59 protein-coding genes (2 of these 59 running past the window's edge) are annotated in these 54,150 nt (G+C 64.5%); 29 read left to right on the top strand and 30 right to left on the bottom strand.

Going from position 1 to position 54,150, the window contains the following annotated elements; translation table 11 throughout:
- Together QA645_RS33420 and QA645_RS33415 are read right to left on the bottom strand one after the other, a co-directional pair.
- Positions 1-5,676 carry the 5' portion of a HAMP domain-containing protein gene (locus QA645_RS33420; protein ID WP_283045475.1) on the bottom strand. It extends 621 nt beyond the left edge of the window, so only the first 5,676 of its 6,297 coding nucleotides appear in the window; the start codon lies at positions 5,674-5,676; its stop codon lies off the left edge, out of view.
- 344 nt (positions 5,677-6,020) lie between these two features.
- Positions 6,021-6,533: a DUF4142 domain-containing protein gene (locus QA645_RS33415; RefSeq protein WP_283045474.1), complete on the bottom strand. Its 513-nt coding sequence runs from the start codon at positions 6,531-6,533 to the stop codon at positions 6,021-6,023.
- Positions 6,534-6,628: 95 nt separating this feature from the next.
- Between QA645_RS33415 and QA645_RS33410 the strand changes: the two genes are divergently transcribed.
- From QA645_RS33410 to QA645_RS33400, 3 genes are all read left to right on the top strand, one after another.
- Positions 6,629-6,823, top strand: a complete 195-nt coding sequence (locus QA645_RS33410) for a hypothetical protein (RefSeq protein ID WP_283045473.1) — start codon at positions 6,629-6,631, stop codon at positions 6,821-6,823.
- 119 nt (positions 6,824-6,942) lie between these two features.
- Positions 6,943-7,074, top strand: coding sequence for a hypothetical protein (locus QA645_RS33405; RefSeq protein WP_256561251.1), 132 nt, complete (start codon positions 6,943-6,945; stop codon positions 7,072-7,074).
- An 83-nt stretch (positions 7,075-7,157) separates the two neighbouring features.
- Positions 7,158-7,364, top strand: coding sequence for a hypothetical protein (locus QA645_RS33400; RefSeq protein WP_283045472.1), 207 nt, complete (start codon positions 7,158-7,160; stop codon positions 7,362-7,364).
- A gap of 148 nt (positions 7,365-7,512) precedes the next feature.
- Here QA645_RS33400 and QA645_RS33395 read toward each other — a convergent pair whose 3' ends face one another.
- Complete coding sequence (locus tag QA645_RS33395; RefSeq protein ID WP_283045471.1) at positions 7,513-7,743, bottom strand: hypothetical protein; 231 nt, start codon at positions 7,741-7,743, stop codon at positions 7,513-7,515.
- A gap of 174 nt (positions 7,744-7,917) precedes the next feature.
- Here QA645_RS33395 and QA645_RS33390 point away from each other — a divergent pair, with 174 nt between their 5' ends.
- Positions 7,918-8,076 carry a hypothetical protein gene (locus tag QA645_RS33390; protein WP_283045470.1) on the top strand — a complete coding sequence of 53 codons (159 nt, stop codon included), beginning with the start codon at positions 7,918-7,920 and terminating at the stop codon, positions 8,074-8,076.
- Positions 8,077-8,267: 191 nt separating this feature from the next.
- On the opposite strand, the gene QA645_RS33385 is transcribed toward QA645_RS33390, so the two are convergent.
- The 6 genes from QA645_RS33385 to QA645_RS33360 all read right to left on the bottom strand — a co-directional run bounded on the left by QA645_RS33385 (position 8,268) and on the right by QA645_RS33360 (position 12,714).
- Positions 8,268-8,708 (bottom strand): DUF3147 family protein, encoded by a 441-nt coding sequence (locus tag QA645_RS33385; RefSeq protein WP_283045469.1) that lies wholly within the window; start codon positions 8,706-8,708, stop codon positions 8,268-8,270.
- Complete coding sequence (locus QA645_RS33380; RefSeq protein WP_283045468.1) at positions 8,708-9,055, bottom strand: hypothetical protein; 348 nt, start codon at positions 9,053-9,055, stop codon at positions 8,708-8,710. The genes QA645_RS33385 and QA645_RS33380 overlap by 1 nt, the downstream gene beginning before the upstream one ends.
- Complete coding sequence (locus QA645_RS33375; protein WP_283045467.1) at positions 9,048-9,635, bottom strand: phosphatase PAP2 family protein; 588 nt, start codon at positions 9,633-9,635, stop codon at positions 9,048-9,050. Before QA645_RS33375 ends, QA645_RS33380 begins: the two co-directional genes overlap by 8 nt.
- Before the next feature lie 77 nt (positions 9,636-9,712).
- On the bottom strand, positions 9,713-10,603 hold the full coding sequence (locus tag QA645_RS33370) for an SDR family oxidoreductase (protein ID WP_283045466.1): 891 nt from the start codon (positions 10,601-10,603) through the stop codon (positions 9,713-9,715).
- An 87-nt stretch (positions 10,604-10,690) separates the two neighbouring features.
- Positions 10,691-10,918 carry a hypothetical protein gene (locus QA645_RS33365; RefSeq protein ID WP_283045465.1) on the bottom strand — a complete coding sequence of 76 codons (228 nt, stop codon included), beginning with the start codon at positions 10,916-10,918 and terminating at the stop codon, positions 10,691-10,693.
- Positions 10,919-10,926: 8 nt separating this feature from the next.
- Positions 10,927-12,714 carry a thiamine pyrophosphate-requiring protein gene (locus tag QA645_RS33360; RefSeq protein ID WP_283045464.1) on the bottom strand — a complete coding sequence of 596 codons (1,788 nt, stop codon included), beginning with the start codon at positions 12,712-12,714 and terminating at the stop codon, positions 10,927-10,929.
- Between the two features lie 140 nt (positions 12,715-12,854).
- Between QA645_RS33360 and QA645_RS33355 the strand changes: the two genes are divergently transcribed.
- The 4 genes from QA645_RS33355 (at position 12,855) to QA645_RS33340 (ending at position 16,353) form a co-directional block, all read left to right on the top strand.
- Positions 12,855-13,229 (top strand): PRC-barrel domain-containing protein, encoded by a 375-nt coding sequence (locus tag QA645_RS33355; RefSeq protein ID WP_283045463.1) that lies wholly within the window; start codon positions 12,855-12,857, stop codon positions 13,227-13,229.
- Between the two features lie 24 nt (positions 13,230-13,253).
- Positions 13,254-13,412, top strand: a complete 159-nt coding sequence (locus QA645_RS33350) for a hypothetical protein (RefSeq protein WP_283045462.1) — start codon at positions 13,254-13,256, stop codon at positions 13,410-13,412.
- A 167-nt stretch (positions 13,413-13,579) separates the two neighbouring features.
- Positions 13,580-14,737, top strand: a complete 1,158-nt coding sequence (locus QA645_RS33345) for an HlyD family secretion protein (protein WP_283045461.1) — start codon at positions 13,580-13,582, stop codon at positions 14,735-14,737.
- Positions 14,734-16,353 carry a DHA2 family efflux MFS transporter permease subunit gene (locus tag QA645_RS33340; RefSeq protein WP_283045460.1) on the top strand — a complete coding sequence of 540 codons (1,620 nt, stop codon included), beginning with the start codon at positions 14,734-14,736 and terminating at the stop codon, positions 16,351-16,353. Before QA645_RS33345 ends, QA645_RS33340 begins: the two co-directional genes overlap by 4 nt.
- Here QA645_RS33340 and QA645_RS33335 read toward each other — a convergent pair.
- The gene (locus QA645_RS33335) at positions 16,350-16,817 is read right to left on the bottom strand and encodes a helix-turn-helix domain-containing protein (RefSeq protein WP_254192381.1); all 468 of its coding nucleotides are present in this window, start codon (positions 16,815-16,817) and stop codon (positions 16,350-16,352) included. The genes QA645_RS33340 and QA645_RS33335 overlap by 4 nt on opposite strands.
- Before the next feature lie 157 nt (positions 16,818-16,974).
- Here QA645_RS33335 and QA645_RS33330 point away from each other — a divergent pair, with 157 nt between their 5' ends.
- The 5 genes from QA645_RS33330 to QA645_RS33310 all read left to right on the top strand — a co-directional run bounded on the left by QA645_RS33330 (position 16,975) and on the right by QA645_RS33310 (position 22,208).
- The gene (locus tag QA645_RS33330; RefSeq protein WP_283045459.1) at positions 16,975-17,712 is read left to right on the top strand and encodes an SDR family oxidoreductase; all 738 of its coding nucleotides are present in this window, start codon (positions 16,975-16,977) and stop codon (positions 17,710-17,712) included.
- 63 nt (positions 17,713-17,775) lie between these two features.
- Positions 17,776-18,777, top strand: coding sequence for a nitronate monooxygenase family protein (locus tag QA645_RS33325; RefSeq protein WP_254129551.1), 1,002 nt, complete (start codon positions 17,776-17,778; stop codon positions 18,775-18,777).
- 108 nt (positions 18,778-18,885) lie between these two features.
- Complete coding sequence (locus QA645_RS33320) at positions 18,886-19,305, top strand: hypothetical protein (protein WP_254129552.1); 420 nt, start codon at positions 18,886-18,888, stop codon at positions 19,303-19,305.
- A 391-nt stretch (positions 19,306-19,696) separates the two neighbouring features.
- Positions 19,697-21,262 (top strand): alkaline phosphatase D family protein, encoded by a 1,566-nt coding sequence (locus QA645_RS33315; protein WP_283045458.1) that lies wholly within the window; start codon positions 19,697-19,699, stop codon positions 21,260-21,262.
- A gap of 127 nt (positions 21,263-21,389) precedes the next feature.
- Positions 21,390-22,208: an aldo/keto reductase gene (locus QA645_RS33310; protein ID WP_283045457.1), complete on the top strand. Its 819-nt coding sequence runs from the start codon at positions 21,390-21,392 to the stop codon at positions 22,206-22,208.
- A gap of 255 nt (positions 22,209-22,463) precedes the next feature.
- On the opposite strand, the gene QA645_RS33305 is transcribed toward QA645_RS33310, so the two are convergent.
- Positions 22,464-22,682 (bottom strand): hypothetical protein, encoded by a 219-nt coding sequence (locus QA645_RS33305; protein ID WP_254129555.1) that lies wholly within the window; start codon positions 22,680-22,682, stop codon positions 22,464-22,466.
- 178 nt (positions 22,683-22,860) lie between these two features.
- A complete protein-coding gene (locus QA645_RS33300) occupies positions 22,861-23,313 on the bottom strand; it encodes a hypothetical protein (protein WP_283045456.1) in 453 nt (150 codons plus the stop codon).
- Positions 23,314-23,471: 158 nt separating this feature from the next.
- Here QA645_RS33300 and QA645_RS33295 point away from each other — a divergent pair, with 158 nt between their 5' ends.
- Positions 23,472-23,744, top strand: a complete 273-nt coding sequence (locus QA645_RS33295; protein WP_283045455.1) for a helix-turn-helix domain-containing protein — start codon at positions 23,472-23,474, stop codon at positions 23,742-23,744.
- A 7-nt stretch (positions 23,745-23,751) separates the two neighbouring features.
- Here QA645_RS33295 and QA645_RS33290 read toward each other — a convergent pair whose 3' ends face one another.
- Positions 23,752-24,984, bottom strand: a complete 1,233-nt coding sequence (locus QA645_RS33290) for a PLP-dependent aminotransferase family protein (protein ID WP_283045454.1) — start codon at positions 24,982-24,984, stop codon at positions 23,752-23,754.
- 259 nt (positions 24,985-25,243) lie between these two features.
- Positions 25,244-25,771 carry a DUF3124 domain-containing protein gene (locus QA645_RS33285; RefSeq protein WP_283045453.1) on the bottom strand — a complete coding sequence of 176 codons (528 nt, stop codon included), beginning with the start codon at positions 25,769-25,771 and terminating at the stop codon, positions 25,244-25,246.
- A 67-nt stretch (positions 25,772-25,838) separates the two neighbouring features.
- Here QA645_RS33285 and QA645_RS33280 point away from each other — a divergent pair, with 67 nt between their 5' ends.
- From QA645_RS33280 to QA645_RS33265, 4 genes are all read left to right on the top strand, one after another.
- A complete protein-coding gene (locus QA645_RS33280) occupies positions 25,839-27,569 on the top strand; it encodes a cation:proton antiporter (protein ID WP_283045452.1) in 1,731 nt (576 codons plus the stop codon).
- Positions 27,570-27,755: 186 nt separating this feature from the next.
- The gene (gene ribB / locus QA645_RS33275) at positions 27,756-28,832 is read left to right on the top strand and encodes a 3,4-dihydroxy-2-butanone-4-phosphate synthase (protein ID WP_254129561.1); all 1,077 of its coding nucleotides are present in this window, start codon (positions 27,756-27,758) and stop codon (positions 28,830-28,832) included.
- A gap of 161 nt (positions 28,833-28,993) precedes the next feature.
- The gene (locus QA645_RS33270) at positions 28,994-30,208 is read left to right on the top strand and encodes an acyl-CoA dehydrogenase (RefSeq protein ID WP_254129562.1); all 1,215 of its coding nucleotides are present in this window, start codon (positions 28,994-28,996) and stop codon (positions 30,206-30,208) included.
- 158 nt (positions 30,209-30,366) lie between these two features.
- Positions 30,367-31,290: an MBL fold metallo-hydrolase gene (locus tag QA645_RS33265; protein ID WP_283045451.1), complete on the top strand. Its 924-nt coding sequence runs from the start codon at positions 30,367-30,369 to the stop codon at positions 31,288-31,290.
- 7 nt (positions 31,291-31,297) lie between these two features.
- On the opposite strand, the gene QA645_RS33260 is transcribed toward QA645_RS33265, so the two are convergent.
- Together QA645_RS33260 and QA645_RS33255 are read right to left on the bottom strand one after the other, a co-directional pair.
- Positions 31,298-32,152, bottom strand: a complete 855-nt coding sequence (locus QA645_RS33260) for a DUF1499 domain-containing protein (protein ID WP_283045450.1) — start codon at positions 32,150-32,152, stop codon at positions 31,298-31,300.
- Between the two features lie 214 nt (positions 32,153-32,366).
- Positions 32,367-33,995 carry a fatty-acid--CoA ligase gene (locus QA645_RS33255; protein ID WP_283045449.1) on the bottom strand — a complete coding sequence of 543 codons (1,629 nt, stop codon included), beginning with the start codon at positions 33,993-33,995 and terminating at the stop codon, positions 32,367-32,369.
- Positions 33,996-34,060: 65 nt separating this feature from the next.
- Between QA645_RS33255 and QA645_RS33250 the strand changes: the two genes are divergently transcribed.
- Positions 34,061-35,182 (top strand): extensin family protein, encoded by a 1,122-nt coding sequence (locus QA645_RS33250; protein WP_283045448.1) that lies wholly within the window; start codon positions 34,061-34,063, stop codon positions 35,180-35,182.
- A 38-nt stretch (positions 35,183-35,220) separates the two neighbouring features.
- Here QA645_RS33250 and QA645_RS33245 read toward each other — a convergent pair whose 3' ends face one another.
- Positions 35,221-35,904, bottom strand: coding sequence for a L,D-transpeptidase (locus QA645_RS33245; RefSeq protein ID WP_254129567.1), 684 nt, complete (start codon positions 35,902-35,904; stop codon positions 35,221-35,223).
- A 326-nt stretch (positions 35,905-36,230) separates the two neighbouring features.
- On the opposite strand from QA645_RS33245, the gene QA645_RS33240 reads away from it, so the two are divergent.
- Both QA645_RS33240 and QA645_RS33235 read left to right on the top strand, forming a co-directional pair.
- Complete coding sequence (locus QA645_RS33240) at positions 36,231-37,208, top strand: magnesium transporter CorA family protein (protein ID WP_254129568.1); 978 nt, start codon at positions 36,231-36,233, stop codon at positions 37,206-37,208.
- Between the two features lie 206 nt (positions 37,209-37,414).
- On the top strand, positions 37,415-37,651 hold the full coding sequence (locus QA645_RS33235) for a hypothetical protein (RefSeq protein ID WP_254129569.1): 237 nt from the start codon (positions 37,415-37,417) through the stop codon (positions 37,649-37,651).
- 82 nt (positions 37,652-37,733) lie between these two features.
- Here QA645_RS33235 and QA645_RS33230 read toward each other — a convergent pair whose 3' ends face one another.
- The 3 genes from QA645_RS33230 to pdxH are packed head-to-tail and all read right to left on the bottom strand — an operon-like array spanning position 37,734 to position 39,949.
- On the bottom strand, positions 37,734-38,504 hold the full coding sequence (locus tag QA645_RS33230) for a class I SAM-dependent methyltransferase (protein ID WP_283045447.1): 771 nt from the start codon (positions 38,502-38,504) through the stop codon (positions 37,734-37,736).
- A gap of 24 nt (positions 38,505-38,528) precedes the next feature.
- A complete protein-coding gene (locus QA645_RS33225) occupies positions 38,529-39,281 on the bottom strand; it encodes an SDR family oxidoreductase (RefSeq protein WP_254129571.1) in 753 nt (250 codons plus the stop codon).
- Positions 39,282-39,307: 26 nt separating this feature from the next.
- Positions 39,308-39,949, bottom strand: a complete 642-nt coding sequence (gene pdxH / locus QA645_RS33220) for a pyridoxamine 5'-phosphate oxidase (protein WP_283045446.1) — start codon at positions 39,947-39,949, stop codon at positions 39,308-39,310.
- A 113-nt stretch (positions 39,950-40,062) separates the two neighbouring features.
- On the opposite strand from pdxH, the gene QA645_RS33215 reads away from it, so the two are divergent.
- Positions 40,063-40,470 (top strand): RT0821/Lpp0805 family surface protein, encoded by a 408-nt coding sequence (locus tag QA645_RS33215; protein ID WP_309144843.1) that lies wholly within the window; start codon positions 40,063-40,065, stop codon positions 40,468-40,470.
- Positions 40,471-40,629: 159 nt separating this feature from the next.
- Complete coding sequence (locus QA645_RS33210) at positions 40,630-41,595, top strand: J domain-containing protein (RefSeq protein WP_283045444.1); 966 nt, start codon at positions 40,630-40,632, stop codon at positions 41,593-41,595.
- Positions 41,596-41,913: 318 nt separating this feature from the next.
- On the opposite strand, the gene QA645_RS33205 is transcribed toward QA645_RS33210, so the two are convergent.
- Both QA645_RS33205 and QA645_RS33200 read right to left on the bottom strand, forming a co-directional pair.
- Positions 41,914-42,687, bottom strand: coding sequence for an anti-sigma factor (locus QA645_RS33205; protein ID WP_254129575.1), 774 nt, complete (start codon positions 42,685-42,687; stop codon positions 41,914-41,916).
- A 106-nt stretch (positions 42,688-42,793) separates the two neighbouring features.
- A complete protein-coding gene (locus QA645_RS33200) occupies positions 42,794-43,282 on the bottom strand; it encodes a sigma-70 family RNA polymerase sigma factor (RefSeq protein ID WP_128953175.1) in 489 nt (162 codons plus the stop codon).
- 171 nt (positions 43,283-43,453) lie between these two features.
- Between QA645_RS33200 and fabI the strand changes: the two genes are divergently transcribed.
- From fabI to QA645_RS33175, 5 genes are all read left to right on the top strand, one after another.
- The gene (gene fabI / locus QA645_RS33195) at positions 43,454-44,275 is read left to right on the top strand and encodes an enoyl-ACP reductase FabI (RefSeq protein ID WP_283045443.1); all 822 of its coding nucleotides are present in this window, start codon (positions 43,454-43,456) and stop codon (positions 44,273-44,275) included.
- 12 nt (positions 44,276-44,287) lie between these two features.
- Entirely contained in the window at positions 44,288-44,887 is a 600-nt protein-coding gene (locus QA645_RS33190; protein ID WP_283045442.1) for a histidine phosphatase family protein, read from the top strand.
- 88 nt (positions 44,888-44,975) lie between these two features.
- Positions 44,976-46,064, top strand: coding sequence for a chorismate synthase (gene aroC / locus QA645_RS33185; RefSeq protein WP_283045441.1), 1,089 nt, complete (start codon positions 44,976-44,978; stop codon positions 46,062-46,064).
- 140 nt (positions 46,065-46,204) lie between these two features.
- On the top strand, positions 46,205-47,395 hold the full coding sequence (locus tag QA645_RS33180) for an adenylate/guanylate cyclase domain-containing protein (protein ID WP_254129579.1): 1,191 nt from the start codon (positions 46,205-46,207) through the stop codon (positions 47,393-47,395).
- Positions 47,396-47,411: 16 nt separating this feature from the next.
- Entirely contained in the window at positions 47,412-47,906 is a 495-nt protein-coding gene (locus QA645_RS33175; RefSeq protein WP_283045440.1) for a GNAT family protein, read from the top strand.
- Between the two features lie 2 nt (positions 47,907-47,908).
- Here the strand turns inward: QA645_RS33175 and QA645_RS33170 are convergent, their stop codons facing one another.
- The 3 genes from QA645_RS33170 to leuC are packed head-to-tail and all read right to left on the bottom strand — an operon-like array spanning position 47,909 to position 51,296.
- Positions 47,909-49,222, bottom strand: coding sequence for a 2-hydroxycarboxylate transporter family protein (locus QA645_RS33170; RefSeq protein WP_283045439.1), 1,314 nt, complete (start codon positions 49,220-49,222; stop codon positions 47,909-47,911).
- A 50-nt stretch (positions 49,223-49,272) separates the two neighbouring features.
- A complete protein-coding gene (gene leuD, locus QA645_RS33165) occupies positions 49,273-49,875 on the bottom strand; it encodes a 3-isopropylmalate dehydratase small subunit (RefSeq protein WP_283045438.1) in 603 nt (200 codons plus the stop codon).
- The gene (gene leuC, locus QA645_RS33160; protein ID WP_283045437.1) at positions 49,872-51,296 is read right to left on the bottom strand and encodes a 3-isopropylmalate dehydratase large subunit; all 1,425 of its coding nucleotides are present in this window, start codon (positions 51,294-51,296) and stop codon (positions 49,872-49,874) included. Before leuC ends, leuD begins: the two co-directional genes overlap by 4 nt.
- Before the next feature lie 112 nt (positions 51,297-51,408).
- Here leuC and QA645_RS33155 point away from each other — a divergent pair, with 112 nt between their 5' ends.
- Complete coding sequence (locus QA645_RS33155) at positions 51,409-52,368, top strand: LysR substrate-binding domain-containing protein (protein WP_254192405.1); 960 nt, start codon at positions 51,409-51,411, stop codon at positions 52,366-52,368.
- Between the two features lie 3 nt (positions 52,369-52,371).
- Here QA645_RS33155 and clpS read toward each other — a convergent pair whose 3' ends face one another.
- The 5 genes in view from clpS to QA645_RS33130 are tightly spaced (at most 44 nt apart) and all read right to left on the bottom strand, a layout consistent with a single transcriptional unit that may run on beyond the window.
- Complete coding sequence (clpS, locus tag QA645_RS33150; RefSeq protein ID WP_148752581.1) at positions 52,372-52,677, bottom strand: ATP-dependent Clp protease adapter ClpS; 306 nt, start codon at positions 52,675-52,677, stop codon at positions 52,372-52,374.
- Between the two features lie 44 nt (positions 52,678-52,721).
- On the bottom strand, positions 52,722-53,063 hold the full coding sequence (locus tag QA645_RS33145) for a DUF190 domain-containing protein (protein ID WP_254129585.1): 342 nt from the start codon (positions 53,061-53,063) through the stop codon (positions 52,722-52,724).
- A 2-nt stretch (positions 53,064-53,065) separates the two neighbouring features.
- On the bottom strand, positions 53,066-53,491 hold the full coding sequence (gene crcB, locus QA645_RS33140; RefSeq protein ID WP_254192406.1) for a fluoride efflux transporter CrcB: 426 nt from the start codon (positions 53,489-53,491) through the stop codon (positions 53,066-53,068).
- A 6-nt stretch (positions 53,492-53,497) separates the two neighbouring features.
- On the bottom strand, positions 53,498-53,896 hold the full coding sequence (gene crcB / locus QA645_RS33135; RefSeq protein WP_283053456.1) for a fluoride efflux transporter CrcB: 399 nt from the start codon (positions 53,894-53,896) through the stop codon (positions 53,498-53,500).
- Between the two features lie 7 nt (positions 53,897-53,903).
- Positions 53,904-54,150 carry the final stretch of an MFS transporter gene (locus QA645_RS33130; RefSeq protein WP_283045436.1) on the bottom strand. Its footprint extends 965 nt past the window's final position, so only the last 247 of its 1,212 coding nucleotides appear in the window; its start codon lies off the right edge, out of view; the stop codon is at positions 53,904-53,906.

The raw sequence follows: 54,150 nt of genomic DNA, 5'->3' as shown, positions 1-54,150 counted from the left end.
CTCGAAGCCGCTCATGTCGGGCAGCCGGAGGTCGAGCACCACGCAGTCACAGGGGGCCTCGCGCAGCGTCGAGAGCGCACCCGCGCCGGTATCGGTGGTCACGATCTCGATGTCGTCGTGATGCAGCAGCTCCCGGATCGACAGCTGCTCGGCTTCGTTGTCCTCGACGATCAGGAGCCGCTTGCGTCGTGGCTGCGCATATTCCTTGATCTGGGTCAGCGCGGCGGAAACGCCTTCGGTCGTGGTCGGCTTGTTGACGAAGGAGAAGGCGCCGCGGGCCAGCGCATGCTGCCGGTCCTCGTCGAGCGTGATGATCTGTACCGGAATGTGACGCGTCAGCGGGTTGTGCTTGAGCTGGCTCAGCACCGTCCAGCCGAGCATGTCGGGCAGGAACACGTCGAGCGACACGGCGCGCGGCTGGTACTGTTTTGCGAGTTCGAGCGCCTCCGCGCCGCGCGCGGCGACCAGGACCTTGAAACCCTTGTCACGCGCGAGGTCGACCAGGATGCGGGCATAGTGCGGATCGTCCTCGACGACCAGCAGGATGCTGTCGCCGGGTTCGAGATTGAGCCGGTCGTCGGGCAGCTGCTCGATGACGCGCTGCTGCTCGGGGACAGCCGGCTGCAGTGCCGGCGGCTGGTTGTATTGTTGCGGCGCCGGCGCGGCACGCGGCGCCAGCGTCGGGCCGGAATATTTCAGCGGCAGATACAGTGTGAAGGTCGAGCCCTTGCCGGGGGCGCTGCGCAGGTGGATTTCGCCGCCGAGCAGGCTCGCGAGCTCGCGGCTGATGGCAAGGCCAAGTCCGGTGCCGCCGTATTTGCGGCTGGTGCCGGCGTCCGCCTGCTGGAACGCCTCGAAGATCAGCTTCTGCTTCTCCAGTGGAATACCGATGCCGGTATCGGAGACCTCGAAGGCGATGACGGCCGGCGCGGAGTTCAGCACCGGATGATCCGTGCCCCAACCGCCGAGCGCGCCGGCGACCTTGAGCCGCACTTCGCCTTCACCGGTGAACTTGAACGCGTTGGAGAGCAGGTTCTTCAGCACCTGCTGCAAGCGTTTGGAGTCGGTGACGATGCTGCGTGCGAGGTTCGGATCGACGTCGATCTGGAACGACAGATTGCGGTTCTCCGCCTCATGCCGGAACGGCCGCCCGACCGTCTCGAGCAGGTTCGCGGTGAGGATCTCCTCGGCCTCGACCGTCACCGTGCCGGACTCGATCTTGGAGAGATCGAGGATGTCGCTGATGAGGTTCAGGAGGTCGGTGCCGGCGCCGTGGATGGTGCGGGCGAACTCGACCTGTTTGGCGGAAAGATTGCCGTCCGGATTGTCGGTGAGCTGCTGGCCGAGGATCAGGATCGAGTTCAGCGGCGTCCGCAGCTCGTGGCTCATATTGGCCAGGAATTCCGACTTGTACTTCGAGGTCAGCGCGAGCTCGGTCGCCTTTTCCTCGAGCGCGCGGCGGGCTTGCTCGATCTCCTGGTTCTTGCGCTCGACCTCGACGTTACGTTCGGCGAGCTGTTGCGCCTTCTGCTCGAGCTGGTCGTTGGTCTGCTGCAATTCGCGCTGTTGGGTCTGGAGCTCGCCGGCCAGCTGCTGCGACTGCTTCAGCAGGCCTTCGGTCTGCATCGTCGCTTCGATCGAATTGAGCACGATGCCGATGGAATCGGTGAGCTGCTCCAGGAAGGTCATCTGCGAGGTCGTGAACGAGGTGAGCGAGGCGAGCTCGATCACCGCCTTGACCTGGCCCTCGAACAGCACCGGCAGCACCACGAGGTTTTTCGGTGCGACGCGCAGCAGCGCCGAGTTGATCGGCACGACGTCGGCGGGGATGTCGGCAACCACGCGCGGGCGCCTGTCGAGCGCGCACTGGCCGATCAGGCCGTCGCCGAATTGCAGCACGCGCTGATAGGGGTAGACGCCGTCGCCGGCATAGGAGGCGAGCAGCAGGAGCTGCGGATTGTCCTCGTTCTCGACCTGGTAGATCACGCCGGTATGCGCGTTGACCAGCGGCGACAGCTCGGTCAGCAGCAGCCGGCCGACGGTCGTGAGATCGCGCTGGCCCTGCAGCATGTTGGTGAATTTGGCGAGGTTGGTCTTCAGCCAGTCCTGCTCGGTGTTCACGTCCGTCGTGAGACGGAGATTCGTGATCATCGTGTTGATGTTGTCTTTCAGCTCGGCGAGTTCGCCGCGGGCGTCAACCTGGATCGACGGCGTCAAATCGCCCTTGGTCACGGCGGTCGCCACTTCGGCGATCGCGCGCACCTGCGAGGTGAGGTTGGCCGCGAGCAGGTTGACGTTGCCGGTGAGGTCCTTCCAGGTGCCGGCCGCGCCGGGCACGTCGGCCTGACCACCGAGGCGGCCTTCGACGCCGACCTCGCGCGCCACGGACGTCACCTGGTCGGCGAAGGTCGCGAGCGTCTCGGTCATGTTGTTGATGGTGTCGGCGAGCGCTGCGACTTCGCCCTTCGATTTCACGGTGAGATTTTGCTTGAGGTCGCCGTTCGCGACCGCGGTCACCACCTTGACGATGCCGCGGACCTGTTCGGTGAGGTTCGCCGCCATGAAGTTGACGGTGTCGGTGAGGTCCTTCCAGGTTCCGGCCACACCGGGCACCTGGGCCTGACCGCCGAGCTCGCCTTCGGTGCCGACTTCGCGCGCCACGCGCGTCACTTCGCCGGCGAACGCGTTGAGCTGGTCCACCATGGTGTTGATGGTGTTCTTCAGCTCGAGGATTTCGCCCTTCACGTCGACGGTGATCTTGCGGGACAAGTCGCCGCGCGCCACGGCGGTCGTCACTTCGGCGATGTTGCGGACCTGCGTGGTGAGGTTTGCCGCGAGCAGGTTGACGTTGTCGGTGAGATCCTTCCAGGTGCCGCCGACGCCGGGCACGACGGCCTGACCGCCGAGCCGGCCTTCGGTGCCGACTTCGCGCGCCACGCGCGTCACTTCGGCGGCGAAGGAGCGGAGCTGCTCCACCATGGTGTTGAGGGTGTCCTTGAGCAGCAGGATCTCGCCACGCACGTCCACCGTGATCTTCTTCGACAAATCGCCGCCGGCGATCGCGGTTGCGACCTCGGCGATGTTGCGGACCTGGGCCGTCAGGTTCGAGGCCATGAAGTTGACGTTGTCGGTGAGGTCCTTCCAGGTGCCGGCGACGCCGGACACCTCGGCCTGACCGCCGAGCTTGCCTTCGGTGCCGACTTCGCGCGCCACGCGCGTCACCTCGCCGGCGAAGGCGTTGAGCTGGTCCACCATGGTGTTGATGGTGTTCTTGAGCTCGAGGATTTCGCCCTTCACGTCCACGGTGATCTTGCGGGACAAGTCGCCGCGCGCCACGGCGGTGGTCACCTCGGCGATGTTGCGGACCTGGGCGGTGAGGTTGCCGGCCATCGAGTTGACGGAGTCGGTGAGGTCCTTCCAGGTGCCGGCGACGCCGGGCACGTTGGCCTGGCCGCCGAGCCGGCCCTCGGTGCCGACCTCGCGCGCCACGCGCGTCACCTCGCCCGCGAAGCGGTTGAGCTGGTCGACCATCGTGTTCAGCGTGTCCTTCAGCTGAAGGATCTCGCCGCGCACGTCCACCGTGATCTTGCGCGAGAGGTCGCCGCCGGCGATCGCGGTTGCGACCTCGGCGATGTTGCGGACCTGGGCGGTGAGGTTGCCCGCCATCGAGTTGACGTTGTCAGTGAGGTCCTTCCAGGTGCCGGCCACGCCGGTCACCTGCGCCTGGCCACCGAGCTTGCCTTCGGTGCCGACCTCGCGTGCCACGCGCGTGACTTCGCCGGCGAAGGCGTTGAGCTGGTCCACCATGGTGTTGAGCGTTTCCTTCAGCTGAAGGATTTCGCCCGACACGTTCACGGTGATCTTCTTCGACAAGTCGCCCTTGGCGACGGCCGTGGCGACCTCGGCGATGTTGCGGACCTGGCCGGTCAGGTTCGAGGCCATCGAGTTGACCGAGTCCGTCAGATCCTTCCAGGTGCCGGCGACGCCGCGCACCTGGGCCTGGCCGCCGAGCTTGCCTTCGGTGCCGACCTCGCGCGCGACGCGCGTGACTTCGCCGGCGAAGGCGTTGAGCTGGTCCACCATGGTGTTGATGGTGTCCTTCAGCTCGAGGATTTCACCGCGGACGTCCACGGTGATCTTCTTCGACAAGTCGCCGCCGGCGACCGCGGTCGTCACCTCGGCGATGTTGCGAACCTGTGCGGTCAGGTTCGAGGCCATCGAGTTGACGCTTTCGGTGAGGTCCTTCCAGGTGCCGGCGACGCCGAGCACGTTGGCCTGGCCGCCGAGCCGTCCTTCGGTACCGACCTCGCGCGCGACGCGCGTGACTTCGCCGGCGAAGGCATTGAGCTGGTCGACCATGGTGTTGAGCGTTTCCTTCAGCTGAAGGATTTCGCCCGAGACGTTCACGGTGATCTTCTTCGACAAGTCGCCGCCGGCGATGGCGGTCGCGACGTCGGCGATGTTGCGGACCTGGGCGGTCAGGTTCGACGCCATGAAGTTGACGTTGTCGGTCAGGTCCTTCCAGGTACCGGCGACGCCGGGCACCTGGGCCTGGCCGCCGAGCTTGCCTTCGGTGCCGACCTCGCGCGCGACGCGCGTCACTTCGGAGGCGAAGGAGTTGAGCTGGTCCACCATGGTGTTGATGGTGTCCTTCAGCTCCAGGATTTCGCCGCGGACGTCCACCGTGATCTTGCGGGACAAGTCGCCGCGCGCCACGGCGGTGGTCACGTTGGCGATGTTGCGAACCTGTGCGGTGAGGTTGCCGCACATCGCGTTGACGGAGTCGGTCAGGTCCTTCCAGGTGCCGGCGACGCCGGGCACGATGGCCTGGCCGCCGAGCTTGCCGTCGGTACCGACCTCGCGGGCGACGCGCGTCACTTCCGAGGCGAAGGAGCGCAACTGGTCCACCATCGTGTTGATGGCTTCCTTGAGCTGCAGGATCTCGCCGCGGACGTCGACCGTGATCTTCTTGGACAAGTCGCCGTTGGCGACCGCGATCGTCACCTCGGCGATGTTGCGAACCTGGTTGGTCAGGTTGTTCGCCATCGAGTTGACGCTCTCGGTGAGGTCCTTCCAGACGCCGGTCACCTCCGGCACCTGGGCCTGGCCGCCGAGCTTGCCCTCGGTGCCGACCTCGCGCGCCACGCGCGTCACCTCGGAGGTGAAGACGCCGAGCTGCTTGATCATCGTGTTGACGATGGTCGCCGATTGCAGGAATTCGCCGCGCAGCGGGCGGCCCTCGACGTCGAGCTTGACGGTGTCGAGCAGGTCGCCCTGCGCCACGGCCGCGACCGCACGGGTCACCTCGCGCGTCGGCCACAGCAGATCGTCGATCAGCGTATTGACCGAGCCTTCCATGTCGGCCCAGGAGCCCGAGGCGAGGCCGAACTTCACGCGCTGGCGGGTCTTGCCCTCGCGGCCCACGACCTGGCCGACCAGCTCGAGCTGCTGCGCCATGCGCTGGTTGGCGGCGATGATTTCGTTAAAAGTGTCGGCAATCTTGCCGTCGATGCCGAGATATTCGCCGCTCATCCGCACCGAAAAATCGCCGCTGCGCATGGCCTGTAGCGCGAGCAGCAATTCCGACCGGGAATCCGGCTCCGAGGTACCGTTGGGTTTGGGTTTTGGGACGCGACGACCGGAGCGTGATGCTGTTCCGGAATCGAGGTCGCTCATACTAATTCCCCCGCAGGCGCCGGCCGAATCTTTGGCGTGACGCATCTGGTCAAAATAGAGCGTCAGCCAAATTCGAAATCAAGCGCCAAGGTTGCGACGCTAGGAATTGGAACCTGCCGTGCTCAGCCCGGCCAAACTAACGACGAAGATTGACGAGAGTTCCATCCGATTACCTAAAATGTCTCAGCCCTTAGGAGGGGGCGTGGGGGGATGTTCCGATCTTGAAACTTCCGGCCGGGCGGCAAGGATGCCAAGGCCGCTGCCGGCCGGGACGAGATGACCGGCAGCGATCGCGTCGTCCGGCCGATCGAGCGGCAGAATCACTTGGAGGACAAGGAGGGCCGCTACTTGTCGGCCATGGTGCGCTCGGCGTCCTTCAACTGTGCGCGCAACACCGGCAGGTGCTCGCGCGCGAACGCGGCGAGCGCGGGATTGTCGGGCGTCTTCAGATAATTTTCGAGCAGGGTGATCGTGGATTCGTATTCGGGAATCTGGGCTGCATAGAAAGTTCTGACATAAGCGGGCCCCTCGGCGTCATCGGGCTTGGCGAGGCTGAGGCCGGCTGACGTCGTCTTGCTCACGCGCGGCTCGGTGCCGATGGCGTCCTGAATTTGCTTCAGCGCCTTGTCGCGCTTGGCCGCTTCTTCGGCGCGAAGGGCGGCAAGATTCTTGACCTCGGCATTGCCCTTCAGGTCGGTGCTCTCCAGCAGTCCCTGCTGGAAGCGGCTGAAGGCATAGAGGCCACTGATGACGTCCGTGGCGTCGGGCGCGCGATCGCCGCGCACTTGCTCGCCGGTGCTGTCGGCAAGCGCCGCGGTGCTGATGAAGGCCAGGACGATCGCGACCAATATACGCATGGATATCCAATGACCCGCAGCGTGCAAAGTTCCGCGGAGGTTACGATCCTGTAAGGGCGGTTGCGGGGCAGGGGTTCCGTGCCCACGTCTTATCGATGAAACAGTCTGACATCTTCAGGGACAACGCCGAGAACTGCCTGCAACTGGCCGAGCGCTCGGAAGGGCGACCCGCCTATAATCGCTATTCGCGGATGGCGGATGCCTGGACGGCCCTGGCGAAAGAGCAGGACTGGCTCGACGGCGAAGTCCCGCCCGTGAAGGTCGGCATCCTGCACAGCCGGGGCGTTTGACCGCTCCCTTTTTTGTGAATCTGCGTGTGAGACCGCTCACGGAATGAGCGGCACCAATCAACGATCATCCGGGAATAGTCGATCGCGTTGATTTACCCATTCCAGAAGGAGGTTTTGCGATGGCTCCACGTCTGGCACTTTTCTCGCTCATCCTCGCCTTCGGCGTCTCGGTCGCGTTCGCGACGGTGACGACGGTCCGGCAGGTGCATCAGGAAAACGCATCCGTGGCGGTGCATGCGGCGCATAGTTAGCGTCGCACGGTTCTCGCACGTTCGGAACATTCGACGCACCGGAGCGTAAGCGCTCCGAGGCATCGGAGACGCGAGAGGACATCATGGCACATTCCGACCACGGCATCGTCAAGGACAAGCGCGCGGAAGATCAGCCGCGCGACAAGCAGCGCGCGCAGACCGCGCACAAGACGGACCAGAAGGGCTCGCCGTCGCGAGAGGCGACGCGCGATCCCAAACTCAACGACGACAGCAAGACGCCGGGCTCCGGCATGACGCCGGATGATTCCGGCACGGCGCCGAGTGGCTGACCACGCGAGGAACGAATCCTCGCAGGAGGAGTCGACAGATTGCTTCCGGCGACATGCCCCCGGTGCTCCGGAAGCAGTCTCCATGAGCGGCCCTGGCACCCACGGTGCCGGGGCCGTTTTGCTTTGTGGGAGGGCGTCTGGATCAGTCTTAGCCGCCGCCTTCAGTGTGTCCCTCGGGGCCGCGGCCGAACACGCCGAAGCTGCTCGACTTCACGCCAGCGCCAGCATCGACGCCTACGGCGGCCAGCCCGAACTTGAGAAGTTCGCGGACCGCTGCCGCTCGCGTCGGCATACGATGTTTGAACCGGAAATCATCAACGGCGGCCAACTCTTCCGGCGAGAGCATGACTTGGAGGCGCTCGGCGCGAAGGTCATTCATGGTCGATCACGCAGTTTGAGCAAGTTGAGTAGTTTACTCAACGAACGACCTTGGCTGGGGTTCCACAAGAGTCGGAAAAATGGCCAAATGAGTAAAAATACTCAATAAAATCAATAAGTTATTATTGAAACGACTCGTCCTCTGGCGCATTCTCTCAGGAAAGGGAGATAGGCCATGACGGATGAAGTCAGGTTACCCCGCAAGCTTTCCGATGAGCCCGAAGGACCAAAGCCGGTGCGTCCGAGCCACCAGACGGTCATCGAGCAGGTCGAGCGCTGGGCCAATAGCCCGGGCCTCCAACCACCGAGGACGGACAATGCGAAGACGATCTGAGCCCCACACATTCGAACAACGTCTAGACGCGCACAAGCTGCGGCTCGAGCGAGAACTCGTGAGCCTGGCGGATGGCGATCAGCGCGACTCCGTTTTGGCGCGCCTCGATCAGCTTCAGACCGCTGCCGAGATGTATGGCTTCCTGATGCCGCGGGACGAAACTGCGGCTTCTCGCTGATCGCCCTCAGCGTTCAGCCCGCGTGGTGGGAGGTGGCGCGAAGCTTCCGCCTCAACCGCCACGCCGAAACCGAGACCACAGCCCATACCAGGATGGCGGCCGCGAATGCGCCGACAGCGGTTGTGACAACCAAGGCATAGAAAGTGGCGGCGAACGCCGCGAGACCAATGCTCCCCAAGCCGGCACCCGCCGCATCGAGAGCTGCGGCTTGCTGCCCGCGTCTTCGCCCGGCGAATCCGGCTTCCTCCTTGGCTCGACGCTCGTGGCTCTGGATCAGCGTTGCGCTGGCGCAGAAGACGGCGGGTAGCGCGAGGAACAGCCCACCGACGGCGACGCCAAGGCGGGCACTCACGATTCCTGCGAAAACCGTTGCCAGTCCGCCGAGCAGGAAACGAAAGCCGTACTCGTACCAACGCGTTTGCTTCAGGGCCGACGATGACAGTTTGACCAGCATCAGGCAGCACCTCCGAAACCCGCGAGCAGGGCGAAGGCTACGGCAAGCCATACAACGGAAGCGATGATCGTGGCGGGTAGCGCCGACAGGCGAAATCTCATCAGGAGCTGGCAAACGGCGAAGCTGTAGCAGGCGAGGGCTGCCGCGCCATAGATCATGGTCCAACTTTCCGCCGCAGCGTATCGCGCTCCGTGTTGGACGAGAGCGATGCCCAGCGTCGCCAGCGCCACCGATGGCGCAGCGCCGAGGAGGCCACTAAAACTCTTGGGCCGCAACATGTCGCCGACGATTGCGAAGGCGGATACGATCGCGCCGCCGGCGATGAAGCGGAGCACGTACTCAGTCATGACTGGGCCGCCGACCCGTGGGCTTCGTGCTCTGCGTTGCCAGCGTCCACGGCCTCAGTATCCGCTCGATGGCGATGCCGAGGGTGAAGCCTGCGACCACATCGCTGGCCCAATGCGCGAGAAGCCCGATGCGCGTCAACGACAGAGCCGCCGCGATGAAGCGCACGAGACGTCGCCGGGGCGGCGGCAGCAGGCCGGCAGCGGATGCCAGTGCGCCCATGTGCACGGCGTGTCCGGATGGAAAGGCATCGTGCGCCCGTCCCGAGAACGGGATGCCGCGGCGATGGCCTCGTATCGTCAGTCGGTCCGGCCTGATCTGATCGAATGCGGATTTCAGGATGTGCGGGAGTATCGCCGTCACCAGCGACACGACGAGGATGTGGTTGGCCGCGCGGCGCTCCTCGGCAGGTCGCTTCCTGGCGTAGAGCCAGCCTGCAGCGGCGAGGGCGAGCAGCACATGCTCGTCAGCACCCCAGGTCAGCGCTTCGGCAGTCTCCTCGAGCTCGGGGTTGGTGTGGTCTGCGATCTCATTCGCGATCGCGATGTCGATCCGTGAGGGTTTGATCGTTACAAGCGCCATTGATCCGACGTTGGCGAAAGGCTCTGCGTGACAGTTTTGTAAAGCCGAACGCAGACGATCGTTCCTGAGGAGAGGCGTTACGGCTGCCCTGATCCGCCCGCGGAGCCGTAGACCTGGCCGGTCGCATAGCTCGCGTCGGCGGCGGCAAGCTGCACATAGATCGAGGCAAGCTCGGCCGGCTGGCCGGGGCGGCCGAGCGGTGTCATGCCGCCGAACTTTTCCAGCTTCTCCATCGTCGCGCCGCCGGACACCTGGAGCGGTGTCCAGATCGGCCCGGGCGCGACGCCGTTGACGCGGATGCCCTTGGAGGCGAGTTGCTTTGCGAGCGACTTTACGTAGTTCATGGTCGCCGCCTTGGTCTGTGCGTAGTCGTAGAGATCGGGCGAGGGATCATAAGCCTGCTCGGATGTCGTGCCGATGATGCAGGAGCCCGGCTTGAGATGCGGCAGGGCCGCCTTGATGATCCAGAATGGCGCGTAGATATTGGTTTTCATGGTCGCGTCAAAATCCTCCGACGAGACGTCGAGGATCGAGGCGCGCGCCTGCTGACGGGCGGCGTTGTTGACGACGATATCGAGGCCGCCGAGGCCCTGCACAGCCTGCTCGACCAGCGCCTTGCAGAAGGCTTCGTCCTTGAGATCCCCGGGGATCGCGAGGCCGGTGCGGCCTTCCTTCCTGATCAGCGCTATCACTTCCTGTGCGTCGGGCTCCTCTGCCGGCAGATAATTGATGACGACGTCGGCGCCCTCGCGCGCATAGGCGATCGCAGCCGCGCGGCCCATGCCGGAATCGCCGCCGGTGATCAGCGCCTTGCGGCCGGCGAGGCGGCCGGATCCCTTGTAGCTGGTCTCGCCGTGGTCCGGTCGCGGCTCCATCTTGCTGGCGAGGCCAGGCCAGGGCTGCGACTGCTTCTTGAACGGCGGCTTCGGATAGCGGGTGACGGGATCGATGAGGTCCTGCGCGGCCATATCTGTGTTTCCTTACGCTGTAGCCGATGCCAGCGAAGCCGCAGCGAGCCGGGCGCTCGCGGCGCGACGCGGTTGGGATCGAGGTTCCTAATCCGTCGGACGGCGGCCGGTGCGCGGATTGATCGGATCGGTCGGCTTGCGCCGAAGTCTTTCTGGCAGGAACGGCTCGGATGGTGAAGCCGAGGCGGGGGCGCGCACATCGGCATGGTGCTGCGCCCGCTCATGCGGTGTCTGGTTGGTGTTGATCTGATGCTTCACGTCGACGCCGTCGACAGGATCGTTGACGCCATGTTGGATATCGCGGAAGTCGCTCATGGTTCACCTCAGTTCTTTCCGGGTAGGATCTTTTCGAGCACCTGCCGCGCTGCTCCCTTGATGACGCCGCTCTCGTTCGGATCGCCCTTCATCAAGGCGACCGAGAAGTTCTTGGCCTGCTGCAGGGTGATGTGCGGCGGCAGCGGTGGCACCTCGGGATCGGTCTTCACTTCCAGCACGACCGGCATCTCGCTCGCCAACGCCTGCTCCCAGGCGGAGCCGAGCAGTTGCGGACTATCGACGAAGATGCCGCGGAGGCCGATCATCTCGGCGAACCGCGAATAGGGTACGTCGGGGATCCGCTGCGAGGCCTCGAACTTGGGATCGCCATTGATGATGCGCTGCTCCCAGGTGACCTGGTTGAGATCCTCGTTGTTGAAGACGCAAACGATGAAGCGCGGATCGCGCCAGGATCGCCAATATTTCGCGGCGGTGATCAGCTCCGCCATGTTGTTCATCTGCATAGCGCCGTCGCCGACCAGTGCGATCACCGGCCGGTCCGGATGAGCGTATTTCGCGGCGAGCGCGTAGGGCACTGCGGCGCCCATCGAGGCGAGACCGCCGGACAGCGAGGCCGTCATGCCGCGCCGCATCCTGAGATCGCGTGCAAACCAGTTGGCGCAGGAACCGGAATCGCTGGTGATGATGGCGCGATCAGGCAGGCGCGGCGACAGTTCCCAGGCAACCAGCTGCGGATTGACGGGTGCGGCGGGCTGGTGCGCGCGGGCGTCGAGTGTCTTCCACCATTTGCTGACGTCGTCCTCAATGCCCTTGCGCCAGCCACCATCGGTCTTGGGTGTGAGCCGCGGCAGCAGGCTCCGCAGTGTCTCGGCGGCATCGCCGACGAGGCTGACCTCCATGGGGAAGCGGATCGAGGTCATGCTGGCATCGATATCGATCTGCACGCCGCGCGCGGCGCCTTCCTTTGGAAGGAATTCGGCATAGGGGAACGCGGAGCCGACCATTAGCAGCGTGTCGCATTCCATCATCATGTTGTAGCTGGGCTGGGTGCCGAGCAGGCCGATCGAGCCGGTCACCCACGCAATGTCGTCCGGCAGTGCCGCCTTGCCGAGGAGCGCCTTGGCGCAGCCGGCCGACAGGCGATCGGCCACGCCAATCACTTCTTCGGTCGCCTGGAGCGCACCGGCGCCGATGAGCATCGCAACCTTCTTGCCCGCGTTGAGCACCTCCGCGGCACGGTCGAGCTCGGCCTCGCGCGGGATCACGCGCGGGGCACTGTAGCCGACACCGGAATGCAGAGTGCCGTGTGCGCGGGGTGGCTCATCATAGGGCTCTTCCTGGAGGTCATTGGGCAGGATGATTGCGGTCGGGGCGCGCCGTGCGAGTGCGACGCGCACCGCGCGATCAATCAGGTGCCGCACCTGAGCCGATGAGGAGGCCTGCGCGACATAGGCGCCGGCAACGTCCTTGAACATCGAGACGAGATCGAGTTCCTGCTGATAGCTCCCGCCCAGCGCATTTCGCGCCTGCTGGCCGACGATTGCCAACACCGGCTGGTGATCCAGCAGCGCATCATAGAGGCCGGTGATGAGATGCGAGGCGCCGGGCCCCGAGGTTGCGATACAGACGCCAAGCTCGCCGGAAAACTTCGCATAGGCGCTCGCCATGAACGCCGCCATCTCTTCGTGTCTGGCCTGCACGAAATCGATCTTGGCCTCCGCCCGGTTCATCGCGCCGAACACGCCGTTGATGCCGTCGCCGGGGTAACCGAAGAGGTGGCGCACGCCCCACTGATGCAGGCGCTGAACGATGAAGTCGGAGACGGTCTGGGACATCGTGGGCGGCTCCCGGTTCCTGATCTGAGACATCAAGAACAGCCCGTTGCGAGCGATGTTCCTGTGGGTCAAAGATGCACAGGAACGATCATCTCCGCGTCCGGTTGATCCTTCACACACCGGCTGAGTGGAGAATCGAAATGTTGAATCAAGGCGAGCTGAACCGCGGCGAGATGGGTCGATTGATCGGCAGCGACAAGGTCGAGGGAACATCGGTCTATGGCGTCGATCGTAACAAGATCGGTTCGATCGAACGCGTGATGATCGACAAGGTCAGCGGCAAGGTATCCTACGCCGTGCTCGGCTTCGGTGGCTTCCTGGGCCTCGGCAACGATCACTATCCGTTGCCCTGGCAGTCGCTGAAATATGACACCGAGCTCGGCGGCTATGTCACCGGGATCACCGCCAAGTCGCTCGAAGGTGCGCCGAAATACGCTGAGCGCAGCGATTGGAACTGGGGCGATGACGCCGCCATGCGCGGCATCAACTCCTATTACGGCGTCCCCTTCGCTTAGGCGTCAGACACAGAGGGAAATCCGATGAGCCAGGAAAAGCCCAACGACGATCCCCGGCGTCAGAATGACTGGGGCTCGCATGCCCAGACGGACAAGCCCTGGAAGGGCAATCCGGAGAAGGAACAGAAGTCGGGCGACAAGAAGCCTGACCTTGAGAAGTGGCACGAGACCAAGACGCACTGAACGAAGTGCGCGGGTTTTGAGTGAGGCGCGGCACGCGTGGCCGCGCTTCTTTTTTTGCGCAATGCGTTCACGAATGACAGCGGTGCTCGGACGATCCGGAACCTAGCCTCCAGGCTGCGGTTAGGCTCCGGCGTGCGCGGCCAAGCCGTTCAATCGAGGTGTTTATCGTGGATGCTCAAACCCGGGAACGTGAGCCGTCCGCGGAGCAACCGCAGAAGGTGGAAGCTCCAAGGAACTCGCCCGATCCAAAGCAGCAGGCCGAGGATCAGTCTGGGAAGCCGGACAAGACGCCGTCGCTGCGCGAGCGCCTCCGCGAGCACTGGCTGCTCGCAACCGTCGGCGCCGTCATCCTGATCGCGGCACTGGTCGGCGGTCTGCTCTATTGGCTCGAGGTCCGCCATTACGAATCCACCGACGACGCTTTCGTCGCCGCGCGGAGCTTTTCCGTGGCCTCGAAGGTTGGCGGTTACGTGACCGACGTTCCGGTCACGGACAACCAGCATGTCAACGCCGGCGATCTCATCGCCAAGATCGACGAGCGCGATTATCGCATCGCCGTGGACCAGGCTTCGGCGCAGGTCGAGGTCTCCAAGGCCAACATCGCCAATGTCGCGGCGCAGACCGATTCCCAGCAGGAGCAGATCAAGCAGGCGCAAGCCCAGCTCGAACAGGCGCAGGCCCAGCTTCAGTTCTCGCAGGAGGAATTTGCGCGCGCCCAGGATCTGGTCGAGAAGGGCGCGGGCACCGTGCAACGCCAGCAGCAGACCCGCTCCGATCTTCAGGCCCAGCAGGCCAACACCGAGCGCGCCAAGACCGCGGTGACGGCCGCGCAGGTCGGCATCAAGACGCTGCAGGCGCAGCTCGAAGGCGCCAGGGCGCAGCTCCAGCAGTCGCAGGCGCAACTCGACCAGGCCAGGCTGAACCTGCAATACACCAATGTCGTCGCAGCGCAGTCGGGCCGTGTCGTCAAGCTCTCCGGCGCGAAGGGTACGTTCGTGACCGCGGGACAGAGCCTGATGATGTTCGTCCCCGACGAGGTCTGGATCGTCGCCAACTACAAGGAGACCCAGCTCAACGACATGCGGCCAGGCCAGCCGGTCGAGATCCGTATCGATGCCTATCCCGGCCGCAAGCTGACCGGCCATGTCGATTCCGTGCAGCCGGGCTCCGGCACCGCCTTCAGCCTGCTGCCGGCGGAGAACGCCACCGGCAACTACGTCAAGGTCGTGCAGCGCGTGCCGGTGAAGATCGTCGTCGACAATTGGCCCGCCGATCTGCCGGTCGGTCCCGGCATGTCGGTCGTGCCCTGGACCCGGGTGCGATGACGGACGCCACGCAAGAGGGCGCGTCTTCCGGCGGCTGGTCGCCGGAACGCTCGGCGGCCGGCGGACACAATCCATATCTCATCGCGTTCGTGGTCTCGATCGCGACCTTCATGGAAGTGCTCGACACCACCATCGCCAATGTCGCCCTGCGCCACATCGCCGGCGGGCTCGCGGTCGGCATCGACGAGAGCACCTACGTCATCACCAGCTACCTCGTCGCCAATGCCATCGTGCTGTCGATCTCGGGCTGGCTGTCGACCGTGATCGGCCGCAAGCGCTTCTACATGATCTGTGTCGCGACCTTCACGATCTCGTCGCTTCTGTGCGGCTTTGCCTGGAATCTGCAGTCGCTGGTGTTCTTCCGCATCCTGCAAGGTCTCGGCGGCGGCGGCATGGCCACGAGCGAGCAGGCGATCCTCGCCGACTCCTTCCCGCCGGAGAAGCGGGGCCAGGCTTTCGCCATCTATGGCGTCGCCGTGGTCGTCGCGCCGGTGATCGGCCCGACGCTCGGCGGCTGGATTACCGACACATATACCTGGCACTGGGTGTTCCTGATCAATGTGCCGATGGGGCTGCTCTCGTTGTTTCTGGTCGGCATGCTGGTCAAGGAGCCGTCGGGGGCCGAAGAGGAGAGAAAAGCGCTGCTCGAGAAGGGCCTTCGCGTCGACTACATCGGCTTCCTGCTGGTCGCGATCGGGCTTGGTTCGCTCGAATACGTGCTCGACGAAGGCCAGCGCAACGACTGGTTCGGCTCCAACATCATCGTGTTCTTTGCGGTGCTCGCTGCCGCCTCGCTGCTCGTGCTGATCCCGTGGGAGCTGACGCGCGAGGAGCCGATCATCGATCTCCGTCTGCTCGGCCGGCGGCAGTTCGCCGCCTGCTTCCTGGTCATGCTCGGCACGGGCGCGGTGCTGATTTCGACGACGCAGATTCTGCCGCAACTGCTCCAGTCCGAGCTGAATTATACGGCGCTGCTGGCCGGTCTTGCGTTATCGCCCGGCGGTATCGCCACCTTGGTGCTGATGCCGGTGGTGGGCAAGCTCGTCAGCACGGTGCAGCCGAAATATCTCATCATGTTCGGTGCGACGGTGGTCGCCTTCTCGATGTGGCATCTGACCGGGTTGAACGGCGATATCACCTATGGCTATGCGGCGCTGGCGCGCGTCTTTCTTGCGATAGGACTGCCTTTCCTGTTCCTGCCGGTGACGACCGCCTCCTACGATGGCGTGCCGCCCGACAAGACCAACCAGGCTTCGGCGCTGATCAACGTCGCCCGCAACATCGGTGGCTCCATGGGCGTGGCGCTGGCGCAGACGGTTCTGGCGCAGCGCCAGCAATTCCACCAGAGCCGCCTGATCGAGCACGCCGCGCCGTCGGACATCGGCTATCAGCAGACCATCGACGCAATGACACGCTACTTCCAGGCCCAAGGCTCGAATGCGAGCGATGCGGCCTCGCAGGCGGTCGCCTGGGTGGGCAGAACCTTGCAGCAGCAGGTCGACTTCCTCGCCTATATCGACGTGTTCTGGACCCTTGCGATCATCGCCGTGCTGATGATCCCGACGGCGGCCGTGCTGCGTCCGATCAATCTCCGCGCGCCGGCGCGGGGGCATTAGGCCGCGTCAGCGCCCCGCCGTCCCGGTCCCGCATGCACGTGCACCTGCTTGGCATGCAGCGGCTCGCCGCATTCCGAGCACACCATCACGGGATCGAACAGCTTGCCGCACTGCTTGTGCTCGTGCAGCAGCGGGCGGCCGCGCTCGTCGCCCATGTGGGTGTCGCCCCAGTGCACCATCGCCATGATGATCGGGTAGAGGTCGAGCCCCTTCTGCGTGAGGATGTATTCGTAGCGCTTCGGCGCCTCGGAATAGGGGACGCGGCGCAGGATGCCGAAGCGGACCAGCTTCTTCAGGCGCTCCGAGAGAAGATGCCGCGTGATCTGGAGCGAAGACTGAAACGCCTCGAAGCGACGCACGCGCAGAAAACATTCGCGCAGGATCAAGAGCGTCCAGCGGTCGCCGACCACGGCGACGGTGCGGGAGAGCGAGCAGGGCTCCTCGTCGAGCGTATCCCACTTCATGATCCGATCTCCGGCCTTGCCATAAGTCTGAAAAAGGAACTGACTTGAATGATCAGAGGTATTTCTATCTCAGCCTAGCATTCGATCGACGAATTTGACAGTTCTATTTTAGAACTATAGCCTCCAATTCAATCAGCGCTCATCGGAGGAGGCGACCTTGCCCAAGCGAAACGCGACTGCGGCCGTGATCGGGGCCGGCGATTTCATCGGCTCGGAGATTGCCAAGAAATTCGCTGCCGAAGGCTTTTCGATCTATGCGGGCCGCCGCAACGGCGACAAGCTCGCACCGCTGGTGACGGACATCGAAGCGGCCGGCGGCGAGATCCATGCGCGTTCGCTGGACGCGCGGAAGGAGGAGGAGGTCATCTCCTTCCTCAACGACGCCGACAAGCACGCGCCGCTCGAGGTCTGCATCTTCAACGTCGGCGCCAACGTCAATTTCCCGATCCTCGACACCACCGAGCGCGTATTCCGCAAGGTCTGGGAGATGGCCTGCTATTCCGGCTTCCTGGCAGGGCGCGAGGCGGCGCGGCTGATGCTGCCGCGCGGCGGCGGCAAGATCTTCTTCACCGGTGCGACGGCGTCGTTGCGCGGCGGCAGCGGTTTTGCGGCCTTTGCCAGCGCCAAGTTCGGACTGCGTGCGGTGGCGCAGGCAATGGCGCGCGAGCTCGGGCCGAAGAACATCCACGTCGCCCATCTCATCATCGATTCCGGGGTCGACACCGAATGGGTGCGGCAGCGCCGGCTCGAGGCGCTCGGGCCCAACGCGCTCGATAATCCCGATCTGCTGATGCCGCCGTCGGCCGTGGCGGATTCCTATTGGCAGCTCTATCAGCAGCCGAAGAGTGCCTGGACCTTCGAGATGGAGATTCGCCCCTTCGGCGAGAAATGGTGACCGTGGCACGAGACTACGGCTAGACTGATCTCGACATCAGCAAAATTCCGGGAGGAGAACTAAGTGAAGACCGCGATCACCGAACTGTTCGGCATCGAGCATCCCATCATCCAGGGTGGCATGCATTTCGTCGGCTTTGCCGAGCTTGCCGCCGCCGTCTCCAATGCCGGCGGGCTCGGCATCATCACCGGCCTGACGCAGAAGACGCCGGAGCTGCTCGCCAAGGAGATCGCGCGTTGCCGCGACATCACCGACAAGCCGTTCGGTGTGAACCTCACCTTCCTGCCGACCTTCTCGGCACCGCCTTATCCGGAATACATCGCAGCCATCGTCGAGGGCGGCGTCAAGGCCGTGGAGACCGCGGGACGCAGCCCGGAACAATACATGCCGGCGCTGAAGGCCGCCGGCATCAAGGTGATCCACAAATGCACCTCGGTGCGTCATTCGCTGAAGGCCGAGCGGATCGGCTGCGATGCCGTCAGCGTCGACGGCTTCGAGTGCGGCGGCCATCCCGGCGAGGACGACATTCCCAACATGATCCTGCTGCCGCGTGCGGCGGAGGAATTGAAGATCCCGTTCGTGGCCTCCGGCGGCATGGCCGACGGGCGCAGCCTCGTCGCAGCCCTGTCGCTGGGGGCGGCCGGCATGAACATGGGCACGCGTTTCATCGCCACGAAGGAGGCACCCGTCCATCAGAACGTGAAGAACGCGCTGGTCGCGGCGACCGAGCTCGACACCCGCCTGATCATGCGGGCGCTGCGCAACACCGAGCGCGTGCTGAAGAACGCCAATGTCGATCGCCTGCTCGAGATCGAGCACGCCAAGGGCGACAAGCTGACGATCGACGACATCCATGACCAGGTCGCGGGCGTCTATCCGAAGGTCATGCTCGACGGGCAGATGGATGCCGGCGCCTGGAGCTGCGGCATGGTCGCAGGTCTCATCCACGACATTCCCACCTGCAAGGAACTTGTCGATCGCATCATGAGCGAGGCGGAACAAATCATCCGCAGCCGGTTGATGGGGTTCCTGGATGGGACAAGTGCGACGCGAAAGGTCGCCTGACACCGCAAAACTTCTTAACCACGGCGGGAACTGACCGCTGGAATTGCACGCGGCGCCTCCTAAATACAGGTAGAGTACTCCTTTAATCTTCAATTTCAGGAGGCGTCCGTGGTCCTGAAAAGCGTTCCTTTTGCGATTGCCATTGCCCTCGTATTTGCAGTGGGCGGCATCGCGCGCGCCGACGACTACAAGCCTGACGAATATCTCGGCCTCGACCTCTCCAAGGCTGTCCTGTCGCCGAAGCGGCTCGGGCCGGAGACGCAATTCGCTCCCGTCGCGCTGGAGGCGAAGGGCGGCAACGAAGCGCAAGCCCGTGCCGAACCGGTCGACGTGCCGAAGAAGGTTGCGGCCGAACGTGTGCGCGTGTCGGAGCCGAAGGTCGCGCAGGGGAAGAGCGCGCAGCCGCGTGGCGCAGCCCGCACCAAGCTCGCGCATCGCCACGGCAATCCGCTGGACGCGCAGGCGATGGATACCCGTATCCAGACATGGCCGTGTCGTTCCGGCGGCATCTGTAACTGGAAGCATTGAGCCCAGCGCTACGGCCGCTTCACCTCTCCCCGTAAGAACCAGGCGGGAAGCTCGCCTGTGGCCATCCTTCGAGACGCCCGCCTCCGGCGGGCCCTCAGGATGAGGACGGAGTACGTGGCAACAATTTCGACGGGCAAAGCTGCTGTTCAGCCTCATCCTGAGGAGACCGCGGAGCGGTCGTCTCGAAGGACGAGGCGCTCGCTCAGGCCTCGCCAAGCCCATACGCGATAGCCCTACCGCAAGAACGGGGCGACGGAGTGGACCGTCGCCGCGGCTGCATCTCGCTCGTCATCCCCACGTCGCAAAACCGTAGGCATAGGGTCAAGAAACCGTAAGCCGGGAGTCAAACGGCGCAGGCACCTTCCGTCGCGATTCGACGAAGGTCTCCTGAATGGCAACGCTCCGCGCTTCGCGCGCATGGACCCGGCGACAGTTCCTGGTCCGCTCTGCTTCCACCCTTGCCGTCGCCTCGCTCGCAAAGCCACGCATCAGCCGCGCCGCCGATCGCCCGCAGATCGCGGGCGGCATCCAGTCCGGCGACGTCTCGGATGGCTCCGCCGTGATCTGGGCGCGCGCGGATCGGCCTGCTCGCATGCAGGTGGACTACGCGACCGTCGAAAGCTTCAAGACCATCATCGCATCGAGATCGCGCGACGCGCTGGGCGATGCAGACTTCACGGCTAAACTGCAGCTCGACGATCTGCCGGCCGGGCAGGACATCTTCTATCGCGTGCGCTTCGACGACATCGCCACCGGCATCGCCGGCGAAAGCCGCGTCGGCCATTTTCGCACCGCCCCGGCCGAGCGGCGCTCGGTCTCGTTCCTGTGGTCGGGCGACGTCGCGGGGCAGGGCTGGGGCATCGACATCTCCCGCGGCGGCTATCGCAGCTATCGCACCATGCGCGACAACCGCCCGGATTTCTTCATCCACTCCGGCGATCACATCTATGCCGACTGCACGATCCCGTCCGAGCAGAAGCTGCCGAACGGCGAGATCTGGCGCAACGTCGTGACCGAGGAGAAAGCGCAGGCTGCACACACGCTGGCGCAGTTCCGCGGCAACTACAAATACAACCACCTCGATGAGAATTTCCGCGCCTTCCATGCGGAGGTGCCCATGTTCGCGCAATGGGACGATCACGAGGTCACCAACGACTGGTCGCCCACCGGCAGCTATGACGAGGCCGGCTATGAGGATGACGGCACCCCGCGCCTGGTTGCACGTGCCCGGCGCGCCTTCTTCGACTTCATGCCGATCCGGGACATCGGTGCGCGGCAGGGACGGGTCTATCGCAAGATCCCGTACGGCCCGCTGCTCGACGTCTTCATGATCGATATGCGCAGCTACCGCGATGGCTCCTGGAACAAGGGCGACGATCATCGCGGTTGGATTCTTGGCGCCGAGCAGCTCGCCTGGCTGAAGCGGGAGCTCGCCGCCTCGCGCGCGACCTGGAAGGTGATCGCGGCCGATCTTCCGATCGGGCTGATCAGCCTCGATGCCGTCGCGCTCGGCGACGGGCCGCCCGACCGGCGTGAGCATGAGATCGCCGATCTCCTCGCCTCCATCAAGCGTGCTTGTGTCCGCAACATCGTCTGGCTCACCGCCGACATGCACTACACGGCCGCGCATTACTACGATCCGAACAAGGCGCAATTCCAGGACTTCGACCCGTTCTGGGAGTTCGTCTCCGGCCCCTTGCATGCAGGCACCTGGGGACCCGGCGCGCTCGACAACACGTTTGGCCCCGTGGCGATGTACCGGAACGGGTGCAGCGAGGCCCAGGGCGAGAACCTCGCGCCATGCTTCGGCCTGCAGTTCTTCGGCCGCGTCGACATCGATGGCATAAGCGGCGTGATGACGGTAACCTTGAAGGACGTCGATAATCGCGATCTCTGGTCCGTCGACATCGTGCCGCAGCCGCAGGCGCGCCCCGCTATGGTTGCGCAGCATTCGTGATTGGCCGCCGCGCGCCTGCCACGCTATACTGCCTGCTCCCGCCACCTCTTTTCCATCACCGAAGAGTTTGCTCACGCGGCATCGCCGCGCGCATCCGGCGGGCTGAAATACCTCGGGAGCCTGTTTCATGGATAATCTGAAAACACAGGGCATCAGCATGCCCAAGCTCGGCCTCGGCACCTTCCGCATGCAGGGCGATGCCTGCCGCGCGGCTGTCGAGAGCGCGCTGTCGATCGGCTATCGCCATATCGATACCGCCGAAATGTACGCCAACGAGGAGGCCATCGGCGCCGCGCTTGCGGCAGCCTCCGTGCCGCGCGGCGAGCTGCACGTCACGACCAAGGTGTGGCACGAAAACCTGACACCGGATGCGATCCGTCGCGCCTTCGATGCCAGCCTGAACAAACTGAGGCTCGACCATGTCGATCTCTATCTCGTGCACTGGCCGTCGAAATCGGCGAACTGGGGCGCGGTGTTCGAGACCCTGATGAAGCTGAAGGAAGAGGGGCGCACGCGCGCGATCGGCGTCGCCAATTTCACCACGGCGCTGCTCAAGGTCGCGGTCGAGGACGTCAAGGCGCCGATCGCCTGCAACCAGATCGAATATCACGCGATGCTGGATCAATCGAAGGTGCTGGCCTATCTCAACGCGAAGTCGATCCCGCTCGTCGCCTATTGCCCGCTGGCGCAGGGCCGCTTCGCCACAGACCCGGTGCTGGGCGAGATCGGCGCCAAGCACAATGCGAGCGCCGCGCAAGTGGCGCTGAAATGGCTGCTCGACCAGGATGGTGTCGCCGCGATCCCGAAGGCATCCCGCCGCGAGAGCCAGCAGGCCAATCTGGACGCGTTGAAGATCACGCTCGATGACGCCGACCGCAAGAAAATCGCCGCGCTCCCTAAGGACAAGCGTTGCGTCAATCCCGGCTTCGCGCCGGCCTGGGATTAGGTTGCTCTTCACCCTCTCCCCTTGCGGGAGAGGGTGGCTCGCCGCGAAGCGGCGAGACGGGTGAGGGGTATCTATCCTCCTACACACATCCAACCGTATCGATAGATACCCCTCATCCGGCGCCATAGCCGAAGCTCTGCTTCGGCGTTCTTAGGAACGGCGGCCGGAGGCCGCCTATGCCACCTTCTCCCGCAAGGGGAGAAGGAAGAAAAAGAAATGGCCCCGCGAGGGGCCATTTCCAGTTCGCGTTGCGCATTAGTCCCAGTGGCGATGACTGCGCTTGACCACGACGACGCGGTCGTGATGGTGCCAGCCACGATGCCAGCCGTTGTCGCGATGCTCGCGGAATTCGGCGCGGGCGCCGTACGGGCCGTGATGACCGTGCTTGACGATGACGGTCTCAGCACTTGCCAGCGTCGGCGCCGCAACCGCGAGCGCACCCAGAGCAGCAACGACATAACCAAGTTTCTTCATGATGTCCTCCTCCAACGTAATGCAATTGAGAACGACGCATGCGTGCGAACGTTCCGGAGGAACGGGAAGAGAATTCTGAATGGATATTCAGGATCAGAGCATGATCCCGACCCGAAGGGCCGCGTTAGCGCAAAGTGTGCAGCGGTTTTCCGGAAAGATCATGCTCAAACGTAAATCGTTAATCGCAGCGCTGCTGCGGAAGCGTCGGCGCGCCGGTCTTGACGTATTTGCCATCCCTGATCGTGTACTCGCCACGCTCGCCGCGATTGTAGATCGCGCGCAGGCCGCCATCCTTGGTAAGTATCACGCCAAATTCGCGCGTCTGACGCAGTGATGGGAAGAACACCATCAGGTTGAGCACGCCTTCGGCGTCGACCGTCGCGGAGACCACCTCGTTCTCGTCCTTGGCGTCACCGAAATTGCGCCGGTACATCACCCGGCCGTCCTTCCGGATTTCGTAAGTCAGCAGCGCGCCCTTGTCGCGGTCGGGACTGACAGCGCAATCGACCGCCCATGAGCCGAGCAAGCCCCATTGCTCGACCGTTTCCGCGAGCGTCTCCGCATGCGCCAGCGACGTCAACACAATCCAAAGCACCGCCGCCGTCATCCAGCGGCTCAAACAACACGTCATGTCCCGAAAAGCCCCGCCTCGAACGATTCCAAAGTGTAGCATCCCGCGCGCGGTCGTCCACGCCGGCCGTCAATCGCGCGCGAATTTGATCCGCGTCAATGAGCCCGTCCGTGCCGGGGGGCAAGATGGCGCTCCCGAAGGCGAATGTGGTGAGAGCGATGCTGAATCAAGTGATGGATTTCGCGGGCGAGGTGCTGCCGGGAAGCCGTGCGCTGCCGCCTTACTCCGAGACTGCGTTTCTGGCCGAGCTGGGCGAACGCCTGAGGTCCTCGCGCGCGCGTTGCGAGTTGTCGCGCCGGGAGCTCGCCCGCCGCTCCGGGATTTCCGAGCGCTACATCGCCCAGATCGAGGCCGGCAAGGGCAATGTCTCGATCGTCCTGTTGCTGCGGCTGGCTTCCGCGATCCACGGTAGCCAGCCCCGGGTGGTTTAGGCGAGTCTCAAGCGCGCTTCTCCACATTGGCGCTGCGGGCCGGCACGCCGAACTCCTTGCGGCAAACCTCGGCCAGCACCGCGACGCCCTCGCGGATCTGCTGATGCGAAGGGCTCCCGAAACACAGCCGCAGCCGCGAGCCTGAGTGGCCCTTGTTGGTCGACCATTCCGGCCCGGGATTGATGGCGACGCCCGCAGCAAGCGCAGCCTGATAGAGTTTCAGCGTATCGACCTGGTCGGGCAGCTTCACCCACAGGAAGATGCCGCCCTTGGGCGCCTCGAACTCGGCCGCAGTCCCGAACTGCTCGTTGAGGGCTTCCATCAGCGTATCGAGCTTGGTGCGCAGCGTTTTCGTCAGCGCCGGCACGTGGCTGGCGAAATGCGGCTTGCAATAGGTGGCGAGCACCATCTGCTCCAGTGCGCCGGAGCCGGCATCCGTCTTCAGCGCCAGCATGCGCGACATCACATCCCAGGGCGCGACGATGAAACCGACGCGCAGCGCCGGCGCGATCGACTTCGAGAACGAGCCGATATGGATCACGCCGCCATTTTTGCTCATCGCGTAAATCGCAGGCGGCCGTTGCCCCGACCACACCAGGTCGGCATAGCAATCGTCCTCGAAGATGGGCACGCCGTATTCGGCCGATAGCTTCAGCAATTCGGCGCGGCGCGTCTCCGGCATGATGCTCCCGGTCGGATTCTGCACGGTCGGGATGGTGTAGATGTATTTCGGCCGGATGCCGCGGCCCTTCAGATCGGCGAGCGTCGCGGCCAGCGCGTCCATACGCATGCCGTCGTCGTCGAGGGGAATGCCGACGACGTTGACGCCCAGCCGCGTCAGCCGCTGCAGCGCGCCCTGATACGTCTCCTGCTCGACCAGCACGGTGTCGCCGCGCGCCAGCAGCGTGTTGTTGACGAGGTCGAGCGCCTGGAGCGAGCCGGAGACGATCATGAGATCGTCGACCGTGCAGCTGATGCCGCCGTCGCGCTTCAGCTTTGTCACCAGGAATTCGCGCAGGGGCAGGTAACCTTGTGGACCATGCGCCAGCCCGTAAGTCGCAAGCGAGCGGCCCTCGCGTTGCAGGGCCTGGTTGGCGGCCTCGATCAGCCCGTCGAGCGGCAGCTGCTCGGAATCGTTATTGCCGCCGACAAAGCTGTATTTGGCAAGGCCCGTCCAGCGCGCAGAAGGGGCCGGCAGCCCTGCGGGAAACAGGGGCGCGAAATCGAAGCTGGACGTCATGGGAGCGTTCCTCGTTGTTTTTATTGAGCGACCGGCCTGGTGCCGACCGGGCGCTGTGGTTTTGATGATGCCATCATGCCAGTGTTTTGCCCGACGCGTCAAACCAAATTCGTAAAATCCGCATCTGCGTCGGTGGACTGTCAGGTCATTGCTGTTCCGGATTTTCTACTGCGCATGGGGTTGTTTTCGTCTTTTTCAATTCGCGGTCGCGACAGCGTTCGCCTGCTTACTTCTTGCCCGCCGTCCTGGTCGGACGGCCTTATTTTTTCCCAGCCGTCCTGGTCGGACGGCCCTGGCTGATGAAAGCGTAGTGCGCATTGGCGACGCCGCCAACCATCAGGGCTTCGACCACCGGCTCGGCGATCTCGCTCGCTGCGGCCCAGTCGACGATGAAATTGGCCCCGGTCCCGCCGCGCACGTCGTCGGTCGGAATGAAGATCGAGATGGTCGCGAGCGGCTTTATCGCGACCGGCGCCTTCAAATAGCTCTCGACCTGCTTGCCGGCCGTGTCGAAATAGGCGATGCGTTTGACCACCAGAGCTTGCGTCTCGGAGGCGTTGTGGACGCTCAGTGTCACCGAGAAATCGACCCGCAGCTTGCCCTGGCTCATCGCGACGCTGGAATAGGCCGGCACGTAGAAACCACCGGAGACCGCGAGTTCCTCCTTCGGCATCGCCGCGAGCGAGTCGGCGAAGGCCTGTTCGAGGTTCACTTTGGGCTGTGCGACCGCCGGCCCGGCGATGGCAAGGGGGCATAGCAGCATTGCAACGGCGAGCCCCGTCAGCATGTGACGAATTGCTCGCTTGCCGCGCTGCACTCGGTCTCTAGGGTGCGGCAAAACGGACCGGTCTGGCATGCACGAACTCATTCGCGACATCACTCTCTGTATCCTGTTTGCCTGGATGCTGGGCCTGCTCGCCCATTTTTCCCGGCAACCGCTGATCCTGGCGTACCTTATCGCCGGCTTCTGCATAGGTCCATTCGGCGCCGGCTGGGTCAAGTCGCAGGAGTCGATCAGCGTCATCTCCGAGCTCGGCCTGATCTTCATGCTGTTCATGATCGGGCTCGAGATCGACCTGAAGAAGATCGTGCGGGCGGGCAAGGTGATCCTGTTCGCGGCCGGCGGCCAGCTCATCGGCGGCTGCCTGCTCGGCATCCTGTTCTTTGCCGGCATCGGGCTCTCGCTCGGTGGCGGCCATTTCGACGCGCTGTATCTCTGCATCGCTTGTGCGCTGTCCTCGACCGTCATCATCGTCAAGGTGCTCTACGAGAAGCGCGAGCTCGACACCTTGCCCGGCCGCATCACGCTCGGCGTGCTGGTGCTTCAGGACATCTTCGCCATCCTGTTCCTGGCGGTGCAGCCGAGCCTCGCGAACCTGCAGGTCGGCGTCATCCTGCTCTCGATCGGCCGCGTCGCGGTGCTGGTCGCGGCCGCGCTGCTGGTGAGCCGCTATGTGCTGCCGCGCCTGTTCCACCAGATCGCCCGCCGGCCCGAGCTGATCCTGCTCGGGGCTCTCGCCTGGTGCTTTTTCGTCGCCGAAACGGCCGAGCAGCTCTCGCTCTCGCGGGAGATGGGCGCGCTGATCGCCGGCGTCTCGCTCTCGACCTTCCCTTACGCGCTCGACGTCACGGCCAAGGTCACCACGCTCCGCGACTTCTTCATCACGCTGTTCTTCGTGGCGCTGGGCATGACCATTCCCGTGCCCGGCCTCTCGGTGATCGGGCTGGCCCTGATGATTGCCGCGTTCACCGTGGCGAGCCGCCTCGTCACCACCTTCACGCCGCTCTATCTGATGAAGCAGGGTCTGCGCGCGAGCCTGCTGCCGGCGATCAATCTGGCGCAGATCTCCGAGTTCTCGCTGGTGGTGATCCAGACCGGCGTCGCCGACAATCACATCGCAGCCGAAACGGCCAATGCGGCGTCCTTCGCCTTCGTGGTGCTGGCCGTGCTGTCGACCTTCGTCATGACCCGCAGCGACGAGATCACCCGCTGGGCCATTGGCCCGCTCAAGCGGATCGGCCTGCGCGATCTCGACCATGGCGGCGGCCATGCCGAGGAGGGCCACGAAGGCGGCCACGGCGAAGCGCGCCGCATCGTCATCCTCGGCTTTTTCCGTGCGGCGAGCGCGCTGCTGGCCGAGATCGAACGGCAGACACCGGTGTTGCTGGAACAGATCACGGTGATCGACTTCAACCCCCATGTGTACCAGACCCTGCTTTCGCGCGGCCTGCACGTGATCTATGGCGACATCAGCAGTGCGGACACGCTGCTCCATGCCGGGATCGGCAAGTCCGAGATGATCATCCTCAGCGTGCCAGACGCGCTGTTGAAGGGCGCCAGCAACGAGAAGCTGGTCCGTCACGTCCGCACCCTCAACCCCAACGCCCTGATCGTCGCCACCGCCGATCTGCTGTCCGACGTCGGCGAGCTCTACGCGGCCGGCGCCAGCTATGTCACCGTGACCCGGCTCAGCGACGCCCATGAATTGTTTACCGTGATCGAGGCCGCCCAGGCCGGCCTGCTGACCGACAAGCGCGCCGAGCTCGATGCCCGGCTCGGCGAGCGGCGCGAAGTGCTGCCCTGAGGGCGCGCCCCAGGCTGCCTTCCGCCCGGGCCGGGCGCGCCTATATGCCTGGTATCTTCGGTGCAAGCCTTGTCACCTGGTCTGCCTCCGGACATGTGCGGTTGCGTCCAGGACACTAGCGCTGGAGCCCAAGTCCAGCTAAGGCGTCCGCTGAGCCTCCGGCCCGTAACCAATAGAGATTGGGACATGCCCGATACCGTTCAGGAAGTTTTGCAAGCCTTTGCCCGGGGCGAACTCGTCGTCGTGACCGACGATGACGATCGCGAGGGCGAGGGCGATCTGATCGTCGCCGCCTCATTCTGCACGGCGGAAAAGATGGCCTTCATCATCCGCCACACCTCCGGCATCGTCTGCGCGCCGATCACCACCGAGGACGCGCGGCGGCTGCGGCTTGATCCGATGGTTGCCCACAACGATTCCGCCCACACCACGGCCTTCACGGTCTCGATCGACTACAAGCCCGACGGCGGCACCGGCATTTCGGCCGAGGAGCGCGCGTCCTGCTGCCGTGCGCTGTCCAATCCCAATGTCGGCGCCAACGACTTTGCCCGTCCGGGCCACATCTTCCCGCTGATCGCCAAGGACGGCGGCGTGCTGCTGCGCTCCGGCCACACCGAGGCCGCGGTCGATCTCTGCAAGCTCTCGGGGCTCCCGCCGGTCGGCGTCATCAGCGAGTTGATGAATGACGACGGCAGCGTGATGAAGGGCGAGCAGGTTGCCCAGTTCGCCGCCCGGCACAAGTTGAAGCACGTCACCATCGCCGACATGATCGCCTATCGCCAGGCGCGCGAAAAGCTGATCGAGCGGGTCTCGACCTTCACCACCGAAAGCCCGATCGGGCCGCTCCAGGGCTATGCCTACCGCTCGCCGTTCGATTCCATCGCCCACGTCGCCTTCGTCTACAACGGTGTCGGCGACGGCAAGAACGTGCTGACGCGCTTCCACAAGCCGAACATCGTCAAGGACACCTTTACCGGCCACAAGCGCATGGCGGTCGTGCTCGAGCACTTCAAGAAGTCCGGTCGCGGCGTGCTGGTCTATCTGCGCGACGGCGCCGCAGGCGTTCCCGTGGCACCGTTGCCTGATGAGAGCGCGACGGAAGCCGACCGCAACCGCCAGTGGCGCGAAGTCGGCGTCGGTGCGCAGATCCTGCGCGATCTCGGCGTCACCTCGATCCGGCATCTCACCTCGTCGGTGCATGACTACAAGGGCCTCTCCGGCTTCGGCATCGAGATCGTCGCCAACGAGCAGCTCGAAAGCTAGCGCTGTCATTCCGGGGACGCGCCTCGCATCCCCCGGGGTGCGCGGTGCGCATCCCCGGGATTCACGCAAGGCCCCACATCTGCAATGCAATTGCACTTGTTGCCGCGGCGATTTAGTTTGTCCGGCAATTTTTAGACGGAACCAGACCGAAAGGACGTTTCATGAGCGTGCGCCCTCAGACCAAGGACAAGCCGGCTGCGGCTTCCTTCCAGTGGGACGATCCGTTCCTGCTCGACGAGCAGCTGACCGAAGACGAGCGCATGGTGCGCGATACGGCGCGCGCCTATGCCCAGGACAAGCTGCTGCCGCGTGTCACCAAGGCCTATCTGGAAGAGAAGACCGACCGCGAGATCTTCAACGAGATGGGCGAGCTCGGCCTGATCGGCATCACGCTGCCGGAAGAATATGGCTGCGCCAATGCGAGCTACGTGGCGTACGGCCTCGTCGCGCGCGAGATCGAGCGGGTCGATTCCGGCTATCGTTCGATGAACTCGGTGCAGTCGTCGCTGGTGATGTACCCGATCTATGCCTATGGCGACGAGAACCAGCGCAAGAAGTACCTGCCGAAGCTCGCCAGCGGCGAGTGGGTCGGCTGCTTCGGCCTGACCGAGCCCGATGCCGGCTCCGACCCGGCCGGCATGAAGACCCGCGCCGAAAAGGTTTCCGACGGCTATCGCCTGACCGGCAGCAAGATGTGGATCTCGAACGCGCCGATCGCCGACGTGTTCGTGATCTGGGCCAAGTCAGCCGAGCACGACAACCAGATCCGCGGCTTCGTGCTGGAGAAGGGCATGAAGGGCCTTTCCGCACCGAAGATCGGAAGCAAGCTCTCGCTTCGCGCCTCGATCACCGGCGAGGTCGTGATGGACGGCGTCGTGGTGCCCGAAAGCGCGCTGCTGCCCAACGTCTCCGGCCTGAAGGGCCCGTTCGGCTGCCTCAACCGCGCCCGCTACGGCATCTCCTGGGGCGCGATCGGCGCGGCCGAGGACTGCATGCATCGCGCCCGCCAGTACACGCTCGACCGCAAGCAGTTCGGCAAGCCGCTCGCCGCGACCCAGCTGGTGCAGAAGAAGCTCGCCGACATGGAAACCGAGATCGCGCTCGGCCTCCAGGGGAGCTTGCGCGTCGGCCGCCTGATGGACGAGGGCAAGTTTGCGCCCGAGATGATCTCGATCATGAAGCGCAACAATTGCGGCAAGGCCCTCGACATCGCCCGAGTCGCCCGCGACATGCATGGCGGCAACGGCATCTCCGCCGAATTCCACGTGATGCGCCACGTCCATAACCTCGAGACGGTCAACACCTACGAGGGCACCCACGACGTCCACGCCCTGATCCTGGGCCGCGCGATCACGGGCATTCAGGCGTTTTTCTGAGGACGCACCTCGGCTTGGAAATGCGTCATGGCCGGGCAAAAGCGCGAAGCGCGTCTTCGCGCTAGGTGTCCCGGCCATCCACGTTCTAGGCCATGTGAAGAACGTGGATGCCCGGCACAAGGCCGGGCATGACGAAGTCCGCAAGGTATGAGCAAGCCATGTCCGACAACGACGACGTCCCGTTCAACCGCAACTTTCCGCTTCACCCAGGCGTCGTCGAGGAAGTCCGCCCCGGTGTGCGGCGGGTGCTCTGTAACAATCCGAGCCCGTTCACCTTTACTGGTACCGTCAGCTACATCGTAGGCACCGGCAACGTCGCGATCATCGATCCCGGTCCCGACGACGAGGCTCATGCGGCCGCACTGCTCGATGCCGTGCGCGGCGAGACGGTGAGCCATATCTTCGTCACCCACACCCACCGCGACCACTCGCCCAATACACCGCGCATCAAGCAGGCGACCGGTGCGCCGGTCTATGCCGAGGGCCCGCACCGCGCCTCGCGCCCGCGCTTTGAGAGCGAGAAGCATAATCCGGAATCCGGCTCCGATCGCGACTTCGTCCCCGATGTCAGGATCGCCCATGGGGATGTCGTCGAAGGCGCCGGCTGGCGGCTCGAGGCCGTGGCCACGCCCGGTCACACCGCCAACCATCTCGCCTTTGCCTGGCCCGAGCGAAAGTTCAGCTTCGTCGGCGATCACGTCATGGGCTGGTCGACCTCGATCGTGGCGCCGCCCGACGGCTCGATGATCGACTACATGGAATCGCTCGACCGGCTCGCTGCGCGCGAGGAGGACCTGTATTTCTCCGGCCATGGCCCGGAGATCCCGGAGGGCCAGCGTTTCGTGCGTTTCCTGATCCGCCATCGCAAGGCGCGCGAGGCCTCGATCCTGCACCGCCTCGCCAAGGGAGAGACCGACATCCCGAACATGGTGCGCGCGATCTATATCGGCATCGATCCGCGGTTGACGACGGCCGCCGGCTATTCCGTGCTGGCGCATCTGGAGGACCTCGTCGCACGCGGCGTTGTCGCGACGGACGGCGATCCCGTGATCGGGGGGACGTACCGGATGGCGAACGGCTAGCGCGCGGTCACTTCTTCACCGTCTTCGCCGGCGCCTTCGGTGGCGCGACCGGGGTCTTCTTCACCGGCTTCAGCGCGTCCGCATCGGCTGCGGTGTTGAGGTCGTCGATGAATTTCGTCACGCGCGCGGCGTTGCTGCCGAGGTCGCTCTCGAAATAACGCGAGGCGGAGCGGATATCGACGCGGGAATCGTCGCCGTCAGGCACGACCCTGATCGAGATGTCCTCGCGAAACCCCATGATCGGCGTGCGCGCCACCGCCTCGATGCGGCCCATGCGGCGCGGCGGCTGCGGCTCGCGTTCGTCGATGACGGTCCATTTGCGCTTGATGACGAGCTGGCGTGCGATCGCATAGGCGCGGTCGACGGGGATCTCGAGCTCGATCGGCTCGATGTCGGGATAGAAGTGGCGCTGCTGCTCGGCCGAATAGAGGCCGGCATAAACGGCGGTGTTGGTGCCGTCGCCCGTGCGCAGGCGCGACAGCGCGTCGAAGCGCGGCGGGTCGATCGGGTCGGTGGTGATGTCGTGGATCGGCGGCAGCTTGCGGTACAGCAGGGCTTGATACGCGGGATAGGCGAGGATCGCCCCGTCGATCAGGAAGGCGAGCAGGATACGCGCCATGCCGCGCGAGCCGTTCTGCCAGATCGCGGCAAAGCCGGCGAGGCCGAACAGGATGGACAGGGCGGCAATCGCGAGCCCGCCGAAGAACGTGGCCAGCGCCGGCTTCATCTCCAAAAAGTCGAAGCGGACGATGATGATCGACACCACCACGGCCACCACCGCGAACACGGCCAGATTGCGCGCCCAGGTCGCGAGGCTGGACACGGGCTCCGACTGATAGGGAGCGGAAAACCTGCGGGCCATCGAGTGAGCTCTGCCGGGGTTTTGGGGCTTGCCGGCCGATTTGGCGCGACGATGAACCGTTGAGACCACGGCCCGGGGGCAAATTCAAGGGTTCCACAGGCTCTTGCATCGTCATGGCCGGGCTTGTCCCGGCCATCCACGTCTTTCTTGCCGCCAAGATGTCGGGCAAGACGTCGATGCCCGGGACAACCCCGGGCATGACGGTGGTGGTGATTTACGCCGCCGCGTTCGGGAAACGATATTCCTTGAACTGGTCGCGCAGCGCGGTCTTCAGGATCTTGCCGGTCGCGGTGTGCGGGATGCCGTCGACGAAAGCGACGTCGTCGGGCATCCACCATTTGGCGATCTTGCCGTCCATGTACTTCAGGATGTCGTCACGCGTGGCCTGCTGGCCCTGCTTGAGCTGCACGATCAACAGCGGCCGCTCGTCCCATTTGGGGTGGAAGACGCCGATGACGGCGGCCTCCGCCACGGCCGGATGGCCGACCGCGAGGTTCTCGAGGTCGATCGAGGAAATCCACTCGCCGCCGGACTTGATCACGTCCTTGGAGCGGTCGGTGATCCGCATGTAACCGCCCTCGTCGATGGTCGCGACGTCGCCGGTGTCGAAGAAGCCCTCCTCATCGAGGATGTTGGCATCGAGACGGAAATAGGCCTTGGCCACCGCGGGGCCGGAGACCTTGAGGCGGCCAAAGGTCTTGCCGTCCCAGGGCAGCTCCTTGCCGGCATCGTCGGTGATCTTCATTTCGACCGCGAAGGGCGCGTAGCCCTGCATCTGCAGCACGTCGAGCCGCGCATCGCCGGTCGCGTTCTGGAACGGCGGCTTGAGCGCCGAGACGCTGCCGATCGGGCTCATCTCGGTCATGCCCCAGGCGTGACGGACGTTCGAGCCCATGTCGAGGAAGGCCTTGATCATCGAGCGCGGCATCGCCGATCCGCCGCAGATCACCATCTTCAGCTCCGGCAGGTTCAGATTATTGGCGGTCATGTGCTGGAGCAGCATCAGCCACACCGTCGGCACGCCGGCGGTGTGCGTCACCTTCTCGGTGGAGAGCAGCTCGTAGACCGAGGCGCCGTCGAGCTTGGGGCCTGGCATCACCAGCTTGGTGCCCTGCGAGGGCGCAGAGAAGGCGATGCCCCAGCTGTTGGCATGGAACAGCGGCACCACCGGCAGCATTGTCTCCGAGGCGCTGGTGCCGAGCGCGTCGACATTGTTGGCCATCAGCGCATGCAGCACGTTGGAGCGATGCGAATACAGCACACCCTTTGGATCGCCCGTGGTGCCGGACGTGTAGCACATCGCTGCCGCCGTGTTCTCGTCAAAGTCCTTCCATTTGAATTTGCCGTCGGCCTCGGCGATCCAGTCCTCGTAGGCCACGACGTTCTTCAACGTGGTCTCGGGCATATGCGCCTTGTCGGTGAGGATGACGTACCGTTCGACGCTCGGAAGTTTGTCGGCGAGCTTCTCCAGCACCGGCACGAAGGTCAGGTCGACCATCACGATGCGATCCTGTGCATGGTTGATGATCCAGGCGATCTGCTCGGGGAAAAGCCGGGGATTGACGGTATGGCAGATGGCGCCGATGCCCATGATGCCGTACCAGACCTCGAGATGGCGCCAGGTGTTCCAGGCGATCGTGGCGACGCGGTCGCCGAGCTTGATGCCGTCGCGCTCCAGCATCTGCGAGACCTTGAGCGCGCGCTGGTGGATTTCGGCGTAGGTGGTGCGATGGATCGGTCCCTCGACCGATCGCGTCACGACCTCCTGCTTGCCATGAATCTTGGCGGCGTGTTCGATGATCCGGTGGCAGAGCAGGGGCCAATCTTGCATCAAGCCGAGCATTCAGACGTTCCTCCGAGAAGTCGCTGGGCGCATTATCGCTCTCAGCGCAGGGCCAAAGAATTGTCATGAGTTTTAGCCTGCCGGACTTTCGCCGCAAATGGTCTTATCGCGGCAATATGTCCGCCGGCGCGGCAATGGTTACCGCTGCGCTCGGGCTACTTGTGCTCGCCGATCGCGTGGAGGCGCGAAACTATGCTGCGCCGCTCGATATCTTTGGTCTTGGTACACCACGGCCGCGCGCGAGCACTCATTCCGCCAGGATGCCGCTTAGGATACCGCTACCAAAGCCTCGGCCTGAGGACGCTCCCAAAGCAACGGACGAGGCGGCGCCTGAGGCCGACGGCAAGCCTTCGCCTGACAAGCCTTCCCCGGATAAACCCGGCAAACCCGCCGAGGCGGCTCCGCCGCCCGAGAAGCAGCTCTCGGCCTGCCGTCTCGCGCTCACCGAGGAGATCGCGGTCGCGCCGTCCATTCCCGATATCCATGGCCCCGGCGCCTGCGGCGGGGAGGATCTGGTGCGGCTGGAGGCGATCGTGCTGCCGGACAAGCGCAAGGTCGCCGTCAAGCCGGCGGCAATCCTCCGCTGCACCATGGCATCAGCAATCGCCAATTGGGTGCGCACCGACATGGTGCCGCTGGCCGCGAGCCTCGGCTCGACCATCACCGACCTCGACAATTTCGACAGTTTCGAGTGCCGCGGCCGTAATCGCATCGTCGGTGCGATGCTGTCCGAGCACGGCAAGGCCAACGCACTCGACGTGCGCGCGCTCAAGCTTGCCAACGGCCAGTCGATCGGCCTGACCGACCGCACCATGTCGCGCGACGTGCGCGAGCGCGTGCTGCATTCGGTCTGCTCGCGCTTTTCCACGGTGCTCGGCCCAGGCTCGGACTGGTACCACGAGGACCATATCCACCTTGACCTCGCGCAGCGGCGCAACGATTACCGGATCTGTCAGTGGAACGTCTGGGATCCCTTGCCCCAGGTCGCGCCCCTGCTGCCGGCCGAGCGCCCCGAGGAGGCGCCGCCGCGCGAGGTCGCGGCCAAATCCGAGGGGACCAAGGAGGGGGCCAAGGATGAGCCCAAGGACGGCGCCGACGATCAGGAGAGCGCGAAGCCTGCCGCGCCGGCGGATAAGCCAGCGGCCAACTCCAGCAAGAGCAAGCCGACAACAAAAAAGCGCCGGTAAAACCGGCGCTTTTCGAAAACCATCAGATCAGGGAGTGATCAGTAGTTGCTGGTCTGAGAACCGCCGCCCTGCAGCGCGAGGCGCGAATTATAGGGCGAGTCGCCGTGCTTCGGCTCAAGCACCACGACGATGGTGCCGACCTTGACGCGGCTGTAGAGGTCGATTGCGTCCTCGTTGGTCAGGCGGATGCAGCCCGACGAGATCGAAGCGCCGATATATTCCGGCTGGTTGGTGCCGTGAATGCGGAACAGCGTGTCCTTGCCGCCCGAATACAGGTACATCGCGCGCGAGCCCATCGGATTGTCCGGACCGGGGGCGACGTAGGTCGGAACGCCAAGGCGCGAGATCTCGCCCGGGGTCGGGTGCCAGGCCGGCCATTCGGTCATGCTGCCGACCTTGGCGATGCCGGACCAAGCCATGGCTTCTTCGCCGACGGTGATGCCGTAGCGGATCGCCTTGCCGCCATCCATCACGTAATAGAGGTAGTGGTTGTCGGAATCGACCACGATCGAACCCGGCGACTCCTTGCGGTGATAGTCGACGATGGCGCGACGGAACGGCTCTGCCACCGGCGTATTCTCGTACCGGATCTTGGCAAGGAGTTCCTTGTCCTTCGGCTTGAAATTCTGGGTGTTGGTGGCTTCGAAATGCGTAGCCTGCATGCAGCCCGACAGCGTGAAGCCGGCGGCCAGAATTCCCAACATAACTTTCAGCGACGACATGGTTTGGTTCCAATCAAACAAATACCGCGCAGGTCCTGAGCTAGCGCCCAAGGCCTTCGACTCCGTGGATTTCATTATGGTTGAAATCTGCCACAATTCCAGCGTTTAGGGACTTTTCCCGCGCTGCAAGACCCAACCTGTGGCTTTTTTGCCGCAAGTTTTGCGCGCCCAGACCTGTTTTTGGACGCGAAAAGCCGGACTGTCGATTTCGCGCCACAGTTGGGCCACAAATGCAAACGCTCCGTTAATGTGCTTGTCATCATGAACTTGTCAGAATCGCGCTAAGGGCCTGTCATTCTGTCGCAGGCCCCCTCCCGGAGTTGTTCATGTTTTCTGTGTTCGTTCCCACCGACTCCACCCTGAAGAAGGCCGTTGTCGACGATCTCGCGGCCGTGCCGGAGCACGCGGTGTGGGTCGACCTGGTCAACCCGACCGCGGCCGAGGACAAGGCCGTGGAACGGCTGCTGGGGATCGCGATCCCGACCCGGGAGGACATGCAGGAGATCGAGATCTCCAGCCGCCTCTACATCGAGAACAGCGCGCGCTACATGACCGCGACCCTGATGTGCCATTCCGACACCGACATGCCCCGGACCACGGCGGTGACCTTCATCCTCGGCGACCATCGCCTGGTCACGGTGCGCTACGACCAGCCCAAGCCGTTCGCCCTGGTCGAGGCCAAGCTGGCCCGCACCTGCGCCCCCGCGATCACCGGCGAAATGGTGCTGATGGAACTGCTGGACGCCGTGATCGACCGCTGCGCCGACATTCTGGAACGCTGCGGCATGGAGATCGACCAGGTCAGCCACGACATCTTCGAGCCCGAGAGCGAGCGCCACGGCCACGCCAAGCAATATTCGCAGATCCTGATCTCGATCGGACGCAAGGGTGATCTGACCTCCAAGGTTCGCGAGAGCCTGGTGTCGATCGGCCGCGTCGTCACCTTCCTCTCGGCGGTGGTGGAGGGCGTGAAATGGTCGAAGGACATGCGCGAGCAGCTCAAGACCATGCAGCGCGACGTCGCCTCGCTGACCGACCACGCCTCCTATCTCTCCAGCAAGATCACCTTCGTGCTCGATGCCATGCTCGGCGTCGTCAATCTCGAGCAGAACAACATCATCAAGCTGTTTTCGGTCATGGCTGTTGTCCTGATGCCGCCGACGCTGATCGCATCGATCTACGGCATGAACTTCAAGTCGATGCCGGAACTCGAATGGACGCACGGCTATCCGTTTGCGCTCGTGCTGATGGTGATCGCGGCGATCGTGCCGTACTGGATCTTCAAGTGGAAGAAGTGGCTTTGAGCCGGCCTGCGCTCTGAAAATAGTGACCGAGACCTTACGCCGGTCGCAGAGACAGGGCTGATGGTGTCGCAGAATAGAGCGTCATTGCGGCGACGCCGTGATGCGTGTTCTGCGCCCCAATTCCTCCGGTAAAATTTGAGCGGTGGGCTGAACGTTTGCGCGAAACTTGTCTGCGATAAGCAGCGGGTTAGCCGCGAGGAACAGCCATGGTTGAAAAACACATAACGACGCCCCGCAACGTCATCGATCTGACGAGCTATCGTCAGGCCGTGGCGAGCGGCAAGGCGCCGTCGTTGTCGGCGCGCATGTGCCGGCACTGTGGTGCTCCCCTGCTCGATGGCGAGAACGATGACGATTGTTCGACTGCATTCAACGCAGCTGCCGCTCCAACTGCTGCAACGTTGAGGCTGCGCGAACGGTCGCGTCGGATTCGAGTCGATTGAGGAGTGGAAGGAAGGGCGGGCGATCCAGTCTTGCGGCGGCGTTGCTGGATCGCCTTGCTTCCCGCCCTTCGCAGTAGATGAACTAGCGCTTCACGATCTGCGCCGTCGAGACGATGGTCTCGGCGATTGCGCCATCGCGGCTGAACGCTGCCAGATGGCTCTCGGCATCCCGCAACATCGCCTCGACATTGTCGCCCAACGCTTCCGGTGAGGACGACGAGTAGGTGAGGGTGCGTTGCGCCAGGTCCTGCATGCTGACCGTGTGGCTGGTCTCGACCGTGACGAGCTCGGTGGGCGCAAAGGCGCTGCCGCGGAAGAATGCGGGAAGGTCGCGATGGGTCCGCGTGCCCTTGCCGGCTTCGTCCCAGAGCTTTGCGGGTGACCAGCGGCGGCGGATCTCGTTGTAGCCATCAAGCCATGGATTGCGGCCGTCGGTGACCGAGAATGAGGCGCAGATCAGGATCGCGCCGTCGTCTGCGACCAGTCTGTCGAGCCGCGCGAGCGTCGCATCGCGATCCATCCAATGCAGCGCGCGGCCGATCGTGACGATGTCGAACGTGCCGATGTCGGGGCCAAGTGTCTCGGCTTTGCCTTCGATCAGCGTGAGCGCTTGGCCTGCACGCGCTGCCGCCTGTCGTGCAGCCTCGAGCATCGCGGGTTCGGGGTCGACGCCGACGATACGGCCGACATGGCGCGCAAAGCCGAGTGCGAGCAGCCCGGGGCCGGTGCCCAGATCAATCAAGGCGCATCGTTCGGAGAGGCCGAGCTTGTGCGCCACGCTGCGGAAGAACTCGCCGGGGTAGGGCGGCCGCAAATGCTCGTAAGTTGATGCCGTGCTCGCAAACCGGCCCATCGATCACCCGACGCGTCACCTGGCCTAGACGTGCTGGCCGCCGTTGATGTGGATCTCGGCGCCGTTGACGTAAGAACTGGTGTCCGTGCACAGCACGTAGATGATCTTGGCGACCTCGTCAGGCGTGCCGAGGCGGTGCATCGGAATCTGTTGATCGACGATCTTCTCGGTGCCCGGCGACAGGATCGAGGTGTCGATCTCGCCCGGTGCGATCGCGTTGACGCGCACGCCGACGCGGCCGAAGTCGGACGCCATCTCGCGCGTCAGCGCGGCAAGCGCCGCTTTCGAGGTGGCGTAGGCCGCACCCGCGAAGGGATGCACGCGCGAGCCCGCGATCGAGGTGACGTTCACGACCGAGCCCTTGGCCGCCTTCAGTTCCTCGATCAAGCCGCGCGCGATCATGATCGGGGCGAAGAAGTTGACGTGGAAGACGTGCGTCCAGGTGTCGAGCTCGGTGTCGACCGAGCCGAGCCGGGCGCCGCCGGGACCTTTCGGCGAGATTGCGGCGTTGTTGACCAGCGCGTGCAGCATGCCGCCTTCGAGGCGATTGCGGATTTCGGAGATCGCGCGCGCGGTGTCCTGGGGATCGCCGAGGTCGACCTGGATGTGATCCTCGGGGCCTGCGTCCCACGGACAATCCTCCGGGAAGGGATGCCGCGAGCAGGTGATGACGCGCCATCCCGCCGACGAGAAGCGGATCACGGTGGCGTGGCCGATACCGCGGCTTGCTCCGGTCAGGAGCAGCGTGCGGCGCGGCGCATTGGACGAATGCGGCATGGACATCTTTCAGGTCGGCCTAAAGCTTAGGGGTACATCCGCGTCTTGGACCACGGCTGGCCGGCCGCGTCACGGCGAAATTCGATGCGGTCGTGCAGGCGGAATGGGCGGTCGTGCCAGAACTCGATGCGCGAAGGCGTGATGCGCCAGCCGCTCCAGCCGGGCGGCCGCGGCACGTTGCCGATGACATGCTTGGCCGCGACCTTTGCGATGGCCTGCTCGAAGGCGAAGCGGCTCTCGAGCTCTTGCGACTGCTTGCTCGCCCAGGCGCCGATCTGCGCCTGCTTCGGTCGCGTCGCGAAATAGGCGTCGGCCTCGGCATCGGTCACCGGCGTCACGTTGCCGCGGATGCGGACCTGACGGCGCAGCGACTTCCAGTGAAAAAGTAACGCTGCCTTAGGATTTGCGGCGAGTTCGCGGCCTTTCTGGCTCGCGATGTGACTGTAGAAAACAAAACCTTCGGTATCGAAGCCCTTCATCAGCACCATGCGCACGTCAGGCAGGCCGTCGGGATCGACGGTTGCGAGCGCCATGGCGTTCGGATCGTTCGGCTCGCTCTTGATTGCCTCGTTCAGCCAGGCCTCGAACAGCGCAAATGGCTCGTCGGCGGCGGTGAAATCACCGGATGTTAAGGGTGTCTGGTGTTTCATCGAGGTCGTGTCGGTCATGTCTGGAGTCCGAATTGCGTCCCGCGGCCCAAAGCGCGCTGTTGTCTGCACCTGCTCTATATAGGGCATGGGGACGCGTTGGCCTATCGGCGATGCGGCCCTCCAGCCTTGCGATGACGATGATTTTGATCGGGCTCGGCGCCGGCGGCTGCAGTCTGTCCCGCACCGACACCAATGCCTATGCCAAGGCCGACGACAACGATCTCACCGGTTCGATCGCGCGGCCGGCGAAGGACGCCCCGCCGACCGAGACCGATCTCGCCTTCGCCCGCAACGCCGCCTCCGACGTGCTGAGCAAGGGCGACAAGGATGCCAGCCAGCACTGGGAGAATCCGGAAACCGGCGCGCGCGGCTCGGTGACGCCGATCGCGCAATCCTACGCCGCCGAGGATGGCCGCAAGTGCCGTGATTTCCTCGCGAGCTACGTCAACGGGACGACCGAAAGCTGGCTCCAGGGCGCCGGCTGCCAAAGCAGCCGTGGCCGTTGGGAGATTCATACGCTAAAGCCGTGGCGGAGCTGAGCATGATCCGGGAACCGGTTTTCCGATAAGATCCTGCTCGAATCGGAGCGGGTCGCTTCACTCGACTAGTTGCAAAAATACCACTCACCCCCCACATAAGGCTCAGTTGGGGCGGGGAGCCCTTTGAACATTTCGATTTCCCGAGAGGAGACGTGACGGATGCGCGACCCCTATGAGGTCTTGGGGGTGCCGCGGAGCGCCAACGCTGCCGCGATCAAGAGCGCCTATCGCAAGCTGGCCAAGAAGCATCATCCCGACAGCAACAAGGATGATCCCAAGGCCGCCGAGCGCTTCTCCGAGATCAATTCGGCCAACGAGATCATCGGCGACGAGGACAAGCGCAAGCAGTTCGACCGCGGCGAGATCGATGCCGAGGGCAAGCCGCGCTTCCAGGGCTTTCCGGGCGGCGGCGGCCCACGCGGTCGCGCGGGTCCCGGCGGATTCGAGAGCTACAATTTCCGTGGCGGCGGGGCAGGCCCCGGCCAGGGCGCGGGCGCGTTCGAGGATATCCTCAACAGCATGTTCGGCGGCGGGATGCGCGGCGCGCGCCCCGGGGCCGGTGGCGGTGCCCAGTTCGAATTCGACACCGGCGGGGTCGGGATCGATCTCGACGTCAACGTCGCGATGTCCGTCTCGCTGGAAGAATCGGTCAAGGGCGGCGAGAAGCGCGTCCGGCTGCCGAACGGCAAGGAACTCAACGTCAAGATTCCGGCGGGAGTCGTCGAGGGCCAGCAGATCCGGCTGCGCGGCCAGGGCGAGACCGCGCAAGGACATCCGCCCGGCGATCTCCTGATCACCATCGGCATCGCGCCGCACCCGTTCTTCAAGATCGAGGGTGCCGACTTGCGGATCGACCTGCCGGTCACGCTCTACGAGGCTGTGCTCGGTGGCAAGGTCCGCGTGCCCACGCTCGGCAATGCGGTGGAATTGTCGGTTCCGAAAAACACCTCCAGCGGCCGGACCTTCCGCCTCAAAGGTAAGGGCTTGCCGAAATCCGGCGGGACCGGGGATCTCTTCGTTACGATCAGGATTATGCTACCGGACGGGAACGACGCCGAGCTTGAAGCATTGATGGAGAAGTGGCGGGACCAACACCCCTACAATCCACGTAGCGGGCTTGGTTAGGGTGGTGCAGAACTGAAGGGGGTTCTCCTTACAGGCCTGGCGCATCTCCGAACGGATGATGCTCGTCATACACGCGAAGCGTGGTAGCGCTTCGACGCTCGACGTGTCGGCTGTCCGGCGGGGCAGCCGATAAAAAGGTGCGGCCTCGAGAGGGGGACCAGCGCGGTACCAAAAACCCCAATCGAGGCCGCCCGCGTCGATCGGCGGATCGAACGCTGCTCATAATCGCGTGAACACCCGGTGCGATAATGAGACGCACACATGTCTTGATTCCAAATTTTCAATGACGGAATCGAGGCACCGCGTTCGTGCGGTTGTTCAGCCGCCGTTTTTCTCTGCTTGGTCGTACACCGCCTGCGCAACCTTGGTCAGCCGGTCGCGGTCGGCGCCGCCGCCGCTGACGACGTAGCCGACGCCGCGCTCGGCCCAGAACAGCGCTCCGTCCTTGTCCGTCCTGGCGTATCGCATCTGCGTCGCGCCGGTCTCGGTCTTGGCGGTGTAGATCGTGTAGCGCTCGCCCGAGGCGCCCTCATACATCAGGAAGGACGCCGGCCCGTTCGGCCCCGGCAGCAGCCGGCCGCCGACCAGTTTCAGTCCACTCGCCTCCAGATTGGGGGCGAACACGGTCCAGCCGCAGCGCCGGGTCAGCCAGGCCTGGAGGTGGTCGCGCTCGTTGCCGCCGACCTCGACCGGATGGCGGACCTCGACGACATAGAGGCGATGGGCATCGAGCGCATCCGCCGTAAAGCTCTGGAAGGTCGAGGGCGCGTTGGCGGCGCCATGCGCCACCCAGCCGGCCGTGCCGCCGGCGACGAAAGCGACCAGCGCGGCCGCAACCGCGCCATAGAGCCATTGCCGCGGACGGCGCTCCAGCCGTTCGAGCTCCAGCCGGGCCGGCACCGGCTCCTGGGCGACGCCGTCGTAGCGGGCATGCAGCATCTCGGCCATGGCGCGCCAGGACTGCACCCGCTCGGCATCGTCGGGATGGGCGGCAAGCCAGGCCTCGATGTCGGCGCGGCGCTCGGTCGGCAGCTCGCCATCGACAAAGGCGTGCAATTCGTCTTCGGTCACTGGAATATTGCGGTCGTTCATATCGGTCGTCTCTGGCTCTGCGGCCCAAAATATCTAACGCGGTTCAACTGCGCTGCTTCTCTCTCCGTGCAGCGGACGCGGTAAGCGCGATGCATCAATCCTGCCATCATTTCACCCGCCTGAGCGCCGGGCGCTCACCCTCCAGCGACGCTTTAACGTGGGCACGGGCGCGCGCCAGGCGGGACATGACGGTGCCGATCGGCACGCCCTGGATATCGGCAACCTCGCGGTAGCTCATGCCTTCCAGCATCACCAGCAGCAGCACCGAGCGTTGCTCCTCGACCAGCGTCGAGAGTGCCCTTTCGATGTCGCGTCCTTCGGCCTCCGTCCCGCTGGCATCCGGATTATTCTCCGTCAGCTGCATGAATTGCGGCCGCCGTGCCAGCGACCGCCGCCGGTTCTTGTTGAGGTTGGTCAGGATCGTGTAGAGCCAGCTCCTGACGTCGCCTCCGAGAAACAATCGCTCCGAGCGCAACGCACGCACCAGCGTGTCCTGCACCAGATCGTCGGCCGCATCCGCGTCGCGCGTCAGCGCGCGGGCATAGCGGCGCAACGCCGGGATCATGGCTTCTACACTCTGGCGAAACGCACTCATGCCGTATTTGGTGTCCTGCCGTTCGGCGCACGCGCCTATAGCGATCATAACACCCGAACGGAACGGCTATTCCGGCGCTGGAAACAGCGTTAACGCCGCGTATTAGGACTGTACCGCAGGGGAGGGCTGGTGTACCTCCAGACCTTAACGAGAGCTACAGGACGTTAGCAAATGGCGCAGAATTCAGGTCTGATGCAGGGCAAGCGCGGGGTGATCCTCGGCGTCGCCAACAACCGCTCGATCGCCTGGGGCATCGCCAAGGCATGCCAGGCGGCCGGTGCCGAGATCGCGCTCACCTACCAGGGCGATGCGCTGAAGAAGCGGGTCGAGCCGCTTGCCGCCGAGCTCGGCGCGCTCATGCTCGGCCATTGCGATGTCACGGATGCCGCGACCATCGATGCCGTGTTCGACGCGCTGAAGGAGAAGTGGGGCAAGATCGATTTCGTCGTGCACGCGATCGCGTTTGCGGACAAGGATGAGCTCGAGGGCCGCTACGTCGACACCACCGCCGACAACTTCTCCAAGTCGATGCTGATCTCCTGCTACTCGCTGACTGCGGTCGCGCAGCGCGCCGAGAAGCTGATGACCGACGGTGGTTCGATCATCACGCTGAGCTATTACGGCTCCGAGAAGTGGATGCCGAACTACAACGTCATGGGCGTCGCCAAGGCGGCGCTGGAGGCGAGCGTGCGCTATCTGGCCGCCGATCTCGGCGAGAAGGCGATCCGCGTCAACGCGATTTCCGCGGGACCGATCAAGACGCTGGCATTTGCCGGCATCGCCGATTCACGCCTGCTGCTGAAATACAATGAGGTCAACGCGCCGCTGCGCCGCAACGTGACGATCGAGGAGGTCGGCGACAGTTCGCTGTATTTCCTGTCCGACCTGTCGCGCGGGGTCACCGGCGAAGTGCATCACGTCGACGCCGGCTACCACGTGCTCGGTATGAAGCGCCCCGACGCGCCGGATGTGTCGATCGGCGGCAAGGACTAACCTTCACCCGGAATGCCCGTGCCCACGATCTATTATCTTCGCCACGGCGAGACCGAGTGGAATGCGCTCGGCAGGCTCCAGGGCACCAGGGACATTCCGCTGAACGCGCGGGGCCGCGGTCAGGCGGTGCAGGCGGGCCTGATCCTGGCCGATCTCCTCAAGCGCGATTGCAAGGACAAGACGGCGCTGCCCTACGTGTCGAGCCCGCTCGGCCGCGCCCGCCAGACCATGGAACTTGCACGCGGCAAGCTCGAACTGCCGGTCGCGGATTATGCGCTGGACGATCGCCTGCGCGAGATCGGCTATGGCGCCTGGGAAGGTCTGACGCTGGCCGAAAGCGAGGCGAAAGATCCCGACATCTACGCCAGGCGCCTCGCCGACAAATGGACGGTGGGGCCTGCGGGTGCGGAGACCTACGCCGACGTGCAGGTCCGCGTGCGTGCCTGGTACGACGAGCTTCGGACCGACACCGTCGCGGTCGCCCATGGCGGCACCTGCCGGGCCCTGATGGTTTCGCTCGGCCTGGAGACGCCGGCCAGCGCCGCGGAGCTTTATATCGAGCAGGGCACCGTCTACGTGTTCCGCGACGGCCGGCTGGACAAGCATAGTTAGGTCTTGAGGACCTTCCGGGGCTCCAGCCGGGTTTGACCCCCGGCGCCCCGCGCGTTACCACACGCCGGAACCGAGCCAGCGAGCAGCAATGTCCTTCAACACCTTCGGCCACATGTTCCGCGTCACCACCTTTGGCGAGAGCCACGGGGTGGCGATTGGCTGCGTGGTCGACGGCTGCCCGCCGATGATCCCGCTCATAGAGGCCGACATCCAGCAGGACCTCGATCGCCGCAAGCCGGGCCAGTCGCGCTTCACCACCCAGCGCCAGGAGCCGGACCAGGTCAAGATCCTGTCCGGCGTGATGGCGCATCCGGAGACCGGGGTGCAGGTGACGACGGGCACCCCGATCGGGCTCCTGATCGAGAATACCGACCAGCGCTCGAAGGACTATTCGGAGATCAAGGACAAGTTTCGTCCCGGTCACGCCGACTTCACCTATGAGGCGAAGTACGGCCTGCGCGACTATCGCGGCGGTGGCCGCTCCTCGGCGCGCGAGACCGCGATGCGCGTCGCCGCCGGTGCGATCGCGCGCAAGGTGCTGCCCGACGTCAAGGTGCGCGGCGCGCTGGTGCAGATCGGCCCGCACAAGATCGACCGCGAGAAGTGGGACTGGGACGAGATCGCCAAAAATCCGTTCTTCTGTCCCGACAAGGACAAGGCCGCGTTCTTCGAGACCTATCTCGACGGTATCCGCAAGAGCGGCTCCTCGATTGGTGCCGTGCTCGAAATCGTCGCCGAGGGCGTGCCCGCAGGCCTGGGCGCGCCGATCTATGCCAAGCTCGATTCCGATCTGGCCGGCGCGATGATGACCATCAACGCGGTGAAGGGCGTGGAGATCGGTGCCGGCTTTGGCGCCGCCGAATTGACCGGCGAAGAGAACGCCGACGAGATGCGGACCGGCAATGACGGCACGCGCTTCCTGTCCAACCACGCCGGCGGCGTCCTCGGCGGCATCTCCACGGGACAGCCGATCGTGGTGCGTTTCGCGGTGAAGCCGACTTCGTCGATTCTGCAGCCGCGCCTCACCGTCGATCGCAAGGGTGCGGACACCGAGATCTTCACCAAGGGGCGCCACGACCCCTGCGTCGGCATTCGCGCCGTCCCCGTCGGCGAGGCCATGATGGCCTGCGTGCTGGCCGACCACTTTTTGCGGGACCGCGGGCAGGTGGGGCGCTAGCGCATGATCCGGACCCGGAGGGCCGCGTTAGCGCAAAGCGTGAAACGGTTCTCCGACCAGATCATGCGCCAACTATAATGTCGCGGTACTAGCCCACCGCGCAGCTTGACGATTCCACAACTTCGTCGGCAAATGCACGCATGCAGAATTCCGAGCTCCAGCGGATCATCAACTGGCTGATCGACGGCGCCCGGTCGTCGCGCGGGCCGGCAGAGATGATCGCGGATGCCTGCGAGCAGCTCGTCGCAGCCGGCCTGCCGCTGTGGCGGTTCGGCGTTTTCATCCGCACGCTGCATCCCGAAATCTTCGGCCGCAACTTCATCTGGCGGCAGGGCGAGGAGGTCGAGATCGGCACCGTCGATTTCGAGATTTTGGACACGCCAGAATTTGCGCGGAGCCCGCTGCGTGTCGTGTTCGAGGAGGGGTTGGAAGTCAGGGGACGTATCAACGAGGTCGATACCAAGCGGTTTCCGTTCCTGGCGGACATGCGCGCCGAGGGCGTCACCGACTACCTCGCGACGCCGATGCGATTTCTGGACGGCTCGATCCACGCCATCAGCTGGACCACCAAGCATCCCGGCGGCTTCAGCGAGGACGACATCGCGACGATCCGCTCAATCGTGGCGCCGCTCGCGCGCGTTAGCGAGATCGTCACCCTGCGCCGCACCGCAGCGACGTTGCTCGACACCTATGTGGGAAATCGCGCCGGCGAGCGCATCCTCGGCGGCCAGATCCGCCGCGGCCACAACGATACCATGCAGGCCGCGATTTGGTTGTCGGATTTGCGCGGCTTCACCGCGCTGTCGGACCGGCTGCCGGCCGAGACCGTGGTCGAGATCCTCAACCGCTATTTCGACTGCCAGGTTACCGCGATCCGCGCGCATGGCGGCGAAGTCCTGAAATTCATGGGCGACGGCCTGCTTGCGGTGTTCCCGATCGACGAATATGTCGGCGATGCCGCCCACGTCTGCACCAGCGTGCTGGAAGCAGCCCGCGAAGCCCGTGCCAGCGTCGACGCTCTCGCGCATCCCGTCGGCGACGTCGTCGAACGCTTCCGCTTCGGCGTTGCACTGCATGTCGGCAATATCCTCTACGGCAATATTGGCGGGGGCAACCGGCTCGACTTCACCTGCATCGGCCCGGCCGTCAATCTCGCGGCGCGGATGGAAAAGATCGCGGGCCGGCTTGGTCGCACCGTCGTCGCATCAGAAGCCTTCGCCCATGTCTGTCAGCACGATTGGCGCGATCTTGGCGATTTTCCGATCGCGGGATTTTCCAGGGCGCAGCGTGTGTACGGGCTCGCCGAGGAGACGCCCGTGGTGATGGCGTGATGCGACGAGACTGCCGATGACCGTCGAATTCCGCCAGATCCAGGTCGCCGACACCGACGCTTTCCGCGCCGCCGTCGATATCGTTGCCCGCGAGCGCAAATACATCGCGCTGGTGGAAGCGCCCCCGATCGAGCAGGTCCGCACCTTCGTCGCGCGCAATGTCGAGCGCGGCTATCCGCAGATCGTCGCCGTCGCGGGCGGCGCCGTGGTCGGATGGTGCAACGTGCCGCCGGCGAGCCGCGCCGTCTCGGCGCATGTCGGCGACCTCTTCATGGGGCTCGTACCGGAGTTCCGTGGCAAAGGCTTTGGCGAACGGCTGTTGCGGCAGGCTGTTCAGGCGGCGGACGTGTTCGGCTTCCGGCGCATCGAGCTCGGCGTCTTCGCGACCAATACGGCCGCGGCGGCTCTCTATCGAAAAGCCGGGTTTGTCGAGGAGGGCACCAGGCGCATGGCGATCCTCCTCGACGGCATCTATCACGATGAAATCATCATGGCGCGCCTCGCAGGCTGATCTCAGTACGCGATCTTCATCGCCAGCGTCGCGATCACGATCATGATGGCGCCGCCGACGCGGGTTGCGATCTGGGCGAAGGCCATCAGGCCCATGCGGTCCGCGGCGCCGAGAATGGCGACGTCGCCGGTGCCGCCGAGCCCGGAATGACAGGCGGTGACGATCGCGGCCTCGACCGGATACATGTTCAGCCACTTGCCGACGAAGAAACCGGAGGCGACCATCGCGAGCACCGTCGTCGTGCAGATCGCGATGTAGCCGGGATTGAAGGACGCCACGAGCTGCTGCCACGAGACCAGCAACGTTCCCATCGCGACCAGGATCGCGAAGGTGAGGTTGGTCGACATGAATTTGTTGATCTGGTAGGCGCCGAGCTCCATCTCGGCCGGCAGCAATCTGGTCAGCTTGAGCGCGACCGCCGCGATGATCATCAGGATCGGGCCGGGAATGCGGGTGTATGGCGCGAGCACCATGCCGAGCACGAACAGCAGGCAAGACAGCATGATGCCGGCACCTAACAGGCCGAGGTCGATCGGTTGGTCGGATCGCGCCGGGCCCAGGATGTCGTCATCGCCTGTTTTCACCAGCATGCCCTGGCCGTTGAGGTCGCGCCGCTTCTCGGCGAGGCGCGCGAGAAGTCCGGCCGCGACGATAGCGACGACGTTGCCGAGCAGCGCCGCAGGCACCATCTGCGCCACCAACTCGGCCTGTGGCCGTTGCAGCATTTCGGAATAGGCAATGGACAGCGGCAGCACGCCTTCGGCGAGGCCGCCGCCGATGATCGGGATGATGACGAAGAAGAACGTCTCCTTCGGACTGTGGCCGAACAGCAGCCCGATCGTGACGCCGATGGCGATCGCGCTGAGCGTGCCGACCAGCAGCGGCACGAACATCCGCAAGAAACCCTGCACCAGGACGCGATGGGGCATGCCGAGGATCGAGCCGGCGACGAGGCAGGCAATGAAGAAATACTGAAAATTGGCGGTGCGGAACGTCGTCGTGATGGCCTTCAGCGCCGTCTCCGGCATCAGGCCGTAGGCGACCATCGCTGATGGCACGAACAGGCACATGATCGCGGTGCCGCCGATCCGCCTCACGACCGGAATGGTCTGGCCGAGCTTGCCGAGCAGGAAGCCGAGCAGCATCAGTACCGACAGCCCGCCGATCACGTCATTGGGCAGCTTTCCGGAATAGACCGCAGCGGCGCAGACGAGCGCTGCGGGAACATAGACGGTGATCGGCAGCGGGCCGATTTTCAATGCCGTGAGCGCGGATGGTTGCGTCGTCTCCGCGAGCTTGATGGTGGTGTCGGTCAAGAATGCCTCCCTCTGTCGTTTTGTGTTTGTTTGCCTGCCGGTCCGCGCGCTCAGAACCAGGGATTGTCCGCCCGGTGCCGGGCCTCGAAAACACGGATGTCATCGGCAAACACCAGCGTCGAGCTGATCGCATCGCGCCCCGTGAGAAACGCCTCCTTCCGCGCCGGCTCGATCGCGAAGGGGATGGTCCCGCCGCCCTCGATGCGGATGGTCTGCTGTTCGAGATCGACGGTGAGCTTGTTGCTCGCAGGGTTCGCGACGATGTCGGCGAGCGTGCCGATGGTGGCGGCATCGAGACGGATCGTCAGCAGGCCGTTATTGGCGCAATTGTCGTTGAAGATGCCGGCGAAGGTGGTGCCGATCAGGGCGCGAATGCCGAGCTGCTGGAGGCCCCAGACTGCATGCTCGCGGCTCGACCCGCAGCCGAAATTCGGGCCGACGACGAGGAAGCGGGCGTCGCGATAGCCGTCCCTGTTCAGCACGAAGTCGGGATTCGGCCGGCCCGCGCTGAAGCGGAGTAGGTTGAAGGCGCCGTCGCCAAGACCGCTGCGATCGACGCCCTTCAGGAACATCTTCGGCATGATCACGTCGGTGTCGATATTGGGCGTCGTCATCGGCGCGGCGGCGCCGGAGACGCAATGAAATGGCGTCATTGCTGCTTTCCTCCGATCAGGTCGCGCACATCGGTGATGCGGCCCGTGACCGCGGCGGCCGCGACCATCGCGGGGCTCATCAGATGCGTGCGCGCCCCGGGCCCCTGGCGACCCTCGAAATTGCGGTTGGTCGAGGAGGCCGAGCGCTGCCCCGGCGCGAGAATGTCGTCGTTCATCGCAAGGCACATCGAGCAGCCGGATTGCCGCCACTCCACGCCCGCATCGATCAGGATCTGAGCGATCCCTTCCGCCTCGGCCTGCGCGCGGACTTGCGTCGATCCGGGAACGACGATGGCGCGAACGCCGGTCGCGACGTGACGGCCTCTGAACACATGTGCTGCATCGCGCAGATCTTCGATGCGCGAATTGGTGCATGAGCCGATGAAGGCGAAATCGATCGGCACCGACTGGATCGGTGTGCCCGGCGTCAGGCCCATATAGGCGAGCGCGCGCATCGCCGCCGTCCGGCGATCGGTGGTGGAATTGCTGTCGGGATCGGGCACGCGATCGGTCACGGCAATCGCCTGGTCCGGGCTCGTGCCCCATGTCACCAGCGGCGCGACCTCGCCGGCATCGATCGTCATCTCCCGGTCGAAGCTGGCGTCCGGATCGGAGCGAAGCTGCAGCCAGGCTTTTGCGGCGCGGTCCCACATCTCGCCTTTCGGCGCACGGGGCCGTGCCTTGAGATAATCGAGCACCTTCTGGTCGGGTGCGATGACGACGCCGCGTGCGCCGGCCTCGACGATCATGATCGACATCACGATGCGTCCCTCGACGCTCATCTCGGTCACCGCGGGGCCGGCGAACTCCACCGCATAGCCGGTGGCTCCATCGGCGCCGATGCGACGGATGATCTCCATGACGACGTCCTTCGACGTGACGCCGAGCGGCGGATGCCCGGTCACGTTGATGCGCATCGTCTTCAGGCGGCGGTAGCGCACCGTCGAGGTCGCCAGATAATGCTCGATGTCGGAGGTGCCGATGCCGTAGCCGAGCGCGCCGAAGGCGCCGTAGGCGGTGGTGTGGCTGTCACCGGCGGCGATCACCATGCCCGGCATGACCAGCCCTTGCTCGGGCGCGACGACATGCTCGATGCCCTGACGCGGATCGAGGATGTCGAAATATTCGATGCCGAAATCGCGCGCATTGTCGGCGAAGTAGTCGACCTGCCGCGCCGCGTCGGCATCGGGCATCTGCCGCGTGCGCCGCGCTGCGGTCGGGTTGACGTGGTCGACCACCATCAGCGCTGCGGATGGATTCCACACCTTGCGCCCGGCGGCACGCAAGCCGGCAAAGGCCTGCGGGCTGGTATATTCGTTGAGCACGGTGCGATCGACATAGAGCAGCACCAGCCCGTCATCGTCGAGGCGCCGAACCACATGCGCGTCGATCAGTTTGTCGTAGAGCGTGCGCCCGGACATTCGGCCTCCAACAGGAATGTGACTTTCCTCGAAGGTGCAGGCCGGGCCGGTGGAAATCCAATGTCACCTCATGATATGATTATGCAGGATTTGCATAAGCAGGATGGACGCGATGGAGATCAACTGGCTGCACGACTTCATCGCGGTGGCGTCGACCCGTAGTTTTTCGCGCGCTGCCGAGCAGCGCAATTCGTCGCAGCCGGCGCTGAGCCGCAGGATCAAGGCGCTGGAAGTATGGGCCGGGGCGGCGCTGTTCGAGCGCACGACGCATGCCGTCAGCCTCACGCCTGCCGGCGATGCGTTCCGCCTGACCGCCGAGGACATCATCCGCCGCCTGTCCGCCGGGCGCCTGGAGGCGCAGGAGCTCGCGCGCGGCGCCTCCGACGTGCTGAAATTCGCATCGACCAATGCGCTGTCGTTGACGTTCTTTCCGGATTGGCTGCGCCAGGTCGAGGCGACGCTGTCGTTCGTGCCGAATGTCCAGCTCGTCGCCAACCACATGGAGGCGTGCGAGCGCATGTTGCTGGCGGGCGAGGTGCATTTTCTGCTTTGCCACCATCATCCCGCCGTCGTCACGGCGCTGACGACCTCGCAATTCCGCTCGGCGCATGTCGGCGACGATTGCCTGATCCCGGCCTCGGTGCCGGCGTCGCGATCAGGCAAGGCCGCGCGCTTCAGGCTTCCGGGAACGGAAGCAGCGCCGGTGCAGGTCCTGAACTACCGTCAGGAGTCCGGAATGGGGAAGATCCTCGATGCGGTACGCGCGACCTCGCCGCTTGGTGCGCATCTGAAGCCCGCGTTCACCTCACATCTTGCAAAGCTTCTCGTCACCATGGTGCAGGCCGGCCGCGGCATGGCCTGGCTTCCGCAAAGCCTCATCGCCGACCAGCTTGCATCGGGCGAATTGGTGAAGGCCGGCGGACAGGAGTGGGAGATACCGATCGAGATCCACGTGTTCCGCCCGCGATCGCGGCTGACGCCGGCGGCCGAAGCATTCTGGACCCATGTTCAGGAGCATCCGCCGGCGAGCAACCCGCGCAAGGCGGTGCGCCTCCGTCGCGGTCGCGGCTAGTGGCTATTCCTCCGGCTCCGTCGTGAACAGCAGCGGATAGCCTTTGGTGCGCGCGGCGTCGGTGGCACGCGTCGCCTTGGTTTCGGCGACGTCCTTGGTGAACACGGCGACGACGCAGGCACCCAGCTTGTGCGCGGTGATCATGACCTTGTAGGCCTGATCCTCGGTCATGCGGAATTCGGCCTTCAGGATCATGGTGACGAACTCGCGCGGCGTGTAGTCGTCGTTGATCAGGATGACCTTGTGCAGCTTGGGCCGCTCGACCTTGGTCCTGGTCCTGGTTTTCGGCGTGGTAACAGTGTCGTTCATTCCGCCTCCTGAACACGGCGGGCCTTGGTTCCCGGCCGGAGCGATCAGCTCGCGGCCTTCGTACCATATTGCAGGACCTGTACCTTCTCCAAGGTGATCAGGCCGCTCGACATCATGCCATCCAGGATGGGCAGGAATGCGTTGATGTTGTCCTCGCTGTCGACGATCTCGATCAGGAGTGGCAGGTCTTCTGAGAGCCGCAGGATCTTCGAGGTGTGCAGGCGGCTCGACTTGCCGAAACCCATGGGACCGCGCAGCACGGTGGCGCCGGCGAGATGCCGCTCGCGCGCGGCGAGAACGATGGCTTCATAGAGCGGCTTGCCGTTGTAATGGTCGTTCTCGCCGATGAAGATCCGGAGCGAAACAGCCTGATTGGGGATTTGCATGGTCAGCTCCTCTTCAAGCGGTTGTAGCGGCTCGCCATCATATGCCCCGCCCATACCGACACCAGCCAGCAGACGACCGAGGCCGCGACATAGGCGAGGGCGGTGTATTTCATGCCGCCGTGGAACAGTCGGAAGGTCTCGAGGCTGAAGGTCGAGAAGGTGGTGTAGCCGCCGCAGAAACCGGTCATGACGAACTGCCGGTGCTCCGGCCGCGCCAGCACGCGGCCGTCGGGGCCGGTCAGCGTCGCGTAGAAGCCGATGATCAGCGAGCCCGTCGCGTTGATGAACAGCGTCGCGAAGGGAAAGCCGGGGCCGGTGTCGAGGGCGAGCCCGACCAGATAGCGTGTCAGCCCGCCGAGGATGCTGCCGGCAGAGACCCAGGCATAGAGGATCGCGGTACGCCAGCGGTCAGCAGAGGAAGCCTTCATCTGCCGCTAGCTCCCAAAATTGTCCGCGAGGAGAAAGCCGCAGCTCACGGCCGCGAGGCACAGTCCGACCGAGAACACGATATTGCCGAGTGCGTGCGCCGGCTCGCCGTTGCGCGCCAGGGTCAGCGTTTGCAGGCTGAACGAGGACACAGTGGTGTAGCAGCCGAGGAAGCCGGTCACTGCGAACAGCCACGGATTGGGCGTCGCGAACACCGAGTTGGGATGGGTCGCCAGCGCCCCGAAGATGCCGATCAGGAAGGCCCCGGTGACGTTGATGGTCATGGTGCCCCAGGGAAAGGTCTCGCCCAGCCGCCGCGCGACGGCGCCGGATACGAAATAGCGGGCGCAGCCGCCCAGCACGCTGCCGGCCACGATAGCGATCAATCCGCTCAGCACGATGAACAGTCCTCCGTCATGACGTCTTCTCCGTTGCCAGCCCGTCGCCGACGGTGAGCAGTCCCACGAGCGCGACCAGCGCGAAGCCGAGTCCTGCGAGGAACGTGCCGGCCGGGCCGTAAACGTCCCACAGTGCGCCGGCGATCACGCTCGCGGCCAGCAGCGCCAGGCCCGTGAACAGGTTGAAATAGCCGAAGGCGGTGCCGCGCAGGCTTGGCGGCGCAGTATCGGCGACGAGGGCCGAGAGCACGCCTTGCGTCAAT

The organism is Bradyrhizobium sp. CIAT3101, assembly GCF_029714945.1.
Lineage (GTDB): Bacteria > Pseudomonadota > Alphaproteobacteria > Rhizobiales > Xanthobacteraceae > Bradyrhizobium.
This window is presented reverse-complemented; position numbering and strand designations above follow the sequence as displayed.

What these genes read in the sequence shown, in the direction of transcription:
- QA645_RS33395 (WP_283045471.1), bottom strand. Translation starts at nt 7,743, where the DNA reads ATGAATGACCTTCGCGCCGAGCGCCTCCAAGTCATGCTCTCGCCGGAA.
- QA645_RS33180 (WP_254129579.1), top strand. Translation starts at nt 46,205, where the DNA reads ATGCAGAATTCCGAGCTCCAGCGGATCATCAACTGGCTGATCGACGGC.
- QA645_RS33230 (WP_283045447.1), bottom strand. Translation starts at nt 38,504, where the DNA reads ATGGGCCGGTTTGCGAGCACGGCATCAACTTACGAGCATTTGCGGCCG.
- leuD (WP_283045438.1), bottom strand. Translation starts at nt 49,875, where the DNA reads ATGACGCCATTTCATTGCGTCTCCGGCGCCGCCGCGCCGATGACGACG.
- QA645_RS33370 (WP_283045466.1), bottom strand. Translation starts at nt 10,603, where the DNA reads ATGGCCGCGCAGGACCTCATCGATCCCGTCACCCGCTATCCGAAGCCG.
- QA645_RS33260 (WP_283045450.1), bottom strand. Translation starts at nt 32,152, where the DNA reads ATGGCCCGCAGGTTTTCCGCTCCCTATCAGTCGGAGCCCGTGTCCAGC.
- QA645_RS33265 (WP_283045451.1), top strand. Translation starts at nt 30,367, where the DNA reads ATGTCCGACAACGACGACGTCCCGTTCAACCGCAACTTTCCGCTTCAC.
- QA645_RS33240 (WP_254129568.1), top strand. Translation starts at nt 36,231, where the DNA reads ATGTTTTCTGTGTTCGTTCCCACCGACTCCACCCTGAAGAAGGCCGTT.
- ribB (WP_254129561.1), top strand. Translation starts at nt 27,756, where the DNA reads ATGCCCGATACCGTTCAGGAAGTTTTGCAAGCCTTTGCCCGGGGCGAA.
- QA645_RS33200 (WP_128953175.1), bottom strand. Translation starts at nt 43,282, where the DNA reads ATGAGTGCGTTTCGCCAGAGTGTAGAAGCCATGATCCCGGCGTTGCGC.
- QA645_RS33235 (WP_254129569.1), top strand. Translation starts at nt 37,415, where the DNA reads ATGGTTGAAAAACACATAACGACGCCCCGCAACGTCATCGATCTGACG.
- leuC (WP_283045437.1), bottom strand. Translation starts at nt 51,296, where the DNA reads ATGTCCGGGCGCACGCTCTACGACAAACTGATCGACGCGCATGTGGTT.
- QA645_RS33305 (WP_254129555.1), bottom strand. Translation starts at nt 22,682, where the DNA reads ATGAAGAAACTTGGTTATGTCGTTGCTGCTCTGGGTGCGCTCGCGGTT.
- QA645_RS33405 (WP_256561251.1), top strand. Translation starts at nt 6,943, where the DNA reads ATGGCTCCACGTCTGGCACTTTTCTCGCTCATCCTCGCCTTCGGCGTC.
- clpS (WP_148752581.1), bottom strand. Translation starts at nt 52,677, where the DNA reads ATGAACGACACTGTTACCACGCCGAAAACCAGGACCAGGACCAAGGTC.
- QA645_RS33315 (WP_283045458.1), top strand. Translation starts at nt 19,697, where the DNA reads ATGGCAACGCTCCGCGCTTCGCGCGCATGGACCCGGCGACAGTTCCTG.
- QA645_RS33365 (WP_283045465.1), bottom strand. Translation starts at nt 10,918, where the DNA reads ATGAGCGACTTCCGCGATATCCAACATGGCGTCAACGATCCTGTCGAC.
- QA645_RS33215 (WP_309144843.1), top strand. Translation starts at nt 40,063, where the DNA reads ATGACGATGATTTTGATCGGGCTCGGCGCCGGCGGCTGCAGTCTGTCC.
- QA645_RS33415 (WP_283045474.1), bottom strand. Translation starts at nt 6,533, where the DNA reads ATGCGTATATTGGTCGCGATCGTCCTGGCCTTCATCAGCACCGCGGCG.
- QA645_RS33255 (WP_283045449.1), bottom strand. Translation starts at nt 33,995, where the DNA reads ATGCTCGGCTTGATGCAAGATTGGCCCCTGCTCTGCCACCGGATCATC.
- crcB (WP_254192406.1), bottom strand. Translation starts at nt 53,491, where the DNA reads ATGAAGGCTTCCTCTGCTGACCGCTGGCGTACCGCGATCCTCTATGCC.
- QA645_RS33205 (WP_254129575.1), bottom strand. Translation starts at nt 42,687, where the DNA reads ATGAACGACCGCAATATTCCAGTGACCGAAGACGAATTGCACGCCTTT.
- fabI (WP_283045443.1), top strand. Translation starts at nt 43,454, where the DNA reads ATGGCGCAGAATTCAGGTCTGATGCAGGGCAAGCGCGGGGTGATCCTC.
- QA645_RS33410 (WP_283045473.1), top strand. Translation starts at nt 6,629, where the DNA reads ATGAAACAGTCTGACATCTTCAGGGACAACGCCGAGAACTGCCTGCAA.
- QA645_RS33400 (WP_283045472.1), top strand. Translation starts at nt 7,158, where the DNA reads ATGGCACATTCCGACCACGGCATCGTCAAGGACAAGCGCGCGGAAGAT.
- QA645_RS33270 (WP_254129562.1), top strand. Translation starts at nt 28,994, where the DNA reads ATGAGCGTGCGCCCTCAGACCAAGGACAAGCCGGCTGCGGCTTCCTTC.
- QA645_RS33380 (WP_283045468.1), bottom strand. Translation starts at nt 9,055, where the DNA reads ATGACTGAGTACGTGCTCCGCTTCATCGCCGGCGGCGCGATCGTATCC.
- QA645_RS33290 (WP_283045454.1), bottom strand. Translation starts at nt 24,984, where the DNA reads ATGACGTCCAGCTTCGATTTCGCGCCCCTGTTTCCCGCAGGGCTGCCG.
- QA645_RS33300 (WP_283045456.1), bottom strand. Translation starts at nt 23,313, where the DNA reads ATGACGTGTTGTTTGAGCCGCTGGATGACGGCGGCGGTGCTTTGGATT.
- QA645_RS33385 (WP_283045469.1), bottom strand. Translation starts at nt 8,708, where the DNA reads ATGCTGGTCAAACTGTCATCGTCGGCCCTGAAGCAAACGCGTTGGTAC.
- QA645_RS33245 (WP_254129567.1), bottom strand. Translation starts at nt 35,904, where the DNA reads ATGTCGTCGCTGAAAGTTATGTTGGGAATTCTGGCCGCCGGCTTCACG.
- QA645_RS33335 (WP_254192381.1), bottom strand. Translation starts at nt 16,817, where the DNA reads ATGAAGTGGGATACGCTCGACGAGGAGCCCTGCTCGCTCTCCCGCACC.
- QA645_RS33175 (WP_283045440.1), top strand. Translation starts at nt 47,412, where the DNA reads ATGACCGTCGAATTCCGCCAGATCCAGGTCGCCGACACCGACGCTTTC.
- QA645_RS33210 (WP_283045444.1), top strand. Translation starts at nt 40,630, where the DNA reads ATGCGCGACCCCTATGAGGTCTTGGGGGTGCCGCGGAGCGCCAACGCT.
- pdxH (WP_283045446.1), bottom strand. Translation starts at nt 39,949, where the DNA reads ATGACCGACACGACCTCGATGAAACACCAGACACCCTTAACATCCGGT.
- aroC (WP_283045441.1), top strand. Translation starts at nt 44,976, where the DNA reads ATGTCCTTCAACACCTTCGGCCACATGTTCCGCGTCACCACCTTTGGC.
- QA645_RS33285 (WP_283045453.1), bottom strand. Translation starts at nt 25,771, where the DNA reads ATGCTGACGGGGCTCGCCGTTGCAATGCTGCTATGCCCCCTTGCCATC.
- QA645_RS33340 (WP_283045460.1), top strand. Translation starts at nt 14,734, where the DNA reads ATGACGGACGCCACGCAAGAGGGCGCGTCTTCCGGCGGCTGGTCGCCG.
- QA645_RS33375 (WP_283045467.1), bottom strand. Translation starts at nt 9,635, where the DNA reads ATGGCGCTTGTAACGATCAAACCCTCACGGATCGACATCGCGATCGCG.
- QA645_RS33360 (WP_283045464.1), bottom strand. Translation starts at nt 12,714, where the DNA reads ATGTCCCAGACCGTCTCCGACTTCATCGTTCAGCGCCTGCATCAGTGG.
- QA645_RS33250 (WP_283045448.1), top strand. Translation starts at nt 34,061, where the DNA reads ATGAGTTTTAGCCTGCCGGACTTTCGCCGCAAATGGTCTTATCGCGGC.
- QA645_RS33145 (WP_254129585.1), bottom strand. Translation starts at nt 53,063, where the DNA reads ATGCAAATCCCCAATCAGGCTGTTTCGCTCCGGATCTTCATCGGCGAG.
- QA645_RS33390 (WP_283045470.1), top strand. Translation starts at nt 7,918, where the DNA reads ATGACGGATGAAGTCAGGTTACCCCGCAAGCTTTCCGATGAGCCCGAA.
- QA645_RS33280 (WP_283045452.1), top strand. Translation starts at nt 25,839, where the DNA reads ATGCACGAACTCATTCGCGACATCACTCTCTGTATCCTGTTTGCCTGG.
- QA645_RS33310 (WP_283045457.1), top strand. Translation starts at nt 21,390, where the DNA reads ATGGATAATCTGAAAACACAGGGCATCAGCATGCCCAAGCTCGGCCTC.
- QA645_RS33155 (WP_254192405.1), top strand. Translation starts at nt 51,409, where the DNA reads ATGGAGATCAACTGGCTGCACGACTTCATCGCGGTGGCGTCGACCCGT.
- QA645_RS33225 (WP_254129571.1), bottom strand. Translation starts at nt 39,281, where the DNA reads ATGCCGCATTCGTCCAATGCGCCGCGCCGCACGCTGCTCCTGACCGGA.
- QA645_RS33350 (WP_283045462.1), top strand. Translation starts at nt 13,254, where the DNA reads ATGAGCCAGGAAAAGCCCAACGACGATCCCCGGCGTCAGAATGACTGG.
- QA645_RS33190 (WP_283045442.1), top strand. Translation starts at nt 44,288, where the DNA reads ATGCCCGTGCCCACGATCTATTATCTTCGCCACGGCGAGACCGAGTGG.
- QA645_RS33295 (WP_283045455.1), top strand. Translation starts at nt 23,472, where the DNA reads ATGCTGAATCAAGTGATGGATTTCGCGGGCGAGGTGCTGCCGGGAAGC.
- QA645_RS33355 (WP_283045463.1), top strand. Translation starts at nt 12,855, where the DNA reads ATGTTGAATCAAGGCGAGCTGAACCGCGGCGAGATGGGTCGATTGATC.